Source organism: Microbulbifer maximicatervae (SeqCode), from assembly GCF_052467825.1.
In genome coordinates this window covers 1,043,842-1,101,512 of record NZ_CP174327.1, presented here as the reverse complement: position 1 = coordinate 1,101,512, position 57,671 = coordinate 1,043,842, and the positions used below count along the sequence as shown (strand labels likewise).

At 48.8% G+C, this 57,671-nt stretch carries 55 protein-coding genes (2 of these 55 only partly in view); 25 read left to right on the top strand and 30 right to left on the bottom strand.

Annotation, left to right across the window (positions count from 1 at the left end; translation table 11 throughout):
• From ACJJII_RS04870 to ACJJII_RS04840, 7 genes are all read right to left on the bottom strand, one after another.
• On the bottom strand, window positions 1-1,463 hold the 5' portion of the coding sequence (locus ACJJII_RS04870; RefSeq protein WP_444918496.1) for a tetratricopeptide repeat protein. It extends 1,402 nt beyond the left edge of the window; only the first 1,463 of its 2,865 coding nucleotides appear in the window; the start codon lies at window positions 1,461-1,463; its stop codon lies beyond the left edge, outside the window.
• Window positions 1,456-3,426: a hypothetical protein gene (locus ACJJII_RS04865; protein WP_444918495.1), complete on the bottom strand. Its 1,971-nt coding sequence runs from the start codon at window positions 3,424-3,426 to the stop codon at window positions 1,456-1,458. The genes ACJJII_RS04870 and ACJJII_RS04865 overlap by 8 nt, the downstream gene beginning before the upstream one ends.
• 6 nt (window positions 3,427-3,432) lie before the next feature.
• On the bottom strand, window positions 3,433-3,957 hold the full coding sequence (locus ACJJII_RS04860; protein WP_444918494.1) for an AraC family transcriptional regulator: 525 nt from the start codon (window positions 3,955-3,957) through the stop codon (window positions 3,433-3,435).
• A gap of 116 nt (window positions 3,958-4,073) precedes the next feature.
• Window positions 4,074-5,072, bottom strand: coding sequence for an FAD:protein FMN transferase (locus tag ACJJII_RS04855; RefSeq protein WP_444918493.1), 999 nt, complete (start codon window positions 5,070-5,072; stop codon window positions 4,074-4,076).
• Between the two features lie 12 nt (window positions 5,073-5,084).
• Entirely contained in the window at window positions 5,085-6,656 is a 1,572-nt protein-coding gene (locus ACJJII_RS04850; RefSeq protein WP_444918492.1) for a hypothetical protein, read from the bottom strand.
• Between the two features lie 100 nt (window positions 6,657-6,756).
• The gene (locus ACJJII_RS04845; protein ID WP_444918491.1) at window positions 6,757-9,276 is read right to left on the bottom strand and encodes a LamG domain-containing protein; all 2,520 of its coding nucleotides are present in this window, start codon (window positions 9,274-9,276) and stop codon (window positions 6,757-6,759) included.
• A gap of 3 nt (window positions 9,277-9,279) precedes the next feature.
• Window positions 9,280-10,506 (bottom strand): hypothetical protein, encoded by a 1,227-nt coding sequence (locus ACJJII_RS04840; protein WP_444918490.1) that lies wholly within the window; start codon window positions 10,504-10,506, stop codon window positions 9,280-9,282.
• A gap of 225 nt (window positions 10,507-10,731) precedes the next feature.
• On the opposite strand from ACJJII_RS04840, the gene ACJJII_RS04835 reads away from it, so the two are divergent.
• From ACJJII_RS04835 to ACJJII_RS04810, 6 genes are read left to right on the top strand one after another with little or no spacing between them, the layout of a single operon-like run.
• A complete protein-coding gene (locus ACJJII_RS04835; protein WP_444918489.1) occupies window positions 10,732-13,347 on the top strand; it encodes an HzsA-related protein in 2,616 nt (871 codons plus the stop codon).
• A gap of 3 nt (window positions 13,348-13,350) precedes the next feature.
• Window positions 13,351-14,226, top strand: coding sequence for an outer membrane beta-barrel protein (locus ACJJII_RS04830; protein WP_444918488.1), 876 nt, complete (start codon window positions 13,351-13,353; stop codon window positions 14,224-14,226).
• The gene (locus tag ACJJII_RS04825) at window positions 14,196-14,849 is read left to right on the top strand and encodes an outer membrane beta-barrel domain-containing protein (RefSeq protein WP_413663673.1); all 654 of its coding nucleotides are present in this window, start codon (window positions 14,196-14,198) and stop codon (window positions 14,847-14,849) included. The genes ACJJII_RS04830 and ACJJII_RS04825 overlap by 31 nt, the downstream gene beginning before the upstream one ends.
• A 31-nt stretch (window positions 14,850-14,880) precedes the next feature.
• Window positions 14,881-15,357, top strand: coding sequence for a TlpA disulfide reductase family protein (locus ACJJII_RS04820; protein ID WP_444918487.1), 477 nt, complete (start codon window positions 14,881-14,883; stop codon window positions 15,355-15,357).
• Window positions 15,358-15,361: 4 nt separating this feature from the next.
• Window positions 15,362-15,577 carry a DUF4266 domain-containing protein gene (locus ACJJII_RS04815; protein WP_413663671.1) on the top strand — a complete coding sequence of 72 codons (216 nt, stop codon included), beginning with the start codon at window positions 15,362-15,364 and terminating at the stop codon, window positions 15,575-15,577.
• A complete protein-coding gene (locus ACJJII_RS04810; RefSeq protein ID WP_444918486.1) occupies window positions 15,513-16,724 on the top strand; it encodes a DUF3570 domain-containing protein in 1,212 nt (403 codons plus the stop codon). Before ACJJII_RS04815 ends, ACJJII_RS04810 begins: the two co-directional genes overlap by 65 nt.
• A gap of 83 nt (window positions 16,725-16,807) precedes the next feature.
• Here the strand turns inward: ACJJII_RS04810 and ACJJII_RS04805 are convergent, their stop codons facing one another.
• Window positions 16,808-17,110, bottom strand: coding sequence for an antibiotic biosynthesis monooxygenase family protein (locus tag ACJJII_RS04805; protein ID WP_444895804.1), 303 nt, complete (start codon window positions 17,108-17,110; stop codon window positions 16,808-16,810).
• Window positions 17,110-17,448 carry an NIPSNAP family protein gene (locus tag ACJJII_RS04800; RefSeq protein WP_444918485.1) on the bottom strand — a complete coding sequence of 113 codons (339 nt, stop codon included), beginning with the start codon at window positions 17,446-17,448 and terminating at the stop codon, window positions 17,110-17,112. Before ACJJII_RS04800 ends, ACJJII_RS04805 begins: the two co-directional genes overlap by 1 nt.
• A gap of 89 nt (window positions 17,449-17,537) precedes the next feature.
• Between ACJJII_RS04800 and ACJJII_RS04795 the strand changes: the two genes are divergently transcribed.
• Window positions 17,538-18,230, top strand: coding sequence for an ArsR/SmtB family transcription factor (locus tag ACJJII_RS04795; RefSeq protein WP_444911725.1), 693 nt, complete (start codon window positions 17,538-17,540; stop codon window positions 18,228-18,230).
• Window positions 18,231-18,238: 8 nt separating this feature from the next.
• Here the strand turns inward: ACJJII_RS04795 and ACJJII_RS04790 are convergent, their stop codons facing one another.
• Entirely contained in the window at window positions 18,239-18,829 is a 591-nt protein-coding gene (locus ACJJII_RS04790) for a DUF998 domain-containing protein (RefSeq protein ID WP_444918484.1), read from the bottom strand.
• Between the two features lie 524 nt (window positions 18,830-19,353).
• Between ACJJII_RS04790 and ACJJII_RS04785 the strand changes: the two genes are divergently transcribed.
• Together ACJJII_RS04785 and ACJJII_RS04780 are read left to right on the top strand one after the other, a co-directional pair.
• A complete protein-coding gene (locus tag ACJJII_RS04785; protein WP_444918483.1) occupies window positions 19,354-20,742 on the top strand; it encodes a pyridoxal phosphate-dependent decarboxylase family protein in 1,389 nt (462 codons plus the stop codon).
• 261 nt (window positions 20,743-21,003) lie between these two features.
• A complete protein-coding gene (locus ACJJII_RS04780; protein WP_444918482.1) occupies window positions 21,004-21,945 on the top strand; it encodes an alpha/beta fold hydrolase in 942 nt (313 codons plus the stop codon).
• A 70-nt stretch (window positions 21,946-22,015) separates the two neighbouring features.
• Here ACJJII_RS04780 and ACJJII_RS04775 read toward each other — a convergent pair whose 3' ends face one another.
• Window positions 22,016-22,801: a DUF2884 family protein gene (locus ACJJII_RS04775; RefSeq protein WP_444918481.1), complete on the bottom strand. Its 786-nt coding sequence runs from the start codon at window positions 22,799-22,801 to the stop codon at window positions 22,016-22,018.
• Between the two features lie 184 nt (window positions 22,802-22,985).
• Here ACJJII_RS04775 and ACJJII_RS04770 point away from each other — a divergent pair, with 184 nt between their 5' ends.
• Window positions 22,986-25,379, top strand: a complete 2,394-nt coding sequence (locus ACJJII_RS04770; protein ID WP_444918480.1) for a zinc-dependent metalloprotease — start codon at window positions 22,986-22,988, stop codon at window positions 25,377-25,379.
• Window positions 25,380-25,435: 56 nt separating this feature from the next.
• On the opposite strand, the gene ACJJII_RS04765 is transcribed toward ACJJII_RS04770, so the two are convergent.
• The 3 genes from ACJJII_RS04765 to ACJJII_RS04755 all read right to left on the bottom strand — a co-directional run bounded on the left by ACJJII_RS04765 (window position 25,436) and on the right by ACJJII_RS04755 (window position 27,120).
• A complete protein-coding gene (locus tag ACJJII_RS04765; RefSeq protein WP_444918479.1) occupies window positions 25,436-26,272 on the bottom strand; it encodes a transglutaminase domain-containing protein in 837 nt (278 codons plus the stop codon).
• Between the two features lie 4 nt (window positions 26,273-26,276).
• A complete protein-coding gene (locus ACJJII_RS04760; protein WP_108734840.1) occupies window positions 26,277-26,507 on the bottom strand; it encodes a DUF350 domain-containing protein in 231 nt (76 codons plus the stop codon).
• Window positions 26,508-26,826: 319 nt separating this feature from the next.
• Window positions 26,827-27,120, bottom strand: a complete 294-nt coding sequence (locus tag ACJJII_RS04755) for a putative quinol monooxygenase (protein WP_282930872.1) — start codon at window positions 27,118-27,120, stop codon at window positions 26,827-26,829.
• 201 nt (window positions 27,121-27,321) lie between these two features.
• Between ACJJII_RS04755 and ACJJII_RS04750 the strand changes: the two genes are divergently transcribed.
• Entirely contained in the window at window positions 27,322-28,275 is a 954-nt protein-coding gene (locus tag ACJJII_RS04750; RefSeq protein ID WP_444918478.1) for a LysR family transcriptional regulator, read from the top strand.
• 127 nt (window positions 28,276-28,402) lie between these two features.
• Here ACJJII_RS04750 and ACJJII_RS04745 read toward each other — a convergent pair whose 3' ends face one another.
• From ACJJII_RS04745 to ACJJII_RS04735, 3 genes are all read right to left on the bottom strand, one after another.
• Window positions 28,403-29,905 (bottom strand): S8 family serine peptidase, encoded by a 1,503-nt coding sequence (locus tag ACJJII_RS04745; RefSeq protein ID WP_444918477.1) that lies wholly within the window; start codon window positions 29,903-29,905, stop codon window positions 28,403-28,405.
• A gap of 512 nt (window positions 29,906-30,417) precedes the next feature.
• A complete protein-coding gene (locus ACJJII_RS04740; RefSeq protein ID WP_444918476.1) occupies window positions 30,418-33,246 on the bottom strand; it encodes a M16 family metallopeptidase in 2,829 nt (942 codons plus the stop codon).
• A gap of 238 nt (window positions 33,247-33,484) precedes the next feature.
• Window positions 33,485-33,883, bottom strand: coding sequence for a globin (locus tag ACJJII_RS04735; protein ID WP_413663658.1), 399 nt, complete (start codon window positions 33,881-33,883; stop codon window positions 33,485-33,487).
• A gap of 589 nt (window positions 33,884-34,472) precedes the next feature.
• Between ACJJII_RS04735 and ACJJII_RS04730 the strand changes: the two genes are divergently transcribed.
• From ACJJII_RS04730 to ACJJII_RS04720, 3 genes are all read left to right on the top strand, one after another.
• Window positions 34,473-35,636: a phosphoglycerate kinase gene (locus tag ACJJII_RS04730; protein ID WP_444918475.1), complete on the top strand. Its 1,164-nt coding sequence runs from the start codon at window positions 34,473-34,475 to the stop codon at window positions 35,634-35,636.
• Between the two features lie 89 nt (window positions 35,637-35,725).
• Window positions 35,726-36,790 (top strand): class II fructose-bisphosphate aldolase, encoded by a 1,065-nt coding sequence (gene fba, locus ACJJII_RS04725; protein ID WP_282930878.1) that lies wholly within the window; start codon window positions 35,726-35,728, stop codon window positions 36,788-36,790.
• A gap of 115 nt (window positions 36,791-36,905) precedes the next feature.
• Window positions 36,906-37,889, top strand: coding sequence for an alpha/beta hydrolase (locus ACJJII_RS04720; RefSeq protein ID WP_444918474.1), 984 nt, complete (start codon window positions 36,906-36,908; stop codon window positions 37,887-37,889).
• A gap of 201 nt (window positions 37,890-38,090) precedes the next feature.
• Here ACJJII_RS04720 and ACJJII_RS04715 read toward each other — a convergent pair whose 3' ends face one another.
• The 8 genes from ACJJII_RS04715 to serA all read right to left on the bottom strand — a co-directional run bounded on the left by ACJJII_RS04715 (window position 38,091) and on the right by serA (window position 45,871).
• A complete protein-coding gene (locus ACJJII_RS04715) occupies window positions 38,091-38,531 on the bottom strand; it encodes a DUF6326 family protein (protein ID WP_444918473.1) in 441 nt (146 codons plus the stop codon).
• Complete coding sequence (locus ACJJII_RS04710) at window positions 38,528-39,259, bottom strand: DUF4386 domain-containing protein (RefSeq protein WP_444918472.1); 732 nt, start codon at window positions 39,257-39,259, stop codon at window positions 38,528-38,530. Before ACJJII_RS04710 ends, ACJJII_RS04715 begins: the two co-directional genes overlap by 4 nt.
• A gap of 440 nt (window positions 39,260-39,699) precedes the next feature.
• A complete protein-coding gene (locus tag ACJJII_RS04705) occupies window positions 39,700-40,872 on the bottom strand; it encodes an MBL fold metallo-hydrolase (protein ID WP_444918471.1) in 1,173 nt (390 codons plus the stop codon).
• Between the two features lie 147 nt (window positions 40,873-41,019).
• On the bottom strand, window positions 41,020-41,469 hold the full coding sequence (locus ACJJII_RS04700; RefSeq protein ID WP_444892261.1) for a cupin domain-containing protein: 450 nt from the start codon (window positions 41,467-41,469) through the stop codon (window positions 41,020-41,022).
• 138 nt (window positions 41,470-41,607) lie between these two features.
• Complete coding sequence (locus ACJJII_RS04695; RefSeq protein WP_444918470.1) at window positions 41,608-42,390, bottom strand: LytR/AlgR family response regulator transcription factor; 783 nt, start codon at window positions 42,388-42,390, stop codon at window positions 41,608-41,610.
• Window positions 42,387-43,463 (bottom strand): sensor histidine kinase, encoded by a 1,077-nt coding sequence (locus ACJJII_RS04690; protein ID WP_444918469.1) that lies wholly within the window; start codon window positions 43,461-43,463, stop codon window positions 42,387-42,389. The genes ACJJII_RS04695 and ACJJII_RS04690 overlap by 4 nt, the downstream gene beginning before the upstream one ends.
• 51 nt (window positions 43,464-43,514) lie before the next feature.
• Window positions 43,515-44,423, bottom strand: coding sequence for an EamA family transporter RarD (gene rarD / locus ACJJII_RS04685; RefSeq protein ID WP_444918468.1), 909 nt, complete (start codon window positions 44,421-44,423; stop codon window positions 43,515-43,517).
• Between the two features lie 200 nt (window positions 44,424-44,623).
• Entirely contained in the window at window positions 44,624-45,871 is a 1,248-nt protein-coding gene (serA, locus tag ACJJII_RS04680; protein WP_444918467.1) for a phosphoglycerate dehydrogenase, read from the bottom strand.
• Window positions 45,872-46,021: 150 nt separating this feature from the next.
• On the opposite strand from serA, the gene ACJJII_RS04675 reads away from it, so the two are divergent.
• From ACJJII_RS04675 to ACJJII_RS04655, 5 genes are all read left to right on the top strand, one after another.
• Complete coding sequence (locus tag ACJJII_RS04675) at window positions 46,022-46,684, top strand: fumarylacetoacetate hydrolase family protein (RefSeq protein ID WP_444918466.1); 663 nt, start codon at window positions 46,022-46,024, stop codon at window positions 46,682-46,684.
• An 84-nt stretch (window positions 46,685-46,768) separates the two neighbouring features.
• On the top strand, window positions 46,769-48,280 hold the full coding sequence (locus ACJJII_RS04670) for an aldehyde dehydrogenase (protein WP_444918465.1): 1,512 nt from the start codon (window positions 46,769-46,771) through the stop codon (window positions 48,278-48,280).
• A 205-nt stretch (window positions 48,281-48,485) separates the two neighbouring features.
• On the top strand, window positions 48,486-48,941 hold the full coding sequence (locus ACJJII_RS04665; RefSeq protein WP_444918464.1) for a hypothetical protein: 456 nt from the start codon (window positions 48,486-48,488) through the stop codon (window positions 48,939-48,941).
• A 609-nt stretch (window positions 48,942-49,550) separates the two neighbouring features.
• Complete coding sequence (locus tag ACJJII_RS04660; RefSeq protein ID WP_444918463.1) at window positions 49,551-50,168, top strand: hypothetical protein; 618 nt, start codon at window positions 49,551-49,553, stop codon at window positions 50,166-50,168.
• A gap of 657 nt (window positions 50,169-50,825) precedes the next feature.
• Window positions 50,826-51,530, top strand: a complete 705-nt coding sequence (locus ACJJII_RS04655) for a hypothetical protein (protein ID WP_444918462.1) — start codon at window positions 50,826-50,828, stop codon at window positions 51,528-51,530.
• A gap of 125 nt (window positions 51,531-51,655) precedes the next feature.
• Here ACJJII_RS04655 and ACJJII_RS04650 read toward each other — a convergent pair whose 3' ends face one another.
• Both ACJJII_RS04650 and ACJJII_RS04645 read right to left on the bottom strand, forming a co-directional pair.
• A complete protein-coding gene (locus ACJJII_RS04650) occupies window positions 51,656-52,090 on the bottom strand; it encodes a transposase (RefSeq protein WP_444919257.1) in 435 nt (144 codons plus the stop codon).
• 43 nt (window positions 52,091-52,133) lie between these two features.
• On the bottom strand, window positions 52,134-52,496 hold the full coding sequence (locus tag ACJJII_RS04645) for a transposase (RefSeq protein ID WP_444918461.1): 363 nt from the start codon (window positions 52,494-52,496) through the stop codon (window positions 52,134-52,136).
• Between the two features lie 258 nt (window positions 52,497-52,754).
• On the opposite strand from ACJJII_RS04645, the gene ACJJII_RS04640 reads away from it, so the two are divergent.
• From ACJJII_RS04640 to ACJJII_RS04615, 6 genes are all read left to right on the top strand, one after another.
• Entirely contained in the window at window positions 52,755-53,300 is a 546-nt protein-coding gene (locus tag ACJJII_RS04640) for a hypothetical protein (RefSeq protein WP_444918460.1), read from the top strand.
• A gap of 344 nt (window positions 53,301-53,644) precedes the next feature.
• Window positions 53,645-54,043 (top strand): hypothetical protein, encoded by a 399-nt coding sequence (locus tag ACJJII_RS04635; protein ID WP_444918459.1) that lies wholly within the window; start codon window positions 53,645-53,647, stop codon window positions 54,041-54,043.
• Window positions 54,044-54,139: 96 nt separating this feature from the next.
• Window positions 54,140-54,451, top strand: coding sequence for a putative signal transducing protein (locus ACJJII_RS04630; protein WP_444918458.1), 312 nt, complete (start codon window positions 54,140-54,142; stop codon window positions 54,449-54,451).
• Window positions 54,452-54,478: 27 nt separating this feature from the next.
• Window positions 54,479-54,883, top strand: a complete 405-nt coding sequence (locus tag ACJJII_RS04625) for a VOC family protein (RefSeq protein WP_444918457.1) — start codon at window positions 54,479-54,481, stop codon at window positions 54,881-54,883.
• A 141-nt stretch (window positions 54,884-55,024) separates the two neighbouring features.
• Window positions 55,025-55,411, top strand: coding sequence for a SpoIIAA family protein (locus tag ACJJII_RS04620; RefSeq protein WP_413663643.1), 387 nt, complete (start codon window positions 55,025-55,027; stop codon window positions 55,409-55,411).
• An 89-nt stretch (window positions 55,412-55,500) separates the two neighbouring features.
• The gene (locus ACJJII_RS04615; RefSeq protein WP_444918456.1) at window positions 55,501-56,259 is read left to right on the top strand and encodes a TerC family protein; all 759 of its coding nucleotides are present in this window, start codon (window positions 55,501-55,503) and stop codon (window positions 56,257-56,259) included.
• Window positions 56,260-56,321: 62 nt separating this feature from the next.
• Here ACJJII_RS04615 and ACJJII_RS04610 read toward each other — a convergent pair whose 3' ends face one another.
• From ACJJII_RS04610 to ACJJII_RS04600, 3 genes are all read right to left on the bottom strand, one after another.
• Entirely contained in the window at window positions 56,322-56,774 is a 453-nt protein-coding gene (locus tag ACJJII_RS04610; RefSeq protein WP_282930894.1) for a phosphate-starvation-inducible PsiE family protein, read from the bottom strand.
• Between the two features lie 43 nt (window positions 56,775-56,817).
• Window positions 56,818-57,426, bottom strand: a complete 609-nt coding sequence (locus ACJJII_RS04605) for a lipase family alpha/beta hydrolase (protein WP_444918455.1) — start codon at window positions 57,424-57,426, stop codon at window positions 56,818-56,820.
• A 213-nt stretch (window positions 57,427-57,639) separates the two neighbouring features.
• Window positions 57,640-57,671, bottom strand: the 3' portion of a protein-coding gene (locus tag ACJJII_RS04600; RefSeq protein ID WP_444918454.1) for an alpha/beta hydrolase. It continues 898 nt past the right edge of the window; 32 of the gene's 930 nt are visible here — the last part of the coding sequence; its start codon lies off the right edge, out of view — the gene reads right to left on this strand; it ends in the stop codon at window positions 57,640-57,642.

Sequence of the window (57,671 nt, the reverse complement as noted above, 5' to 3'; positions counted from 1 at the left end):
TGCACTCTGGCTGCACTGAGGATGGCTCCGTAGCCGGCTTCGGCAGCATACTTGTGATCTTGGTATTCCCAGGCGACCTGGCTGTAAGCGCGCCAGGCGGCGGGGTGATCTGCAGCCTGCTCAAGACACTCCGCCATCAGGAAAACCATGGATGGCGTGCGTGGATCTTGTGGAAAAGTCTGCGCGTATTCCTGATATAACGCGGCGGCGCTGCGATAGGCACCCAGTGATTGTGCGCTGACAAGGCGACGTTCTTTCACCTTATTCGCGGGTAGTTTTGTGACCTGCTGAGCCAATTCCTGAGCGCGGGCGTGGTCAAACTGGGCCAATTCATACAGCCATGGTTGCAGGGTTTTGGCCAACTCCTGTTGTTGAGTTTCACCTGCTGCTTGCCAGTAATCACTGTTCACACCATAGCGACGCACAAAGTCCCGCTTCGTGGGTAGAACTTCCTTATGTAGTCTCCCCGCTTGCAAGGTTTCAACGGCGAGAAGATGAAGCTGTGGGGCTTGCTGGGTTTGTGGGTAGTGATTGACGAATTGTAAAAAGGTATCGGCACTATTGCGGAACAACTCTTTTTCCCGATACCAGGTACCGAGTGCACTGTATAGCTGGTGCTGATAGGGACGTGGCTCTCCATTGAGATTAAAAGACTCAATGGCTTCAGCACCTCCCAGGTAGCTGAAGTTTAATGCGAGCCCACGCAGGCTGTCTTCACGCAGGCGCTGCCGCCCAACAGGGAGTTCCTCCCCCTGTTCCTCACTGTGCAAAATATCCAGCGACTGGAGAAAAATTTCTGTGGATGCGCGGTAATTGCTCGATTTAAATTCTGACCAAGCCAACATATAGCGAGCATTATCTGTAAATGGACTCGGCCCCTGCTTGAGCAATGCACGGAAATCTCGGGCGGCACTTGGGTAGTCTTTGCGATTGAATGCCGCCTCGCCACGGCGGAATAAGACTTCGCCGATAAACGGTGAGTCCGGTGCGCTACCGGCTATCTTTTCCAATGCCTGTAAGGCTGCAGGCATTTCCCCATCCAGTGCCCGGGCGCGGGCTAAGCGATAGAGAATGTAATCATCTTTTGGGCGCTGGGCAGAGAGACTTTGGTAATAATCTACCGCGCTGGAGTAGTCGACAATGGTATCCGGATTGTCGGACTGTTTTTGCTCCAGTCGTTCCATTTCCAAGTCAGCAAGGCGCAGATGGATTTGTTGCCGAACCTTGGGATCGGCGTGGCTGTCCAGTGCTGTGCGGTAACTTTGCACCAGGTTTTCCAACGCGATAGCGGTTTGCACGGGCGGGCTTTGTGGTGCCTTTTCCTGGGAGCTGGGCGGGTTGGCACGGGGCAGGTCAGCCAGGGTTTGTACCGGTTGATTGCCACAAGCTGTCAGGGCACAGCAAATACCAATAGCCAGGGAGCGCAGGGTAAACACAGTTGCCGGATGCGGGGCGTTATTCATTGTCTGAGGCCCCGGTATTATCCGTGTCACTGTCAGCCTGAGAGGTTGCGGGGATCGTCTGCATTTCAGCGTCTTGCAGACGTGCGATAGCCAGGCGTGTGTGGGCCATATAATTGTGAATTTGCTGCTGCTCCCTACCCAGCTGGGCGATAACCTCTCGGCGTAGGTCGGCTTCAATCAATTCGCTGGCTCGACCAATCGCCGCTTGCTGAGCTGGAATTTCGTCATCGGCGGTGACCACCCGATAGGCTAGTTGGCGCAGTTGTGGCCCCCGCTGTGCTTCGGTATCTGTTTTCTTGCGTTGTTCCCGCCCCCTGCGTAACTGCTCTTCGAGCAGCTGTAGGGATTTTCGCTGCTGCCACAACTTCTCGTGATACTGTTCGTTGGCTTGCCAAAGCAAAATCCCCCGGGCTTTCGCCAGGGTTTCCGCTTGTTGTTGGCTGGCTTTGCCGCTGTCCTGGATTTTTTTAAGATGTTCTTGAGCGCCGGTGAGAATTTCCAGTAATTCGAGGGTTTCACTTTGTTCATTTGGAGTGGCGGTGGTCGCCAATAAAGTGAGTGCGTCGCGCTCCTGTTCAATATGCTCGAGAGCTGCCCTCAAATGATCGTATTGCTGGGTTGCCATCTGCAACTGCTGGTCAAACTGGGCGCTATTGTAGTTATCAATAATCGTTGTACGGCGCAGGTGACGCTCTTCGATAACGTCGGCAAATTGGGGTAGTTTATCTTGCCAGGTCTGTAGTACCTGGGTGAGCTGCTGCAGATCGCGCAGCTCGGTGAGCCGCAATTGGAAGCGGTCACTTTGCAGGATTGGCCGCAGAAAGTGCTGGTTATCGCGCAATAGGGGAGAGGCCTGGGCCAGTTGTAACCAGCCATAGCGCCATGCCTCGCGCTGAACAGGATCATAGGCCAGTGGTTCCGTCGCCAGGTCTTGTTGTAACTGGTGTAACTCAGTAAGTGTTTCCAGGTAATAAGCTTCAGCGCTTTGATATGCTCTGAGGGCTACAGAGCGATTTTCCAGTTTTTCGTAACCATAAGGCAGGGCTACCATCGCTTCCCGTGCGGCGGGACTGTAGCGGTGCTTATCCAGTAAAAACTGCAGTGCGTCTATGCCCGCTTGGTAGTCTTCACCATTGATAGAGGACCAAGCCATCCCTAGGAGTGCGCGAGTTGCCCAGGGCGTGTTGAGGCGAACCCTGGAAAAGGCTTCTTTAGCTGCGCTGTGTTGCTCTGCAAGAGCCAGGGCGTACCCCATACCAATATGGGCTTTATCAATGAGTATGGGAATTTCAGACGAAGGAATATCAATTGTTTCTGCAAAATCAACAGCGACTTGATATTCGTGAATTGCTGCAGGCAATTGGCCGGACCTGGCAAAGGCTGCGCCTAAGTTGATATGTCCCAATAACTTTTCCGCAGGGTATAAATCGCTGGTTTCCAGTAATTTTTGAGCCGTGGTGAGGTCTTTATTGCGCAGCGCTAAGTTGAGAGGTAGAGAGGACTCCTCGGCAACCCCTGACTTTTCCAAGTGTGCTGCAGCGCTGACAAAATCACCGTTCAGGTAATTTAATTCGGCCAGCTTTAACCAGGCAGTGCGGCGATATTTTGGCGCAGCCTCGACATTACTCTGCTGTTCAAATAGTTCAGCTGCTCGTCTATGTAAACCAAACCCTAGGCTGATCCCGCCCTCTATCAATGCGGCGTTATCCCTGTGAATTTGAATTGAATCCCGCTGTTGAGCAACCAGCAGTGTGCTCAGGGCATCAAAGTAATTCCCTTGAAAATACTCGTAAAGCGTAGCGCCATAAGCCAGGTCTTGAGCCCTTTGGTATTTTTGTGGGGCTCGCTGCTCATTGCTGGGACTGTTTGTTTCGGCCACAGTATCAGCTTCCTGAGCGCAAAGGTTACTTGCGGCAAGGGTGAGCGCCAGGGATAGGGTGCGGGTAAAAGATGGGTAGTGCATGGCTAATCAGGGCGTTGGCCACTGCACCAACTCAAACTCCGGCTGTTGTTTTCCGGAGTTGTCTGAGATAACCAGTTCAATAACGGCGGGCTCATCACTTTTATTCAATTCCAACTTGGCTGCCCGCTTGTATTCGCGCCCTTCGGGCCCAAGGCCAGTTATAAAAGCAGAAATAGTGTAATCACCGGATTTTAGGTTGCCTTTGTAAAGCGGTTGAATGCCACCGCGAATCAACGCTTCCCGCTGATGTTCCGTATATAGATGACTTGCACTTAACTTGTTATCGATGTGTAGCTTTACTGCATCCAAAGTAAAATAGTGGCCTACATCCATAGATACATAAAAGGCAATTTGGCTCTGTGCGGGATAGAGCAAATCTTCTTCAAGAATCAATAAATCCCTGTTTAATTTGAGTACATCGCGCTTTAATTCTTCCAATTTCTCCGCAGAGAAATCGCTTTCCTGAGCCTGCACAAGCACAGAGCCTAAAAGGCCGATAAATAAAATAAAGCACTGAAAGGGGCGTCTCATGGCAGACCTTTTGATAGGAATTGGCATTATTCTTTGGTCGGCGCAAATTATGTCAGGGGATCAACGATCTGATGTGATCTTGTTGGCAAATTTTTTATGAAGATAAAACGGATTACTCAAAGATTCTCCAAACCGCGACTGAAAAACAGCTTCCGGTTACTATCGATAACTACTGCTTCAAATTGGGGCAATCGATTAATAAGTGCCAAGCCTTTCTCTTTTCCCAGAACAAACACACTGGTAGAAAGGGGGTCGGTATCAAAGCCGCGGGGGCCAATAATGCTGACACTAATCAACTTATCAGTGTCTTTTGCAGAAGTTTCCGAGGGTTTTCCTGTGGATGGGTTAAAAATATGGTGCACTCTATCCTGCTGCTCATCAATAAAATAACGCTCGTAATCACCTGAGGTAGAGATAGCAATATCACGCAGGGGGATAACCGCAGCATTTTTACTTTTTTCACGGGGGTGGCGAATACCCACTAACCAGGGTTGCCCCTGTTTATCTCCCAGCATGCGTGCATCGCCACCGGCACTGACGCTGGCGCAGCAAATGTCTGCCTGCTTGAGGATCTCAATTGCCCGATCAACCGCATAGCCTTTGGCAATTCCCCCCAAATCTATTTTTGTGTTTTTGTGGCCAAAACGGAGTGTATTGGCCTTTTTATTCAGTTTTAAGTGGCGGTAATTCAACGCTTCTAACAACGAGTCCGTCAGCTGGGCGTCTGCCTGTTTCTGCTGGCGAAAATCATAGTGCTTGCCCAGGGTGGCGTAGCTGATATCGAATGCACCGTCGGTGAGCTGGCTAAACCAAAGGGACTTATCAATCAGGTTGGTGAGCTCTTTGGAAATATTGACGTTTCCCCGGCCAGCTGTGCGGTTAACGAGTGATAGTTCACTGTTTTTCTTATAGGGAGAGAGCTGATCGTCAAGTCGATGAAACTCTGTCATGACCTCTTCAATAAGGTGCTCAGCCTCATTGTCGTCTTCGTGCCATAGTTGCAGGCGAACCTGGGTTCCCATAATTGCACGTTCAGCGTAGTGCCATTCGGCCACAGAAGGAATCGCGCAAAGTGTGGCACCACACAGTAATAGTGATTTAAAAACGCGGAACATCACTTATCCAACTTAAATAATGGGGGCGAAGGCAGTCATACTGTCTTGTAAGTTACTATCGCCGAGACCGTGATTCGGAAATAAGGTTGAGAAATTACCTTGCTCCCCGTGCAGGGCCATATAATTGAGCACTACAGTTTCCACTAATAAATTGACGTTGTTAGCGGCTGGGGTGGATGTTGTTTCTACGTCACCGGAGCTGCGCATATAGCCGAGTTGCTGGTGAATCGCCTGCTCATCCGCTGTGCCACCGAGTAATTGTGGTCGGCCCGCCGGGTTGTATACCAGGAAAAATGAGGCGGCTGTCTGTTGGTCATCGCCAGTCCAGACACCTTTGCCACGGCCTTCTACCGAGTCGTCCAGCATTCCGTTGGAGAAAACGGAACCATCACTAAAAACGTAAATCATCAGGGGCTGGTTGCGGCGGGCGGCATACTCCAGGCAAGCGCCAATACAGCGCCCAGCGCGCAAATCGCGAATCTCTCCTGTGGCGCGGTCGCCGGTATGGTAGTCATAGCCGCCCATGGTAATAGTGCCTGCACCGGCATATCCATTGACGACCAGCTTCATCACTGAGGCGGTCTTTTGGAACTCTCTGTCTCCACTCAATTCTGAACTGGTAAAAACACCGGATGGCCCGACGATATCTGGATCGGATTCGGGATTTAAATCGGCCGGGTTGCCAAAGCGATCAGCCAGGTCAGCGCTTTTCATATAGCCGCAACGCACCAGGTCTTTAATGACTGCATCGGTGCTGACTTTAGTATTTACGTTGCTGAGTTTCGCTTCGGAGATACGGTACATGGACTCCATTACTGCGACAGTGTCCTCCTGACTGAGCAGCCCCACCAGGTCTCCTACATCTACAAGGCCGGTAACGTCGGAAGAGCGATCCACTTTGGTGGGGCGAACTTCGGGGTTGATCATGGCGGAAGGAGCCATGGAGTTGCCACCGGAATCACTGGAGCTGGAGCCGATCAGGGCCAGCAGGGAACCGTTGGCTCCCGCCTGGTTAATACCGTACATGGGATTGTGTGGGTTGTTGCCTGTATCATTTTCCGAGCGAGCGGGAATAACTGCACCGTTGGTCGCCGATGCTGTGCCAGCAGCGATTTTTTCCAGGATGCCTCGCAACATGCCGCTGTCACTATGGAAGGCGAGACCCAGGTCAGTATTGATAAATTCATCACCGAGGGAGGGAACTATATCCCCGGGGAGGCCTTGCTTGTTGTAGCCGGCTGTGCCGAGAAAATCCATTTGTCCGCCCTCTTTACCTACCAGCACATTGGAGCCTGCGATATTGGCGCCGCCGGCGAGATCGAAACAAATAAAAGGAATTTTACCGGCACCGAATGCACTGACGTCACAGGGGCCGCCATTGGTTTTTCGCAGTGCTTCCAGGTCCGAGGAAAGGGCTGCATGGGCACTACGGGGATTGGCAAACAAGCTGAAGACAGAGCCGCCCAGCACTGTTCCCATACCCGCTCGGAAGCCTTGAGCGAGAAAGTCGCGGCGTGTAACCGGGCGGTGGTGGTCCGGGTGCCGTAGGGGCTGGTCCAGATCAAAGTGTTTTTTCTTGCTCATAATATTCCCGGATAGAGTTTTCGGTGTGCCGGCTCTTTATTGTGGAGGGGCTCTACCGGCGAAAGCTTTGCCGACAAAGCCGCTAGTCTTTTTTATGCGATTAGTGAATCAGGATCATGGCACTGCCCATGGCGGCAGCACATACGGCTTTCACCGTAGTTTCTGTGCGACCTGAATTGCAGCTGCTGCCACAGGCGGTCATGGTGTCGATAAGCGTGTCCAGTTCTGTCTCTACAGAGGCTAGGTCCGGGGCGCTGGCAAGCTGCGAGACGCTACCGTCATGCCAGTTCATCTCGTGGCCAAGCAAACCTTCCATGAGCGGATCGATAATCTGCGCGCGCTTGCTGGCGCTGTCGAAGGCGGTGTCTGCGGAAGCGCTGAAGTCAAATCCACTGAAGTAGCTGCTGCGCTCACTGGAGTCCACCAGGGTGCTGCAATACTTCACTGCCAGCTGGGTAATACCCATTTGCTGTGCAGCGAGGAATCCTTCAATGTCACTTTCAACCGGAAGCTGGCGTTTCACAGTTTCCCAGGTTTCATAAATATCCGGGTGGGACATGGAGACTCCGGTCGCCTGGGACAGGCTTGCATGGATTTGTTCAAATCGGCGCAGACCTATGCGCGATTGCGCTTCCAGGTCAGCGGTATCCGCAGGTTCAGCTGGAGTGGCCTCAACCCGGTTATAGGTTTCGCTGCCGATTTTCTCGAAAGTCAGGAAAAATTCATCATCGAGGGGACCCTTATCCAGAGTGATAATAGTCCCGAGCCTGGAAAGCTGCTGGCCTTCACCTGCTACGTAGCTATTGTCGACTGCAGTGGATAACTTGGACCAGGCCTGGCCCACCTCCGCTTCGCGGCCATTAATACCGATACGCATTCCCTCAATGGCGATTCCAGATGGATCGACACTGTCGTCGAGGCTGACAAATGTGGGTTCACTAAACAGGTAGGCATAATTATCAAATTGCTGCACAGTAAACATGACATAGCTTTCGGCAATGCCTGTGTGCTCTTCAACTTTGAATAACAGCAGATATTTTTCACCGACACCGACTTCGTAGTTGGTAGCGATATCCTCTTCCGATAGGGCGCGGGAGTGAATTGCCAATAGGCGAATGGAGCCTTCCCAAATATTGCCGTTACTGACTTCGCTGCCCACTGCGAGGGCAAAGGTATCGTCCCAGGTAGAGAGCAAACCGGATTCACTTGGGTCCGGCTCCCCGGTATTTGCACCGTTAACGTAAAGCTTGCGTCCGTTAATTGGATCGTAAGTGGCCACCACATGCTGGAGACTGGCTTGTACAACCTGGTCAGCATCATCGGTTGCCAGGGCAGGCATACCGTCCGCATCGGTGTTGTCATTGCGGTTTTGCACGGTGTAACTGTATTGATCCTGGCCGAGAGTGAAGTTGCGAATATCATCGCCACCGGAATAGGTGACGATACGCGCGGGCCCATCCTGTGAGACGTTGGCTGGTGCCGCCCAGATTTCAATTGAGTATTCACCGGTGGCTGTGAGTGTATCGTAAAGTTTGCTGCTGGTTGCAGTAGCTCCCTGTGCTTTACCCCCCTTCAATTGCAGCCCCCAGGAGTCGATCCACTCCACATCGCCAGATAAGGCGAGATCAATTGCGGGGTTAACCCCGGATGTATCGTAGGCAGTGGTGCCGCTGCCGGTTTTAAATTCATAGAGAGCAATCGCATTGCTCTCTATACGGCCGCCACTACTCGCAACAATACCGTCCGTGAGGCGCAGTGCCTTACTAATAACCCAGTCGGGATCTACCTCGGTGAGACTGATGGTATCGGCGAAGGCCTGAATTGCCGCAGTCATCTCAGCTTCGTTATCTGTGCAGTTATCCCAGCAGTTGTGGTATTCACTGCCCAAGCGCACAGAGAAGCGTGAATCGACCGGAGAATCCAGGTTAATTTTGCTGGTTGCAGATGCGTAGGCCAGGTCGACATCTGAGCTGGCAAAGTAGGGGGTCTGTGCCGTTGTCGCATCTTCACTGTGACAGCTGGCACAGTAGCTGCGCAACAGAGGGTAAACTGTAGTGCTAAAGCTGCCGCTGGATTCGGGGAAACTCTTACTGGCACCCACTTCACGCTCGACAGGAGCGACAAGGGTGAGTGTGTTACTGAGGCCGGCGCTGGACCGGGCCCACTCCTCGATGTAATTGGTTATAATTTCCGCACAGGCATCATTGCTGGAAAGCCAGCAGTTGTGCCCTCCACCAACTTTGGTTACCAAACGGGATTCATCGGGAACTGATAAGTTAATTAACTCGCGTCCGGCATCGTAGGCAGCATTGATATCATCGCCGCGGACAAAATGTGGGCTCTGGTTATTTTCAATATGACAGCTGCCACATCGATTTGTCGCCGCTAGGTTATCCCAGATGTACTGCTTATATTGATTGACATCATCGGTTTCAGGATCTGGTCCGGAGTAGGCAGCGGTGCCATCGTTGTCGCTGATATCCGGTTGACTTTCGGTGCCCTCTCCACTGCCACCACTACAGGCACTGATTGCCAGGGCAGCACAAAACAGTGAAGCGATACGAAGCGTGCGAACTATCAGTGTATTTTCTATCACTGGGAGACTTTTATAGGTTTTCATTTTTTAATCTCCCGCGCAGTAAACCGCAGTGTCTGCGTATACCTGCTTAAGTTTGTAGCCGGTATTGCTGAAGTCATCGGTAATAGTTTCGATACGGTTGCGGTCGGTAGAATCTTCCGGCTCGCGCAGACAAACTTGGCGAAACACCTTAGTTACTTGGCATTTAGCGAAAGCTCGGCTGTTAGACAACTCCTCTCCCAGGGATTTGATACCGTTGCCGTTGCCGGACAAGGTGTCGCTCCAGCCCAGATGCATATTTATGCCCTCGCGCCAGTAATTAACCCAGCTGTCGTCGGGAATAATAAAACCGTGGGGAAAATTGCCGCTGTTGATCAGGTTTTTGGCCTTAACACGGCTGCCGGTTTCTGGATCTATATCACCGGCTGCGTTGTAATCCAGGGCTCCCTCTTCTCCATCGGGATCATTGTCTGCATCGTATACATAGTCGTAGTAAGCGAATGCCTGTGCCATGGGGTCCATGCCGCTGTGGCAACCGATACAGTTATTTTGGAATACCCGACTGTCGCCCCCAGGGCTGCGGCTTACGTCCTGTCGAATACGATCCGGTGAGCGGGAAGTATCCTGCACCTGCTCCATGTCGTTACACAGGTGATTGAGCATGGTAAAGCGAAACATGGCGCGATTGGTTCCCGCACTAAAAAAAGCCTTTGCAGCGGCGCGGCTGGTAAGAACGCCGGCGGTGGCATCTGCGGGGAGACCATTGAGAGAGGATTGAGCTTCCTGCACCAGATTGTCCTGCAGGGAATAGCCCCCGGCTTCCAGTGTCTCGTAGTGGTCGTTATTTCCCATGTTGTAGGAGGGCAGGCCAGAAATATCACCGGTGTAGAGAATATTTGCCGAGAGCAGTTGGCGGAAGTCCATATCGTCCCGAACCATGCCGATTACCGTCGCAGTGTAATCATTTAATGGTTCAAATACGTCCTGCTCCTCATTAGTCCAGGGGGTGGCCAGATTTTTTAGGGTGACATTATAGAAGGCGTCATTCTCCATTGCCGTATACGCCGCAGCGGTGGGATCACCGTTTTCTATATCCTCTGCCATATCCAGCAATACACTCTCGCTGGGAATGGTTCCGGTGATGCGGCTGTGAATTTGGAGAGCCTGGTCCTGCGATGCTGATAGGGCAGAATTGCTCCACAAACCTACTCCGAGCAGTGCGGTTACCGTGGTGAGCCGGAGTACACGCGCTCGAGACGAATTATTTTTCATTGGACTATTTTTGTCGGTGAGATCACTGGGATGTGGCAAAGCAGTCTAAAAGCAGATTTCAACAATGTCAGAATGACTTTCAATATTTGCGTCCCAGTTGGCAAACTTTTTGTGCGCAACTTGCGAGAATTAGCCTCAGCGGTCAAAGCCGTATAAAAAAGTTCTTAGGCTAAGAGCACAAAAAAGGCGTGTGCTGCTCGTGCCAAACCCGGGTGGATAACAAAAATGAAATGTTTGCGTGCGCTACCGCTTTTGCTATTGGTGACGGCCTGTAGTGGCGGTGGCAGTTCCAGTGGTGGTGAAGACCAAGCCGAAGATCCCGTGGTGGAGGACTATCCTGTTGCTTTTGTACTTCGTCAATTAAGTAGTGACGATGATGGCAGCCTCCTTCAGGATAATATTTATGAGCCCGGGGAATTTTTTGCCGGAGCTCAACTGATTTTAAAAGACCGTGCAACCGCCAGTGCTGCAGAAACTGTCATTACTGCAAATATATTTGACGGTGATTACGATGTAAAAGATCTGAATACTTCAGCAGATGGCAGCCAGCTTATATTTGCTATGCGGGCACCGGAAATAGAAGACGCTGATGACGATGAGCAGCCTACCTGGAATATTTGGGTATACAACACCGAAACAGAAGAACTCAATCGGGTAATTGAGTCAGATTTAACTGCTGAAGAAGGCCAGGATATCGCTCCCGCTTTTTTACCCGATGGACGCATTATTTTTTCTTCTACCCGCCAGCGGCGCTCCAGAGCTCTTTTACTGGATGACGGTAAACCGCAATTCTCGGCCCTGACTGAAAATCGAGAGGAGCCGGCATTTGTACTCCATGTAATGGAAGCGGACGGAACCGATATCACTCAGATATCGTTTAATCAGAGCCATGATTTAAATCCAGTTGTATTGAGCGATGGACGGGTCCTGTTTAACCGCTGGGACAATGCGGCAGGTATCGATAAATTAAGCTTATATACAGTAAATCCAGATGGTTCTGACCTGGCGGTTTATTACGGTTATCACAGTCAAAATACGGGTACAGAAGAGACTGAGGCCGCCTTCAATCGACCGCACGAAATGCCGGATGGCCGCCTTTTGGTAACGTTGCGCGCTCCCTCTGGGCTCACTTATGGTGGCGATCTCGTGACTATCGATGGAATTGTTTATAGCGAAGCCTACAGTGAGCCGGAGCAAAGTGGTGAAATGGTCGGGCAGGCTTCTATCACTGTTGGAGAAGTCACTACCGACGATACTATTTCTCCCCATGGTACTTTTGCTTCCGCATGGCCATTCTACGATGGGACAAGTCGTTTGTTGGTAACCTGGAGTGAATGCCGGGTTATCAATGAAGAAACCGAGCTGCTGGAGACCTGCCCGGATACTCTTGCCGAAGACGAAGAAGTTCAATTGGCAGACCCACTCTACGGCCTGTGGATTTACGATTATATCGCCGGTACCCAGCTTCCTATTGTGGTTGTGGAAGAGGGAGAAATGATATCCGAAGGGGTTACTCTGGAGCCTCGCACTGAACCCACCTATATTCCAGATCCTGTCCCGGGAGTCGATGTCGATGCGGATCTGGTGGAAGAATCTGTCGGAATCCTGGATATTCGCAGTGTTTATGATTTTGATGGTGAAGATATTGCCGGAATCGAAACCTTGGCGGACCCCGCCCAAACCACAGCAGATTTGCGGCCTGCACGATTCCTGAAAATTTCCAAGGCCGTGGGCATTCCCGATGATGATGTTCTGGACTTTGATGGAGCGGCATTTGGCCGCAATGGTAATCAGGGCATGCGTGAAATATTGGGTTATACCCCAATCCAGCCCGACGGTTCCGTAAGGGTAAAAGTTCCCGCAGATATGCCCCTGGCAATATCCGTTGTCGATGCGGATGGAAAACGCATTTTCGATAGTCATAATAACTGGTTACAACTACAAGCGGGTGAAGTGCGCAGTTGTAACGGTTGTCATACTAGCGATAGCGAAGCTCCTCATGGCCGCACGGATATGCAGCTGGAATCAGCTTGGGTTGGAGCGCCGACCTCGGCAGCACCATTTGCCAATACTGAGCCCGCGCTACTGGCGGAAATGGGCGAGACCATGGCTCAATTATTGGCCCGGTATATTGGTGAGGCTGCACTTGAAGGAGATCTGCACTTTACCGATTTATGGACTGATCCTGCGGTACGGACTAAGGATGATGAGTTATTGCTTTCATACGGTGATTTGAGTACGGATGCACCGGTGGAATCCACCTGTTTAACAGAGTGGGAAAGTAACTGTCGAATCGTCATTCACTATGAACAACATATTCAGCCGCTCTGGGATTTCCCCCGTGAAGTATTGGATAGTACAGGAGCAGTAATAGCTGATTATACCTGTACAGGCTGTCACTCTCCTGTTGATGCTGCTGGAGCAACTCAAATACCCGATGGGCAATTAGATCTTACAACCTCGGCTTCCTCTGTTAATGATGCTTGGTTTGTTTCCTATTCCGAGCTGGTGGCCGATCGCGCTGAATTGGAGTTATCCAGTGGGGTGCTAACACCGCGGCTTGTACAGGAATTTGATGATGATGGAAATCCTGTTTACGAGGTTGATGAGGATGGCGAATTAGTTCTCGACAGTAACGGTGATCCGATCCCAGTAATGGTTACCGTCAATATTTCCTCTCCCTTGACGAGCTCTGCTCTTGAGAGCTCGTTTTTTTCTATCTTTGAAAATGGTGGCGCACACCAAGGGTACTTAGAAGATGCCGAGTTGCGCTTGATTGCCGAGTGGTTTGATATTGGCGCTCAATACTATAACGATCCTTTTGCGGCGCCGGCAGATTAAACCATGTTGAAGTTACACCAAAATTCTATTGGCAGTTTCGCGGTATTTGTATTGCTGCTACTTTTTTCTGGGCAGGCTTCTTCTGAACGAACTTTGATGGAATCTGATTCTTCAGATGAAACCCCACAAGAAGAATTGGTTGAGACTGAGACTGAGACTGAGACTGAGACTGAGACTGAGACTGAGAAAAAATATAAAGGCCTTGAGGATGCAGAGCCGGTTACAGTCGGTAATGCATTTATTAATATTTACCGAGGCCCGGGGCGCGGTTACCCGATATTCTATGTCGCTGAGTATGGTGAACAAATTTGGCTGCTTAAACGCCGCACCGACTGGGTAAAAGTGCTTACTTCACGTAATAAAAGTGGCTGGGTAAAAGTTGACGACTTACGTGAAATCTACGGAGAAAATGGAGAAATTGTTCGAGTTCCTCTGCCAGATTTTTCCGATGTTGACGACGGTTACTTTTACCTAGGTTTGAATTACGGTGATTTTGCTGGAGCGGAATCCCTGGGAGTTAGCCTGGGCTACCAATTTACTGCCAATCTGGCTACTGAAATACGTGCAACCCAGGCGGTAGGTTCCTATTCAGACAGCCAAGTCTATCAGGTGGCAATGGTCCACCAGCCATTTCCACGTTGGAAAATATCCCCTTATTTTGTTTTGGGAGCCGGGATAAATGTTACCTCTCCAAACGCAACTATCGTTGCTACCGAAGATCGGCAAGATACAACGATGTTGGCGGGCGTAGGGTTGCGTACTTACTTATCGCGCCGTTTTGCCATCAGGGCTGAATACACAAATCACTACTTGCTTACTACGCAGGAAAATAATCAGGAGATAGTCGAGTGGAAACTTGGTTTCGACGTATATCTGTAGGCTCTGCGGCGCTTTCCGCACTGGTGGGGACCCAGGTATGCAGTGCTCAGCAGGATGATGAAGTACTTGCGGATATTGTCGCACCTGAACTGGAGCGGCGAGAGATACGTGACGCCCTGATAGATAGTGAAAATATAGAAATTGGTCTGTTTGCTGGTGTTATCAATGTCGAGGATTTTGGCTCAAATTCCCTGTACGGTACTTCAGCGGCCTACCATATCAGCGAAGATTTTTTTATTGAGGCCACCTATGCCCAGACTGAGTTGGGAGAATCCAGCTTTGAAAGATTGAGCGGTGCAGCACCGCTGTTGACTGATGAGCAGCGTGAACTCAGTTATTACAATACCTCTGTGGGCTGGAATATTTTCCAGGGTGAGTACTTTGTATTTGATGACTGGGCTTTTAATGCCAATTTTTATGTTGCGGGAGGTGTGGGAAATACCTCGTTTGCTGACGAGGAGCACTTCACTTACAACTTTGGTGCAGGAGTGAGAATGCTTGCCAACGATTGGCTCGCAGTGCGCCTGGATGTTCGCGACCATGTTTTTGAGCATGAATTATTTGGCGAGGCCCAAGTCACCAATAATCTGTCTGCCCAATTGGGACTTACCATCTTTTTTTAATTGATCATCAAAAAATAACAAGGACTCTTCCATGAAATACCTGGCTGCTTTCCTGACGCTGCTTTTATCGATATCACAGGCTTCCGCCGCAGAGCCCTCTAAGGATTTTACCTTGAGTTCCAACCAAGGCGGAAATTTGAGGCTTGCAGAGCAGCGCGGCGATGTCATTATGCTGAATTTCTGGGCTTCCTGGTGTGGCCCTTGTCGTCAGGAAATGCCGCTGTTGGATCAGCTACATGCTCGCTATGAAGCTGCTGGCTTCCAGGTTTGGGGAGTCAATGTGGATGCACAGCGTAAGGATGCGGACTCGCTATTAGCGAAAATTCCAGTGGATTTTCCGATTCTTTTTGATAGCAAAGGGGAAGTGAGCAAAATGTATGGTGTTGCCGCTATGCCCAGCACCGTATTTATTGATCGTGATGGCAACGTTCGCTATATCCATAAAGGTTATCGTGATGGGGATGAAGCTGCCTATAAAAAAATGATTAAGGAATTGATTCGGGAGTAGTGTCATGCGTGCACTATTGCTAGTTTGCACTTTCTTGATGAGTACAGGTTGCACTGTTAACCCGTGGATTGCACCCTACGAACGACAATTTCTTGCGGATCCTATTATGGGGTTTGAGCAGGATCCAGTAGCTGCTCGCTATATGAATCACGTGTATGAAGCTCGTGAAGCTGCGCGTGGAGCTGAAGGAGGCAGTGGAGGTGGATGTGGTTGTAACTAAGCTTCTATCTCGCTGGGGCGGGTTGGCATTTTTGGCACCGCTCGCTGCCGTGGCCGCAGTGCTTCCCGAAGAGCGGGCAGACAATATGTATCACGCCTATAGCGGTGGTGGAGTGACCATTGATGGGCCTTCAGTATTGATTCGCCAGAATGTTGGCAACAATGTTTCCCTGTCTGCCAATTACTATGTGGACATGATTTCCGGGGCCTCTATTGATGTGGAGGCCACGGCCAGTGAGTATTCGGAGCAGCGGGATGAGTACTCCTTGGGTGCTGACTACCTGGTGGATAAAACTACTATCAGCGTGGGGTACACCAACAGTTCTGAGAATGACTACGAGGCACAAACCGTTGCTTTCGGCATCAGTCAGGGTTTCTTTGGCGACCTAAGTACTATCGACCTGCGGGTTAGTTACGGAAGTGATGATGTGTTCCGCAATGGCGACGATAATTTTGCCGAGGAAGCGCAACACCGTCGCTACGCATTTAGTTGGAATCAGATTCTCACGCAAAAGCTGATTGCAGAGGTGAGTGTCGAAACTGTGTCGGATGAAGGGTATCTCAACAACCCTTATCGCAGTGTTAGGTATCTCGATGAAGCATCTGGAACAGGATTTAGCTATCAGGCCGAGGTTTACCCCAGAACTCGTAACAGTGATGCGGTTGCCCTAAGGGCCAAATATAGATTGCCCTATCGCGCAGCGATTAAAGGGGAGTATCGACACTATGCGGATAGTTGGGGAATCGTTGCAGACAATGTAGAGTTTCGCTATACCCATCCTTGGAAAGAACAAGACGAGTGGGTTTTTGAAGGAAAGATCCGTTACTATCAGCAGAGTAGTGCAGATTTTTACAGCGACCTTTTTCCCTATCTCAACGCTACCAACTTTCGTGCTCGTGATAAGGAGTTGAGTAATTTCACAACCTTGGCCCTTGGCCTGGGAGTGTCCTATGAGTTGCCACGGCGCTGGTCTCTATTAAATCGCAGGAATACAATTAATCTTTACTGGGATCATATTCTATTTGACTACGATGACTTTCTCGATGTCACAGTACACGGTTCAGCTACATCTATCAGTCCCGGTGACGAACCCGCTTATAGTTTCTCTGCCAATGTAATTCGATTATTTTGGTCGGTCCGTTTTTAGGAATGGGGGCCTCTGCGTTCTGTTTTTCAGTAAAAGAACAAGATGCAGAGGCTTTATAGTTTGAGTCAAATTTGACTGTTGATTTATTGCATAGAGTAATCCCGAAGAATTTTTCCAATCCTTATACGATAGTTGTCAAATAGTTGTTTTTTGCCTAGGTGTTGTGCATCAAAATGAGCCTTGTGATTTTTCCAACTCACTACAGATTCTTCATCCCGCCAAATAGAGAGTGACAAAATTTTTTCTGGCTGATTGAGGCTTTGAAATCTCTCGACTGAGATAAATCCATCGAAGCTGATTAGGTGTTCTTTTAGGTCGGCTGCAACGGCCAGATATTTGTCTTTTCCTGAAGGTTTTGGTGTAACTTCAAATATGACGGCGATCATCAGTGACTTTCCTGTGGGAACTTCAGGTAGGTTTCTGGCACAGCATTTAAAAAGCTTCGCTTCTCTTCAAGAATAAACTTCTCTCTCGTCGCAAACTGAAAATTTCCACTGCCCTGAGGAGACTGCTTAAGCAGTTTTCGATATTGTTCATAATGAGCCAAGCTATCGAAATTAATAATACCAAAGGCCTGAAAGTTGGTGCCCTCAGAAGGTAGAAAATATCCTAATAGTCGTCCGCCACAATTGGGAATGATCTTGCCCCAGTTCTCAGCATACTGCCGGAAAGCATCAAGCTTAAACGGATCGATCTTGTATTCAATAAAACAGGTTACAGTCATCTAAGTTGCCTCTATTCATAATTTGCTGGCATTCTAGATGGTTTAATTTTCTATACTTCGGTGTTCAGCGAACTGTTGCGAGGATAACCATGGAACCTGACATTTCGGTAATATCCAGTTTGATTGGGGATCGGGCGCGCTCAAAAATATTGATGGCGCTTATGAGTGGAAAAGCACTGACAGCAACAGAGTTAGCCTGTGAGGCTGATGTGACTGCACAGACTGCAAGTAACCATCTTTTCAAGCTGGTAGATAGCAAGCTGCTGATAGTTCGCAAGCAGGGTAGGCACAAGTACTTTCAGCTGGCGAGTCATCAAGTTGCCGAAGCGCTAGAGGCACTGCTCAATCTGAGTAGCACCCTGGTACCTCAAAAAGTTACCACTGGGCCCGCAGATCCAGATTTAAGGAAGTCCCGCATCTGCTATGACCATTTAGCAGGAATGGCTGGTGTACTATTGTACGAGGCCCTATTGGCTAGTGAGTTGCTCTCTGAGCAATCACAGCAAGTTTCCTTGACCAAAGAGGGTGAAATATTTTTTCAGGAACGAGGAGTAGCCGTAGCTAGTTTTAAGCAGCGTAAGCGCCCTGTTTGCAAGTCATGCCTAGACTGGAGCGAGCGAAAAAGCCACCTTGCAGGAAGCTTGGGCCAATGGATACTCGAAGATGCCTTGGCAAAGCAGTGGGCGGTTAGAAGAGCGGACTCGAGGGCGATTACTTTCTCCCAGAAGGGGCTTTTACTGTTCTCGAAGCGTTATCAGATTGATCACTCCAAGTTGCTATAAATTATTTGTCAGCTCGTTATCAGATTAAAGGAAAGCCCCGTTAACCATATCAACTGTGCTCCATAGCTGAGACGTTGGTGCAGACCGGGGTTGGTTTTTTCTTCGTAGGCTTTTTTTAAGGTAACAGTAAAATAGATAGAAGCGAGCAAGCAGGCTGTACTAAATAGCCTGAATTCTATTAAGAAGTAACTACTGAAAGTACTTAGCAATGGCGCAATGAGTAAAGACAACAACATAAGCATCCCCGCCCAGGAGTGTATCTGGCATTCAAGACTAGGGGTTTTTGTATAGGGATCTGCATCCATAGGAAAATAACCCGCAACCCAGGTTCCAATACCGTGGATGATAATTAAAACTCCAATGATGGTAAGTACAACTGGGGCCTGTTCAATTTGAATTATATGCAGGCCAAATAAGAAGAATAATATGCCAAGTGGGTAGTTGTTAATGAGGGGGGAGAGCTTCTGGGTTGGGCTTCCAACGGCTCCTAGTTCGCTACAGAATTGTCTTGAATGGCTATAGCCAGAGTATTTTGCTCCTGCCAATGTAACACCTACAACCATCCATACCAGCGAGATAAACCCCAAGTAAGCAAACACTGTATGAGCCCCGACTGGTTATGTTGGGGCAGAAGATAGCACTAGGGAGCCTCTGAATAACTCCGTGATACCTCTGGCATACAGAGCGGTTCACAATCAAGGCGCGGCTTCGCAGGAATGTCTAGACCTTTCAAGAAGTCGCAACGCGGAGTGTGAATCGCTCTGTAAGCCCCGAAGGGCGGGCCTTGAAGGCCACAGCTGCTGCGTTGCAGCTCTTGCAAAGGACTAGGCCATTCGCGGCTAGCTGCGCCTAAGATCTGCAGCCTTCAAGACCCGCAGAGGCATTACGGAGTTATTCAGAGGCTCCCTGGATAAAAAGTCCTTTCAAGTTAATCCTTGTCTTCGATCGTGCCAAGTTTATTGCTATTTCAACTTTATCTAAAAGCGATTCTTGCCATAAAGCTAGGTGTTTTTGTCCTTATTGTTCGTATCGTTTTAATTAATTTTTTATTAGTTTAAGTCTAATAGAGTAATTAATTTTTTATACTAGATCAGGTGCTGGAAAAGGAGTTGAGGGGGCGAAAATGGATAATAATGACAGCAAAAATTTTTCTAATGCCATAGAAGTACTATCCCTGGCAGCGCGGTACGCTGAGGAGTATGTTTCCGATATTCGCGATCGCCGCGTAAGTCCGTCCGCCTTTGATATTGATCAAATGCAATTTTTTAACAGTGACTTGGCCCGGGCTGGGGAACCGGCAGAGGCTGTTGTCGAGAGCCTGCACCGTTATGGTTCTCCGGCAACAGTTGCCAGTACCGGTGGGCGATTTTTCGGATTAGTGGTAGGTGGGGCTACGCCAGCTTCTATGGGCGCGGCGGTAATGAACGCCGTTTGGGACCAAGTGGCGGTTCTGGAGGCGTCGGCGCCTTCTGCAATTTATCTGGAGCGTATTGCGGCAAACTGGATATTGGAATTGTTAACCTTGCCAATGGAAAGTAGTGTGGGTTTCACCACAGGGTCATCTATGGCCAATATGGTGTGCTTGGCTGCTGCGCGAAATACGCTTTATCAAAAATTAAATATCGACTTGGCAAAAAGCGGGCTAGCCGGTGCGCCGCCACTGCGTATTGTTGTTTCTGAACAGTCCCATGTCACAGTTCACAAGGCGCTCTCTATTCTTGGATTTGGTATGGATCAGGTGATTAAAGCGCCCTGTGATGAACAGGGGAGGGTGCGAGCAGATACTTTTCCCGAGGTTGATGAAACCACCATTATTTGCCTGCAGGCAGGCAACGTAAACTCCGGCAGTTTTGATCCGTTTGCAGACATAATTCCCGAAGCTAAATCCAGAGGTGCCTGGGTACATGTCGACGGTGCCTTTGGTTTGTGGGCAGCGGCATCTCCAGCGAAATCAGTGTTGACTACTGGAGTAGAACAAGCAGATTCCTGGGCTGTAGATGCTCATAAATGGCTAAATACGCCTTATGACTGCGGTTTGGCAATTTGTCGAAAGCCGGGGGCTGTACACAATGTGATGACAACCCAGGCGCCATACTTGCAAGTGGGGTCGCTGGTGCCCCCCAAGGATATGGTGCCAGAATTCTCACGTCGGGCCAGAGGGGTGGAAGTGTGGGCGGCGATTCAGGAGATGGGCCCGAAGGGAGTAGCGGCGATGATTGATCGCTGCTGTATCCATGCCCAGCATCTGTGCGACGGCTTAGCAGAAATGGGCTATGAGATCCTTAACGATGTAGTGTTAAACCAGGTGGTGGCAACTATTGGCACTGCGGAAGACATTCAAGAGATAGTCAGGACCATACAGGAGGAGGGCGTTTGCTGGTTTGGAACGACTACCTGGAGAGGAAAAACGGCCCTGCGTATTAGCATCTCTTCCTGGGCGACTACCGATAATGATATTGCCCTCACCCTGGATGCTATTTGCCGGGCGACGGAGGCTCAGATGTCCAGATAACCCTTTGTGTGACTTGAAGTACTAGGGGGCCTTCTAAAGTAAATAGCACCTAATATCTGCATCTTTTAGGTTAGGCAGGGATATTGGTGAATTACTAAGAGGTTCTCTTTTTTCTACCTTTGGCCCTAGCAGCCAGTTTCAGTGGCGAGCGCCGTCTATCCTTGTTGAATGGGCGCGGATCTGGGCCATTTTGCGGTATTACTATTTCCGCCAACTCAGCCACTTTTTCAGCGCATAAAGGTGAGGGAGTCGGGTAGAACGATGACTTTTTGGCTGGTTTTAATTCTTTTTCTAATTCTATTCTGGCTTCTGTGGATGGCGTTTTGTAGTCCCAGTTTAAGTCGCAATGAGCTACTGAAATTCTCTTTTAATCAACTTACGCTGGCTGGTGGTTTATCCGTTAATTATCGCGAGATGGGGCCTGTTGATGGCGTTAATATACTTTGTCTTCACGGTGGTGGTGATTCACTGAGCGCCTGGAATGCCTGGGCGACAAAATTGGCAGAAAAATATCATGTTATTTTGGTGGACTTACCTGGGCATGGATTGACCGACCCGTTACCAGGAGGCACTTATACACCTAAGCATTTTGCCGATTTTATTGCAGAATTTGTCGCAACCCTGAAACTTAGGGACTATGTGATCGCTGGCCATTCATTTGGTGGAAATGGGGTTTTACGTTATTTAACAGGACATCCGAATATACCCAAGGTCGCCATTCTTATCTCTCCCGGTGGTTATAAATGTGGCAAGGGACTGGAAATGCCTGCTGGTATTGCTCGATTTGCCACCAGCCATTGGGGGCGAAAAATGGTTGCGCACATTGGTAGTCGTGGATTATTGAGAAAAATGCTGGCTTCCAAATTTTTCTACAATCCGCAGGCTCTGTCGGGGGAAATGTTGGAACGAATCTATTTGCTTTCCCGCTATGAGAAGAATCGCGGTACAGCGATCAATTTGGTTGCTAATGCCACAATCAATTTCCAGTCGTTGCCGGACTTGGAGACTATTAAAATTCCAGTTTTATTTATCTGGGGGGCAGAAGATCAAATTATTCCCTTGTCCGTAGGAAAGTATTTCTCTGACAAGTTGCCTAATGGAGAGTTAATCGTATATCAGAAGATGGGGCATATGTCCCATGTCGAAAATGCTGAACAAAGTGTCACCGACGCAATGGAGTTTTTGCAGCGTCAGGGGCTGTGACAATACAGTGGAAAATTTAAAAAAGAGGCCGCAGTGCGGCCGAGTTTGGGGGGATGAAAATCAAGAGCGCCTAATTGATGACAACCAGGCCGGCTTTCACTATGTCGTAGTGACTGAGTTCTGGTACCTGCTGATGTAGGTCGGTTTCCAGTCGATCGATGGATTCCAGTTGTGTACACAAGCGGTTTGCAGACTGCTCAATACTTTTACCGCGCTGTTCCAGTAAGCGCTCCGCCTCTTCAGTGGCCTGTTCTTCAATGCTTTCCCCGCCGGTAAAGGCAGCTTTGAAGGCATGCCAGGCAATAGTTCCCGCGGATTCCATAGCGAGGCGTTCGATACGGGGTTCAAACTCTTCAGAGATGGTTTTCTCTATATAGTTACCCATTTCCTCGTTTCCCAGCTGGTAGATCTCGCCCTCTCGATTGAGGCGGTCCTCAGTGCGCTGGATCAGGTCGGCGGAAAACTGTTGGAGTTCGAGGATATCCGGGTGGTCCGGCCCGGCGAGGGTGCTGATGGCAATGGATAGGCCATCCATTGCGATATCGACCGCCTCAAGGGTGAGTACCAGTGTGTCACGACCGGCGATGTGAAGCTGTTGACGGTACTCCTGAAGCAGTTGCTCCTGCTGAGAATTGAGGGGCAGCAACTCACCATCCACTGATAGCTGGTTGGGCAGCTGAAATGTCACCAGTTTTCCGTCTTCCCCATCGACGGTGAAAAAGTCCGGGCCTACTTCAATGGCGTAATCTGTGGACACGTTGCAGTCGTTGGTATCGACATGAAAAGAATCGTGGGCCATTGCCTGGGTACTGATACCGAGGCCTATCAGGGTTGAAAGTGCGATTGGCTTCCACATATGCCGGTTTCCTATTGTGTGTCTTTTCAATGTGACGCGCCTGAGTCGCCGAACAGATGCAGGCAGCTTGAAATATTTTTCATTTTTTCCTGACGCAGGCCCAGGGAGTGATGGCCAAGCGTGGATGTTCCAGCGGGTATTCTGTATTTTTAGCCCATAACACTTAATAAATTGAGGGTATTCAATGTCCATAAGCAGGCACATTGCCGCACTGTGCTTCTTGATAGTCAGCACAATGGCACAGGCCGGGAGCATCGCGGAGTACACCGCAGGCATGCATAGGCACAGCGGCTTCCACGACTTTTACTGGGACGAGGCTAACGGCCGGGTGTTGCTGGAGATCGATGAGTTTGAGCGCGAGTTACTCTTGCTCACCGGGCTGGCCCAGGGACTGGGTTCAAACCCGGTGGGCCTGGATCGGAACCAATTGGGTGAGAGCCGCTTGGTGAAGTTCCAGCATTCGGGTAATAAGGTATTACTGCATCAGGTGAATCTGAAATACCGTGCCCAATCAGCAAATGCGGCTGAGCGCCGCGCGGTTGAGGAAGCTTTCGCTTCGTCCGTACTCTGGGGCTTCAAGGTGCTTGCTCAGAGCGATAAGGCAATACTGGTGGACTTTACGCCTTTCCTGCTGAGCGATCAGCACGGCATTGCTACACGTCTCAAGGGCGCAGAGCAGGGCAGTTACAGTGTGGATAAGAGCAAGTCAGCAGTTTATCTGCCCCGCACAAAAAACTTTCCCAAGAACAGTGAGTTTGAGGCCCAGTTAACTTTTGCTGGATCAGCTCCGGGAAACTATCTGCGCGAAGTGGTTCCGACCCCTACATTGGTGTCCCTGCGCCAGCATATCTCCCTGATTGAATTGCCAGATAACGACTATGAGCCCCGCCGTTTTCACAGCCGCAGCGGCTACTTCCCGTTCGCTTATCGAGATTACGCTACAGCGATTGAAGAGCCTCTGGACCAGCGTTATATCTACCGTCATCGACTGGAGAAGAAGGCGGGTAGCGATGAGGTTGTGGAGCCGATTGTTTACTACGTAGATTCTGGAGTGCCTGAGCCGGTGCGCAGCGCCCTGATCGAAGGGGCGAGCTGGTGGGACCAGGCATTCGCTGCAGCAGGATTTAAAAATGCGTTTCGCGTAGAGATTCTGCCGGAGGGCGTCGATCCTTTGGATGTTCGCTATAACGTGATTAATTGGGTACACCGCTCCACTCGCGGTTGGTCCTACGGTTATTCGGTTTACGATCCCCGCACCGGCGAAATTCTAAAAGGCAATGTTACCTTGGGGTCCCTGCGTGTTCGCCAGGACTTTCTGATTGCTCAAGGGCTTGTACAGCCCTACCGCGGCGACACCGTCAGTACTGAGCAGCTAAAGAATATGGCCCTGGCCCGTATCCGTCAGCTATCCGCTCACGAAGTAGGCCACACCCTGGGGCTGGCGCATAACTTTGCTGCCAGTAGCGAAGAGCGCGCTTCAGTAATGGATTACCCGGCTCCGCTGGTCTCTCTGCTGGGAGGTAAGTTGGACCTGACAGATGCCTACGCCACTGGCATCGGCAGTTGGGATAAGTTGGCGGTTCGCTACGGCTATGGCGAGAGCGATGATGAAAAAAGTTATCTCGACAGTGTTATCGCTGAGGCCGGGGAACAAGAGCTGCGCTTTATTTCAGACCCGGACTCCCGCACCATCAATAATGCTCACGCAGTCTCACATCTTTGGGACAACGGCACCGACCCATTGATGGAATTCCAGCGGATGGTCGACTTGAGGCGTCATGCCCTGGATAACTTCTCTGCGGCGGCAGCGCCGTTATCCGCGCCCCGCTCTGACCTGGAAGAGACCCTGGTGCCTGTGTACTACGGTCATCGCTACCAGGCGGAGGCTGTGGGCAAATTGATTGGTGGCTTGGACTATGACTATGTCTACAACGGTACCGATCAAAATAGCTATACCCTGGTGCCCGCAGAGCGACAACAGCGGGCAATTGATGCACTGCTGGATACACTTTCGCCGCAGTTTCTCACCTTGCCGGAGCAGGTCTTGCAGCTGATTCCGCCCAAGTCCTATGGCTACGAACGTACTATCGAGAGCTTCCCCTCATATACGGGGGTAGCTTTTGATGGGGTGGCTCTGGCGGAAGCGGCTGCTGGGCATACGCTATCAATCCTGATGGACCCGCAGCGCGCGGCGCGAATGAATCAACAGAGTGCCCGCAGCAGTGAGGTACCGGGGTTTGCTAGCCTATTGCAGCGCTTGAGCGCACTGGCTCTGCAGGGTGAGGGTTATACCGGTCTGCAGGCGAGTGTGCACCAGCGGGTTAATCATGCCTATATCGAGCAGTTGATGTTACTGGGCAGTAATGCAAAGGCAGACGAATCAGTGCGGGCCAAAGCGCATTTGGAGCTGGCAAAACTTCTTCAGGAAATTGGTTCTATGCGGCTGTTTGGCGATGATCCTGAGGGCTATAGTGCGCACTATTACTATGAGGCACAGCGCATCGATGCCTTTAAGCAGGGCAAGCTGGAAGTAAAACCTGGTGCGGTTAAAGCGTTGCCGCCAGGATCTCCGATCTGATCTGATCTGAAATGGATAAAAGGGGGTGGACTGTAAACGCTCACCCCCTTTGGGCATTAACCGCGAATAAACTGGGACTTCTTTACCCAGTGATTTCCTCGGTATTGTCGAGTGGGTGTTGGGTTTTTCTTCGCCCAGAAAAAGTGGCGGTTAAACTGAAATTCCGCATCGTAACCCTCCGCCAGCGCTGCCAGGGGCATGGCTTGCCAGCTGGTCTGGCGGCGTTTGCTGGTTGCCTCCAGCAGGTACTCTTGATCGTTCAAGATGGCCACTACCCAGGCGTGCCCCTGACCTTTATGGGTTCCGAGTGCCACCCGCGCATCAACTCCCAATTCGATCAGCCAATCTGCCAGTAAAATAGCGTGGTCTTCACAGTCACCACGCTTTTGGTAATAGGCCTGCCGGGATGTTTGCCAAATGTCTGACAAACCGGCGTATTGCAGGTGATCGTATTGGTACTCTTTATTCATAGCCAGTGTATAAAGAGGCACCCAAAGCTGTTGAGTCTTAAAGGGCTTGAACCCCACCAGGTAGCTGTTGGCAAAGTGGTGTTGCTGGTCCAGTCCCCGGGCGGACGCTGTCGCCGCCTCAATTCCCTGCCAGTTCCACACTGAGACATGAGCGCTCTCTTCCAGTGAGCGTTTGTCGACTACTTTCTGGATGGTTTTTTCTTCCAGAGGATAGCGGGTACCCACCACTCGCACTACACCTTGTTGTGAGTCCACAATACTGGCTAACTGACTGCCGCTGCTACCAAAGCTCCGTAAATTATCGGAAAGGGGGATTTCCGGTGTGCTTTTAGTTGGCGGCTCCTGTGTATTAGCTCGCCGTACAAATTCAGGGGTGATCAGTGCGAGGGAAAGTATCAGTGTGATAGCCAGCCACTTGCGCATAGTGCTATCCCTTGAGGCCAAACGAAATAATGATGGCAACAAATATCAATATGGTTGATGCAAATATAGATACGGCGATATTGCCATTTTTTAGCTCGCCTTCGATATCTACAGAGCGAAGCAGTTTCTTATCAATGGTAATCAGTGCGGTGATACCAATAAATAACGCTAGCAGCGTATAAATCAGGTTAATGCCCAGGTTAAACAAGGTTGCCGTTAAAAATTCCAGTTCCATAAATCCTTCAGGTTAATTATGTTTATTAGTGACTGTTAATGGAATAATTTAAGCATAGGGTCTGATTGAGTGCAAAGGATGGCCGACCCAGATAAACCGGCAGATGAATTCACAGGTGATTATCAACCTTAATCGGCAATCCGGACTTTTTGATTAGTGTTTGATTTGGCTGGGTTGCTATTAGGGAATAGCTCTAGACGAAGAGTTGCTCCGCCGAAGAGATTTTACGCTTAATTTACCGGGAAAGCCTTTTGAAGGCGTGTATTTATTAGCTCGGTGTGTTATCCAGGCGGGAACCTGAATAACACACCGAGAGTGATTAGTTATCAATCTCGGTCATTTCATTCAATACAAACTCTTCAACGGCGCCCTCGGTGGCCTTCATATAGTCTTCCAGGTGCTTATTGTTCATGTGGGTTTGCCACAGATCGCGAGTTTCCCAATTTTCATAAAACAGGAAGTGTGCAGGATTGTCATTGTCCTGATGAAGGTTGTAATTAATGCAACCAGCTTCTGCTCGCGTTGTATTAATGAGTTTTAACAATTCAGATTTCACCAGGTCAATTTTGTCGGCCTTGGCTTTAATGTTGGCAACGATAGTGAGCCTGCTCATGTGAACACCTCTTTGTTTCAATATGTGTTGGATTAAGGTTTGTACTCTTTTCCTTGATCCTTTCAGAGGAGACCTAGTGAACAGCTTAGCTGCCTCCTGGGTAAGGACTGGGATGTCGAGCTGATGAAGTCATTCTAGATCTAGATTGCATCGCTAGAAACACTATAATCTTTGAATCTTTATCAAAAATATATTGAAAATATGCAGCTTGAAGACTTGAGGGTCATTCTTAAAGTGGCTGAGTTTCGCAGTATCACTGCGGCCGCCGCCAGTCTTGACTTACGCACTGCAACTGCCAGCGCAGCGATCAAGCGTGTGGAGAGCGCGCTGGGAGCGGACTTGTTTATTCGCACTACGCGGCAACTGCGGCTATCCAGTGCTGGGGAAAGGTTTATTCCCAAATGTGAGGAGGCCCTCCTGACTTTGGACCTCGCCCGGCAAAATCTCAAGGAAGACAGTGGCCAGATAGATGGTGAGCTTCGCATAGGTGCATCCTCGGACCTGGGAAGAAACCTTGTAACTCCCTGGCTCGATCAATTGTTACAGGAGCACCCGGGGCTGAGTCTTAGAGTGAATATCAGTGATAGCCAAGTGGACTTTTACCGGGATCCTGTGGATATCGCGTTGCGCTACGGCCCCCCAGCGGATGCCAACCTGTATGGTTTTAAGATTTGTGATGTACCCCGTTTATTGTGTGCAACCCCGGCCTACTTACAGGAAAAGGGTTCCCCAAAAACACCGGAGGATCTCTCCGCACATAATGGCCTTTTTTATCAGCTTCACGAGATTGTGCACAATAATTGGGAATTTTTTCGGGGCGAAGAGATATACAAGATACGTATGTCTGGGAACAGGTCGTCAAATGACGGTGACTTGGTGCGACGTTGGTGTACCTCTGGCTATGGACTTGCCATTAAGTCATGTCTGGATATGTCTGCGGATTTACTTTCCGGTCAGGTAGTGGCCACTATGCGTGACTATAAACCCAAGGCGACGGAGCTGTGGTTGGTATCTCCGGGGAGGCAGTCAATAACACCGACGGTACGATTAGTGCGCGATACTTTGAGAGAACGGTGTTCGGGGGTTTTAAAGCAGCTGCTCGCTGAGGGATTACTCTCTGAGAGCGATTTCCGTACGGGGGTGGATATATCTTGAGTCCCAAATAGTTTCTTAACCCTGTGGCTACCTATAAAAACTCTCAACAGGTTTTTCTCGGTTCTGGCAAAGGAAAGGGGAGCTTTGCTCCCCTTTCTTATTCAAGCCCTAGTTAATCCGAATGGGATCAGGAGCCGGAGCAGCCGTAGGTATCCAGGTAGTCATAGGCTGCTTTTGCCTGGACGAGGCCGTAGCCGTAAGCATTATCTCTTCCCGCATCACCGAGATCTTCCGCTGTGGCTGTAAGGGCGTTGCGGATTTCTGTATTGCTACAGCTGGGGAAGTGGCTCCATACCAATGCGGCAACACCGGCAACGTGTGGGGTAGCCATGGAAGTGCCATTGAAATATTCGTAGCTTGTAGCCTCATTTTCCAAATCTACGCTGGCACTCAGCTGCGTGAGTAGAGTTGCACCGTCAGTGTCAGAAATACCAACCGAAGGAATAGTGGTTACAGTATCGCTCAGGGTTGCGCTGGAGAGTAATCCCTCTTCATTGTTGTAAATAATCGCTCCGATACCACCACCGGACTCACAATTTAAAACTTTCTCCGCAAAGCTGATATTGCCGCGAGCAATCAGGCAAATCTTACCTGCCGCACGGGTGCAAGCGGATTCAGCCGTACCACAGTCTTCCATTGAACCGGTGATTGCACCAGCTGGGGTGCCTGATATTGGGGCTGATTCGATGTCAACACTGCCGACGGTTAAGCTAGAGATTCTGCCAGTATCAGTGGGAACAGAAGATAGAACCTGTACTCCGGGGGCGGAAAGTTCTACCTGGTCAGTCTGCTGAGAGGAGGACCAGATAGCTTTATCGCTATCGATAGCACCGACGGATACAACGGAAGAGTATGAGGCTGGATAGGAGTGCGCGGTGTTGCCGTCGTTTCCGGCTGCCGCGATGGACAGGATTCCCTGACGATTTAGATTGTTAAAGGTTCGTCTTTCGAGGAAGTTGGCACTTTCACCGCCCAGACTCATATTGATGATGTTGGCACCATTGTCGGCACAAACCTCTGCGGCTGCCATTAGGGAGGAGGAGTAGGCCCAGCCGTCGCCATCAAACACTTTTACAATATGCAGGTTAATATTACTGCTGGGCATCACGCCAACGACACCAGTACCATTATTCATCGCAGCGATAGTGCCGGCTACATGGGTGCCGTGACCGCTTTGATCTTCATACCAGTTACCTGCGCCGCTTGGGTCACTGGTACCAGTGACGGCGTTTCCGGATAAATCTTCGTGAACCAGGTCGTAGCCGGAATCAATAATACAGACTGTGCGGTTGCCGGCCTGAGTATCACCTAGTTGATCTGCCTGCACCATGGTGATCCCGTAGGGGGTTTCCTGGGACATCGGATACCGCTTAACGTCTTCTTCAATAAAAGCAACATCCGGGTTCGAGCGCATTTCTTTTAGGGTTGTTGCAGACATATGTGCTGCCATCGCATTCTGGCGGCGTATTTCAAGAGCCTGTCTTCCGCCTCTCTTCTTCATAAAAGACTTAACGGATTCGCCTTTTCCCTGCTTGAAAGTCACGATATAACGCTTGTCCTCAGCAGTGGCGTTGCCGGTTACGGCGAGCGCTAAAATGCTGGCTGCAAATACAGACAAGGATTTATTCATTAGATGCTCCTGAAGATTTCTATGTTTATTGTTGCTTTTGTCGACGTTCTAATTTCAAGTTTTTTTGGTTGTTGATATTTACTTGAGCGTCGAAGAGGGGAATTTATCAGGCTTTTCTTGTCGTATGAATAATTATTTTTTAACTACTGTTATTTTTGTTTTCTTGTTGAATTTATATTTTGTTTTATTTTTATCTTTTTAAGGATATTTTTAATTTTTTTAAGTGGGATCGCAGCTTTTATTTTTTTGTTTGCTAAGTTTTTAGGCTGTTTCTATTTCTGGGGGAGCTATTAGGGTTTTAAAGTTGAAGCTCTGAGTATCATCTTGATACCTAATGATGGAAGTTGTGAGTTGGAGCAAAGAATTCTAGTTTGAATGCAGCATGTCAATTATTATTGGCTAGGTGAGGGCATTAAGGTGTGTTTCTATTTTTCATTGGTATTCATCCGTTTGGAACGATAGAAGGCGGCCAGTCATACATGAGAGTATAGGCTGGCCGCTATCGCTAGCTTTTATCCCTCTTCGGTCGAAGTTGCGCCAGGTAAATCCTTATCTACTTTGATTTCGGTAACTGACCCCATACCAAGTTTACCAATTTTATCTTTTATCTTGGTTTTGTCTCCAACGATAATCCAGGTAAATTGATCAACCTTTAAAGTATCTCGAGCAAGTGAATGGATCGAAGGTAGATCGACATTGCGAACTTCATTTGCATAACCTTCCATATAATTCAAAGGTCGATCGTAGGTAACCATTCCAGAAATAGCTCCTGATATAGCTCGAACTGTTTCAAAACGGCCGGGCAATTCATTGATTCGCTTGTCTTTAATTTTCTGCAGCTCGTCTTCTTTTGCTGGAGAATCGCCGACATAGGCTTGGAGTTCTTTATAAAGCTCTTTTAAAGATTCACTGGTCTTGTCCGTTTGAACTGGTGCATAGACTAAGAGCGGTTGCTGTCCTTTGGCCCCAGTCATAAATGAATAGGCTCCATAAGCCCAGTGCTTATCCTCCCGCAAATTCATATTAATTCGCGCGGTAAAAGTGCCTCCAAAGATATCATTCATCATATGTAAGGCTTCTCGCTGTGGCATCGTTTCCGACGGAGCCAGGAGGCCGCCAATAATTATGCTCTGTTCAGCTCCCGGTTTATCAATTAGATAAATTCTGGTTCTTTCTGGGTGCGCAACCTGTTGTAGATTCTTTGTAGGTAACGGCTCTTCGGGTGCTTTCCAATCCGCAAAGTGCTGCTCTAATTTTTTTGTCAGATCACCCATGCTGATATCTCCGACTGCAACCAGAGTGGCATTATCGGGGCGCATCCAGGTTTTGTGGTAATTTACCAGATCTTCACGGTTCAGGGAGCTGATAGAGCTTTCTGTTCCCGAACCGGTGAGAGGAACTGCATAAGCATGTCCTTCACCATATAAAAGAGGTGGCAGATTCCGCAAAGCCATGTTTACCGGCTGGGTTTTTTCCTGCTGGATTCCTGCTATCCACCGAGCACGTTTCCGCTCAATCTCTTCATCGGAATAGGCTGGATGCATTACGATATCGGCAAACAAGGATATGGAGCTATCGAGATTGTTTTTTAATGCGTTGAGCCGTACAGAAGAAGTATCAATGTTCGAACCAGCCGAGATTCTGGCCCCTAACATTTCTGCTTTGGCATCAATCTCTAAGGCGCTTAATTTTGTAGTCCCTTCCTTTAGCATGGACATGGCATAGCTAGAGGTTCCCAGTTTAGCACCCTGGTCTGCAGCGTAACCGGCATCAAACATAAGGCGAATATCGACTACTGGCGCAGAGTCGCGTTGGGCAAGTATCACTTTTAGACCGTTAGAGAGTTTCGTGGTCTGTAATTCTGGAAATGGGATGCTGGGGAATTCACCGGTATCGGGTAATTTAGACCTATCTGCACCAGTCTCGGAAGTAGTGTATTTGGGGAAAGGGTGTACTTCCAGATTATAATCACCACTGGAAAGCCATTTTACTGCGGCTTCTTTTACCTTTTGAGGGCTGGTGTTTTGCATTTTGGTTAACGCTTCCAGGTAAGCGTTGGGATTGTCGAGGTAGAGTTCACCCCGAGCCAAAATTACGCCCTTACCGCCCCAGCCACCTACCTGCTCGAGGTTGCGTGCTTGGGATGCATAGTGACTCATATTAACCCTTGCAAGTTCCTCTTTGCTTGGCCCTTCCTTGAGAAAACGTTGTAGTTCTTCCTCAATGGCGGCCTCTACTGTTGCGAGTTCAACCCCGGGCTTTACATCGGCAACAATAGGGAAGATGGAAGACAATTCAAATTCATGCAGCCCAATATTAACTTTGGTAGCGATTTGATCTTCGTATACGAGGCGCTGGTAGAGCCGGGAGTTTTTTCCATCCCCCAAAACTGCTGCTGCCAAAGCAATAGCTCCAGCATCGTCGTGAGCTAGATTAGGGGTATTCCAGACTTTATAAAGACGCGATTGAGCAACTTGATCAAACATCTGCTCACGGCTGGACTGATCTCGCTTGGCAATCCACGCTTTTTTCTTGATAAGAGGAGGGCCGGAGGGAATGTCGCCAAAAAAATGGGCTGCTTTTTCTTTTGCTGTTTCTACATCAATATCACCGGCAAGTACTAGTACGGTATTAGCTGCGCCGTAATACTGTTTAAACCACTCGTGAACATCTTCAAGAGAAGCTGCATTCAGGTCTTCCATTGAGCCGATGGTGGTCCAGGAGTAGGGATGCCCAGCTGGATAAATTGCTTTCTGCATCCGCTCCCATACTTTCCCATAGGGCTGGTTCTGGCCCTGGCGCTTCTCATTCTGCACAACGCCACGCTGCTCATCGAGTTTTTCCTGAGTAATTACGCCCAATAGATGACCCATTCGGTCAGACTCCATCCATAGTGCCATGTCTAAGGCGTTGGTGGGTACTGTTTCGAAGTAATTTGTGCGGTCCAGCCAGGTGGTGCCATTCATGCCCGTTGCACCGGCTAGTTCAAACGGTTTAAAAAACTCGTCATTGTAGTTTTCTGAACCATTGAACATCAGGTGCTCAAACAAATGCGCAAACCCTGTTCTTCCAGGTTTTTCATCTTTTGAACCAACGTGATACCAGACACCCACGGAAACAATAGGAGCCTTGCGATCCTCGTGGACGATTACACGCAGGCCATTAGGAAGAGTGAACTTCTCATAATCTATTTTCAGGGACTCCAATTTATTTTCTAACTTTTCGGCGATAAACGGGTCTTTTTTGATCTCGGGATTTTTATTATTTTGGGGAGCGTCACTGCAAGCTGAGAGCGCAATAGCGAGCACTAATGGAGTGCTGTACTTCCATACCGTTTTCATAATGGTTTCCTTGTCCATTTTTCCTATAGGAGAGAGTTATCGTTCCATGGCTTTTTTATAGTTCTAAACTGGTATTAGGTGATTTTCTTTGTGCTTCCATTAAATTAGATTTGGAGCACCAAACCAGCATTGGAAAACCCTGCATTGGTATAAGCAGAGAAAGCTGCCAGAAAGCCTGATAATAAATGGCTGGTTTGGGGCTTAGCAAATTTAAGTTGTAATTTTTTGGGCGTACGACTCAGTAGGCTTGGCGTATGATTTCAATACCCGGAAGGATCGCTCGATTCCAGGCAGCGTCAACTTCTGGTGAGTATTCCTCGTCGTGCTGTCTAATGGTGGCGAGCAGGGCGTCGAGCCAGAGACGATACCATTCTGGGCGGATATTATAGCCATTGCGATCGTGGCTTTTACCCAGAGCGCGCAGTTTGGTGTCTGGCATGCCGCGTGAATAAAGCACCAGCTGCATAATGCCGTTACGCAAAAGATGGCGCTGGGCCTTCATATCTGTATTGGCAAAGAGCTGACGAATGTCTGTAGAACTTCCCATAAATCGATCATAAAAATCCACAAAAAATTGTTCTTTATTACAGCAACGCCCATAGCTTTGAAAAACGATATCACTGTCCGTTGGTTGCATCGTTTTGGTTACCTCTTATGTTGGCCACTCTCAGTTTTACTTTTAAGTGGCCTCTGTGACTAATATGCATTTGGAAGGGGGGCGGCGATTCTATCGATCGAACTTGGGTGCGGGAAGAGTAATTTGACTGTAAATGCGTGTTATCTGGCGTAATTAAAAAGTAGTTCTCAACCGGCGAATTACTAAATCGCCATTGTCACTTTGGGTTCCAATCAGCTTTCTCCTTATCGCTAGATGCCGATCGTGAGCCCCAGAGCATATGTATGGACCCTTATAGCTACTTAAATAGCGGAGCGATTGTGGCAGGCTCGTGAGGAAATCTAACGTTGCGATAAAGCTGTTTGAAAATTGGCTCCAGGTGTCATCTTAAATGGGAGTGATTGCTCGCTTACAGCGCAAGTCAAGGGCGATAAGCATCGACTACAACTGATTATATGACCCAGAAGACAGTAACAACTGCGCTAATAATGCGTAGATTGGCTGTTATAACAACGTATTCCCCTGTTTTTAATATCGGCATCGATAGGTTCCAGTTGATATAATCGCCGCCCACATTTTTCAGTTAATCGAAGTAGAAGAGGATTGGCTAATGGCGGTCAAACTGATGGCAGATCTCGATCTCGCTGGTAAGCGCTTACTTATCCGTGAGGACCTGAATGTACCGGTTAAGGACGGTCGTGTAACTTCCGATGCACGTATTCGCGCGGCACTACCGACGATAAAAGCCGCCATCGAAGCCGGGGCTAAAGTGCTGTTGATGTCCCACCTGGGGCGCCCTACAGAGGGGGAGTACGCGGAAGAATTCTCCCTGGCCCCTGTAGCTGCACACCTGGGTGAGCTGTTGGGCCGTGATGTGGCGCTGGTCAAAGAGTGGCGCGATGGCGTTGAGCTGGCCGATGGGGAAGTTGCCCTGCTGGAAAATGTACGTTTCAACAGTGGTGAAAAGAAGGACGATGAGTCTTTGGCAAAGGCCTATGCCCAGTTGTGCGATATCTTCGTGATGGATGCCTTTGGTACTGCCCACCGGGCCCAGGCTTCCACCCATGGTGTGGCTAAATTTGCACCGGTTGCTTGCGCCGGCCCTCTGTTGGCTGTTGAGCTGGACGCACTGGAGAAAGCCTTGGCTGAACCGGCGCGCCCGCTGGTTGCTATTGTTGGTGGTTCCAAAGTTTCTACAAAATTGACGGTACTCGAAAGCCTGGCTGACAAAGTCGATCAGCTGATTGTTGGTGGTGGTATTGCCAATACCTTCCTGGCAGCCAGCGGCAAGCCAGTGGGCAAGTCCCTTTGCGAGCACGATCTGGTAGATACCGCCAAGGCCCTGATGCAGAAGTGTGATATCCCTGTGCCTACCGATGTAGTCACAGGCAAAGAGTTCAGTGAATCCGCCGCAGCGGAAACCAAAAGTGCCGATGCTGTGGTTGAAGACGATATGATCTTTGATATCGGCCCGAAATCCTCCGAGCAACTGGAAGATATTCTCAGCAGTGCGAAAACCATTATCTGGAATGGTCCTGTAGGTGTGTTTGAATTTGACCAGTTTGGCAACGGTACCGAGCACCTCTCTAAAGCCATTGCCGAGAGCGCAGCGTTTTCTATAGCTGGTGGCGGCGACACCCTGGCAGCTGTGGATAAGTATGGCATTGCCGACAAGGTTTCCTATATCTCCACGGGTGGCGGTGCCTTCCTTGAATATGTTGAAGGTAAGAAGCTCCCGGCGGTCGCTATACTGGAAAGCCGCGCACAAGACTAAATAACGAAAAATAAGGCCTGTCGCAATTTGCAGGCAGGTCATAAAAGCAAAAATACAAATACTACGAGTAGACGAGAAAGGAATTAATTATGGCTCTTATCAGCCTGCGCCAAATGTTGGACCATGCCGCAGAGCATGGCTACGGTGTACCTGCATTTAATGTAAACAATCTAGAGCAGATGCGTGCGATTATGGAAGCGGCCAAAGAGACCGATTCTCCAGTAATCGTTCAAGCCTCTGCGGGCGCCCGCAAGTACGCCGGCGCTCCCTTCCTGCGCCACCTTATTCTTGCCGCTATTGAGGAGTTCCCTGAGATCCCGGTAGTTATGCACCAGGATCACGGCACCAGCCCCGCCGTTTGCCAGCGCTCTATCCAACTGGGCTTTAGCTCAGTGATGATGGACGGCTCCCTTGAGGAAGACGGCAAGACCCCGGCTTCTTACGAGTACAACGTAGATGTCACCAAGCGCGCGGTGGATATGGCCCACGCCTGTGGTGTTTCTGTTGAAGGTGAGCTGGGCTGCCTGGGTTCCCTGGAAACCGGTATGGCTGGAGAGGAAGACGGGGTTGGCGCTGAGGGCAAGCTGTCCCACGACCAGCTGCTGACTGATCCAGAAGAGGCCGCTGACTTCGTACAGAAGACCAAGGTGGATGCCCTGGCAATTGCCTGTGGTACCAGTCACGGTGCTTACAAGTTTACTCGTCCGCCCACCGGGGACATCCTGGCCATCGACCGTATCAAAGAGATTCACGCTCGTATTCCAGGTACCCACCTGGTAATGCACGGTTCCTCTTCTGTACCCCAGGAGTGGCTGGCTGTAATCAATGAGTTTGGTGGTGAGATCCCGGAAACCTACGGCGTTCCTGTTGAGCAGATCTGTGAAGGTATCAAGTACGGTGTGCGCAAGGTCAATATCGATACCGACCTGCGCTTGGCCTCGACTGGTGCCACACGTCGCTTCCTGGCTCAGAACCCATCTGAGTTTGACCCGCGCAAGTTCTACAAAGCCGCTATGCAAGCGATGAAGGAAATCTGTATCGCTCGTTATGAGGCGTTTGGCACAGCTGGTAATGCCAGCAAGATTCGCCCTGTTAGCCTCGATGTTATGAGCGAACGCTACGCTGCTGGTGAGCTGGAGCCGCAAATCAAGTAACGGTCATCCACTGTTGCGAAGAGGTGGGCTCTATGCCCACCTTTTTTCTTTTCAGGTTGTCTTTCCCGCTACGATATCACTACCCCTACCGCCAAAATGCAGTACCATTGCACTAATGGATACTTTGCAAGACCTCAGCACCTACGATAATAGCCCGGTAATAAAGCGACCGGACTACTCTGCATTGCGTCAGAAGTTGCCTGAACTGGATTTTGGCGCTGACGAAACCCCTCTGTGCAAAGAGCTGCGGGATTATCGTAATTTTTACGATTTGCATTTTCCCCGAGCCCATAAGACCGGGGTAGGCACATTTAAAGTTGCCGGATTTGAATTGGTTTCACAGTATTGGATGGTCGAGAATCCCAAGGGCACTTTGTTTATTTGCCACGGCTATTTTGATCATACGGGTATTTATGGTCCGGCAATCCGCTTTGGCCTGGAGCGGGATCTCAATGTGGTGATTTTTGATTTCCCCGGACATGGTTTATCCAGTGGTGAGCGTGTAGCTATCCATACTTTCCTGCAATACCGCCAGGCGTTTGATGGACTGTTGGAAGTTGCGCGAAATAAGTTGCCTGGGCCCTGGCATGCAATGGGCCAGAGCACCGGTGGCGCTGCACTACTAGCCCATCTGCAATACAGCCGCTGGCAGCCACTGGATAAGGTCTTTTTGTTGGCTCCCTTGGTAAGGCCGTCAAACTGGGCTTGGCTAAATCGCTGGAAATATTATGTGGGCCGTCTGTTTATCCGCGAACCCGGCCGGGCCTTTACAATTAATACCCACGATGTGGAGTTTTCTCGACGTCAGGCACTCAGGGACCCCCTTCAATCTCAATCAATCTCTATGAGCTGGCTCAGGGCGATGGTGGATTGGTTGCAGACATTTCCCCGCACGGCACGCAACCCACGCCCGATCCTTTTGGTTCAGGGAACGGATGATAAAACCGTTGATTGGCGTTATGGTCTTCATGCTGTTCGGAATCGTTTTCCCAATTGCCACCGGGTATTGATACGCGGCGCTCGGCACCAGATGATTAACGAAACCCAACCTTATCGCCATCAAATATTAGCGGCGATGGATGAGTGGTTAACCAAATAGGCTGTGAGCGATAACTTGTATCGCTCAACTCGCAGAGTTTTAACTTGCACTTTTCACTCGGAAAGCCTTAGCGAATCTACTTAGTTAGAAGAAATGAACACTCTGTAAATTTCCACTATAAGGTCGAGGCGTCATCCATGCCTTATACGGCGGTGCCCAAGCACAATATGTTCTTTCCTTCTCCTTTGGTCAAAAACTCTATTAATGCTCTTCATGTGGCCAGCGCCAAGCCAGCCAAATAATAGCTAATTTGAGAATAATCTCGATAAATCCCAGATAGAAGTAGAAATACCAGGTGGACATTAAAAATGTTACAAATAAGAAAATAATGAAAACTGAGGATATAACTACATTTATCCAGCGAGAGACAGATGGATTAAGTAATAAAGTAAGGGCAACCATAATGCAGGGGAGTGACACGATGATTGATACAGCAAGTAGTGACTCTTGTGTGACCGCTCCAAATGGCCCGAACCCCTCAATTATTCTATCTATTTTTCCTGTCTTAAATAGTCCAAAGAAATCCCCATAGATGTAAAGTAGTACTACTGAAGCCCATAGCCCGGCTATTTTAATCTTAACATCTATATGATTGTCAGTGAGCTTGGTCGATGTGCTCTTTAAGTTGTCTTTATCGTTCATGACATTCCCTCGATCTTACTGGTAGATAACTTTTGATTTGATTCGGTAATAGTTGGTGGGGTTCTAACGCCCATAATTAGTAACCATAGACAGGTTCCGATCTCCCCTAGAGAGGCGGGTACTCTAATAAAAGCGGGGATTTGATATTCAGGGAAAAGTATATTTGCGCAGAATCTTACTAAATAGCTAAGGCATCCTACCATTAATAGTATGCCCAGTATTTTTGGTAGTAAGTTTGATTTGTAGACCAGGTATCCGAAAGGAAGTAACCATAATCCCCAGAGTACCTGGATGATTTGGATTCCGTTACTATACGATTTTAATAACAATAATACCTGAGTATAAATTTGTTCTTTTTCAAAAGTTAGGAGATATTCTGCTCCGCTAATAAGTGTGAGAGCATCAACTTTGTTAACTATATTGAGTAGAGTAAATGGAATGCTGATGAGGACAAAAATAACCATTAACAACGCACATTCTCTATTTACAGATTCAAATGTGCGATATAAAGCTAGTGGCAGTATTGAAAACAGTATGTAGAGAAGTATCCCACCTAAAATTCCTATTCTATATAGAAATTCATATTCCAGGATATTTTGCGCTGTTAAAGATGCATTTTCCCACGCTGTGGGAATTTGAGAGGGCACGTATACTAAAGAAAATATTCCCAGCAATATAACAAGTAAATAAATAAGCCCAGAAAGTCTGGCATATTCTTTTTGAGTCATTTTATATCCTTGTAAAATCAAATTGACAGATAGAGAGCCAAAAGTTGGTTAGGTCCTAGTCGCTGTAGCTATATAAAGGGTGCTACGGTGAACTTCCAACCATGGTAATCAGCTAGAATTTCATAAGAAGAATATGGTCACCAAAGACGTACTTATGGTGTTGTTCTGTTGTGAATAGAGGTAAAGCTTCTGTATCTCTAGCGGTACTACGATTATTGGGTGTGGGGTACTAGCTATTGACGCCATGGTGGTCTCTTTAGAGTCACTGTATGCAAAGAAACCTATTGGAATATTGAGTTGTGCGCTACCCAGCTAGGCATAGGCTGCGGAAAGCGTGGTTTGAAGTGCGGAATAGTGAGATAAGTGATTTGGGATGGTATGGCCATCCAGAAGATTTTTGAGCCGCCAACTGTATGCGGCTCACACTGTTTAGCCTGCTGTTAATCGGGTTGTTGACTGGCTTTCTTGGATTCGGAGGGACTCGGTGTGGAGGCTGGCTTCTTGCGGGGTTTATCACTTTTCTCCGAAGTCTGTTTTGCACTTGTGGGAACTCTGTTAGTAGGGTATTCAACCTTACAGGTACCCTGTCCATTGTCCGATAGCACAATTTCATCCAGGTCATCCATTACCCGAATTGGGCCCGAATAGAATTTACGCATTCCCTTAATAAAGCCGATCTTGTCAGCTTCAGTAACGGGGGGTGGTATTAGGTGTGTTAAGGCAACCGATTTTACTCCCGCTTTGGTTGCCATCTTGGCAATGTCCAGAGTATTGGAATGGTAGTGGATAATTTGATTTGCCTTCTCATATCGCAAACGAGCGCGACGGTTATCCCCGGTTTGCTTCAGCTTGCTGATGTATTGGGCATAGCTGAGAGCCTCAGAAATCAGTAGATCGGCATCCCGTTCAATTGGCTCTAGCGCATCGAAAACATGGGTATCACCAGTAATGATGACTTTACAGGGGCCAAAACGTATCTCGTAACCAAATGCGGGAAAAACCGGTTCGTGATGTACGGCAAACACAGAGACATAAGTATCCCTGTGGTGCCACACATCTTGTACGACCTCGCTTTGATCCCCGGCAATATTCACTAGGTGGGGAGTGGCGACCGCTAGGACTGGATCGAGAATTCCCTGCCTATTTGCCGATCGAAAAAGGATGTCCGGCCCAAAACTCTTGTTAATTCCATCCAAAATGCGATGGATGCCGTAGGGTCCGTAGACATTAATAGGGGAGTCGGCACCAACAAACCAGGACTCGTTGATCACCATGGCCAAACCACCAAAGTGATCCGAGTGCCAGTGGGTAATAAAAATGGGGTCCAGCTGGGCGAGATTAAGGCCGAGCTGGCCAATTCTTGCTGTAGCTCCTTCGCCGGCATCGACGAGGAATAATTTCCCACTGCTGCGAATAGCAACGCAGGCGGGATGGCGCAAGTATTGATAGGCTGGATCTGGCGTGCCAGTTCCACAAAAGTAGATGTGCATTTTGCCATCATCTTCCACATAAGGTGGGTAACGCTTCAGAGATTCAGGCTGCTCGGCCAGGCTTGAAATCGCAAAGAACACCCCGAGGGCAAGAGTGGCAAACATATCAACGATCAGTCGCATGGTTTTATAGATTCCAGTCGGTGCGGAAAATACATACCAAGGATATGCAGACATTTTTAAACGTACAAAAAGATGATTAAAAATTTTGGTCAAGTCTGTAGATGACGTGGACTCATGCCTTGTAAAGTATCAGGATTTAGGCTGCTATTAACTTAGTTTGTCATCAGGATTTTTATAGATGGTGGTTGGCTGTCCTTCCAGGCCCGAGTAAAAGAGAATAATAGTTACCGGAGTATCACCATCATTGCGCCCATAATGCCATTTATCGGTAACTTCGATAAATGCCTTACCTGCCCCCAGAGTAAGCGTTTCCTTCTGTCCTGGGAGTACAATGGTTAAAGTGCCCTCTGCTACATAAACACCATTTAGCACTGGATGCTTGTGTACGGGCATCTGTTCACCCACCGGAATAGTAACGCTAACAATCGTTAATTCCGGTTGCCCCGGTTTCACTTTTGGTAGGGAATGTCCTTCCCAGTCCTTTGTAGAGGAAACTAGTGTTTCAAACTTTACGTCGTTGGTTTTGTCCTGGCCAAATATATTTTCCGAGATAAATGCAAGTGTCAGAATGGCAAGGAAAAGGAAGTGGCGGCTCATTGAACTTTCCGGCAATCTTATGGAGATTTATGTAATTCTCGTTCAAGAATTAATGCTGTCCAATAAATTCGGGAAAATCTCTACGGACCTACATCGGAGAAAAAATTGGCTTTTAAATGCCCCCTACTGACAAACTGATTACATTTGGCGGAATAGATGCAAGTAACGCCGGCTTACGGGGAGTATTTCCTCCCTATTTAGCAAGGTAATTTGCGCGGTATCTCCGTCCCTTATTACATGGCGGACGGCCTTTAAATTGACGACAACAGAGCGATGAACCTGGGCAAAGAGTTCGGGGTCAAGTTGGTGGGTTAGATCCTTTAATGGTGTGCGAATACAGGCCTCCAGATTGTTGTTGCCGGATTCGCTCCAGGCTACCAGGGTATACTTCTCACCTGAACGCAAATAGTGCACATCTTCTACCGGTATCATCCGCAATTGCTGGCCTATGGAAGCGCGAATCCAGCGCAGGTATGGTTTGTCTCCCTTGGATTGAAGTTGTCTCGCTAATTGCTCGAGTAACTCCTGCTGATGATTGACGGGTTTGCAACTGCTGAGCCTTTCCCTAAGCCGCTCGGCGGTATCGGCGAGCCGCTCAATCTCTACCGGTTTTACCAGGTAGTCCAGTGCACCCTGCCTAAAAGCTTCCACGGCGTAGTTGTCGTATGCGGTAACGAAAACTAAATGGGCCCGACGCCCGATACTCTGGGCTGCCTCAATACCGGACTTACCCGGCATATGGATATCCAGAAAACAGATATCGGGCTGCTTTTCTTCAAATAGTTCTACGGCTTCACGACCATTGCGGGCCTCCGCAACAACCTTCAGCTCCGGCCAAACACTTTTGAGTTTGCGGACCAAAGACTGGCGCAGCAGTGGTTCGTCGTCAGCTACTAGGGCGGTGGTGGGCGTGGCACTCATATTTGCTCCTCGGCAGGGAATAGCAATTCGGCACAAAGACCTGTGGGCTGTTGGTCGATCAAACGCAAGCCTGCACTATCGCCATAGGTCAGTTGTAGCCGCGCCCTCAAAGTTGCCAACCCTGTCCCGAGACTATTGGAATTGTCCTGGATGCCGATACCGCTATCGGTGACGGTGGCAATACAGAGGCCCCGTTCCAGCTTTATTGCAATATCAATACGTCCCCCTTCCTCACTGGGGTCTATGCCATGGCGGACGGCATTTTCAACCAGTGACATCAGAGACATGGGCAGGCAAGACTGACTTCGCACCTCCTCACCAGCCTTGATAGAAAATTCCAGGCGATCCGGCATACGCATTTGCATCAGGCCCAGGTAAGCCTGCACCAGAGTTAGCTCTTGCTCGACGGTACTTTGCTCCGACTCAAGTTTCGGTACTACGGCGCGCAGGTAGGCAACCAGGTTGTTCAGTAGTGCGGGTGCCTGAGGGGATGAAGACTCTACCAGCTCTTGCACATTGGCGAGTGTATTAAATAAGAAGTGTGGGGCCACCTGGGATTGCAATAAACGCAGCCGAGCATTGAGCGCCTGGTGCTCCAGGGCACCCCGCTGCCGTTCAAAAAGTTGCGCCTGCTCTCGCACAGCAATATCCCGCTGGCGCAACAGCGCAGACATAGCGAGCCAGGGCCCGAATAACATGCCGGTCACCGCTATCAGGAGAAAACTCCAGTGTCGGCTGTGGTCCTGCCAAAGTGGAAGTGCCCCCGGTTCTGTCAAGGCAGGGGACAGGATCAGCAATGTCAGTGGAATAGAGATTGCCACACCCACCACCTGTATTACCCAGCGAGGTAATCGTTGAGGCAAGTTGCGCGGCCATTGCTCGAACAGGCAAAAAGTAACCAGTGCTGATATGGCAGCTGTGCTGGTTTGCAGTAGGAGCTCTGTATAAGCACCTTTCCAGCCGAAGCTGAGTAGCAGGGTCCAAAGCAGAGTAGCGAGTAAAACAGTCAGCGACCGCTGCCTGCTGGGTAGCAGTCGCACTTGAGGTGGGTTGGCTGTCGGCGAGTAATTCATGATGGCCGCCTTCGGTTAATTTAGGCGGCCATTCTTACACAGGTTTTACCGTTAAAGCGCTGCCTTACCTTGTAGATGCAGCTTTCTCCGCTGTGCTAGCGCATCGATAGAGTAGAGTGCTAGCCCCAGCCAGACAAACATAAAGGTGGTGAGCTTTTCTTCGCTGAAAGACTCGCCCAATACCTGGGTGGCGACCACCAGCATCAGTGTGGGGCCGATGTATTGCAGGAAGCCCAGTGTGGATAAGTTGAGCCTGCGCGCGGCGATCGTGAACAGCAGCAGGGGAACCAGGGTAATGGGGCCGGCAAAGAGTAGCAGGCTGTTTAACTCCAGGCTGTTATTCAGCAAATTACTGGTGGGGCTGTCGCTCCAAAACAGGTAGATCAAGGCCACTGGCAATATAAAGAGAGTTTCCACCGCGAGGCCGGTAAGGCTTTCCACTGGGGCTTTCTTGCGGGCCAAACCGTATAGGGCAAAGGAGAAGGCCAGGCACAGGGCTATAATCGGTACGTGACCAAACTGCCACAGCTCATAGGCAATGCCGGTAGCTGCCAGCGCTACAGCGATCCATTGCAGTCGCCGCAGTTTCTCACCCAGGAACAGGACCCCCAGCAAAATATTGATCAGTGGATTGATGTAGTAACCCAGGCTGCCATTGAGCAAATGGCCGTTATTGATCGCCCAGATAAACACCAGCCAGTTACTGCCGATCAATACCGTGGTCAGGGCCAGCATCCGCATCTTCTTGCCATCGCGCAGGGTGGCCAGAAAGTCCGGCATTTTGCGTACAATCAGCAGAATACCAATAGCGAGCACCAGCGACCAGATACTGCGGTGGGCAAGGATTTCCGCAGCGGGAATATCCCGTAATTTGTTGAAGTACAGTGGCGCCAGCCCCCAAATGAGGAAGGCGGAAATCCCGGCGAGAAGGCCGGTTGAGGCGGAATCATTACTACGCAAGGAAGCACCTGCTGTGGATAACTCTGGCTTTGGTTCAGGGGTGGCACGTGGATGTGGTCACCTGGGCCTGAAGCAAAAGAATAGGTTTGGCCATTGTAGAAGCGGTGGCCGGGGGGGATCAATCTTTTTTACCGCGAGGAAGGCTCCGATTGGCGTGTCATTGGCGGGTATTTGTGGGTACCCGCCAACGACCAAAAGGCTTAGAAAAGCACGCGGCAGCGCAGGGTGCCGGGGATACTCTTCAATTTTTCCAGTGCCAGATCAGAATACTCTGCGTCCACATCGATCACTACATAGCCCACTGTCTCATTGGTTTGCAGGAACTGTGCGGAGATATTGATGGCATTTTCTGAGAACACCTGGTTGATAGCGCTCAGTACACCGGGCACATTCTTGTGAATATGCAGCAGGCGGTGGGTATCCAGGTGACCGGGCAGTGCCACTTCCGGGAAGTTCACAGAGCTGGTGGTGGTGCCGTTATCGGAGTAGTGAGCGAGTTTCTCCGATACTTCTGTACCGATATTTTCCTGGGCCTCCACAGTGGAGCCACCTACGTGAGGGGTCAGCAGCGCCTTGTCGATTCCGCGTAGGGGAGAGACGAATTCGTCGCTGTTGCCACGGGGCTCAACCGGGAAGACATCGATCGCCGCACCGGCCAGGTGATTGCTCTTCAGTGCTTCTGCCAGGGCATCAATATCTACCACTGTGCCGCGAGAGGCGTTGAGGAGAATACTGCCGGGCTTCATCTGCGCGATCTGCTCGGTGCCCATCATCATTTTGGTGGAAGGCAACTCTGGTACATGCAGGGAGACCACATCGGATTCCGCCAACAATTCCGGAAGTGAGTTTACTTGGGTGGCATTGCCCAGCGGCAACTTGGTAATCACATCGTAGAATCTGACTCGCATCCCGATAGCTTCGGCCATAACAGAAACCTGGGAGCCGATAGCACCGTAGCCGATAATGCCCAGGGTTTTGCCACGGGCCTCGTATGAGCCCACCGCTGACTTCTGCCAGCCGCCGCGATGACACACAGCATTTTTCTCTGGAATACCGCGCAGCATAAAAATAGTTTCGGCAATAATCAGCTCGGCAACGCTGCGAGTGTTGGAGTAGGGCGCATTAAATACCGCGATACCCAGTTCCGTCGCCGCCTGTAAATCCACCTGATTGGTGCCGATGCAAAAACAGCCTACGGCTACCAGTTTGTACGCATGTTCCAACACTTTGCGGGTTAACTGGGTACGCGAGCGGATACCGATAAAGTGCGCATCGGCAATTTTCTCGATCAATTGATCTTCAGGCAGGGAGGTCTTGAGGTACTCCACATTGGTGTAGCCTCGGGAGCTGAGTAAGTCGACGGCGGACTGGTGTACGCCTTCCAGCAACAGGATGCGGATTTTATCTTTTTGCAGGGACTTCTTTTGATCGGAACTGTGCGGAGCCATAAACTATCTCTTCACTGAGTGCGAATAACAGGTGCAAAGTGCTTAGATCACTTCTTCGGGGGTGCCGCAATTTTGGCGAAGGCGCGATCATAGCACATGCAGCCTCCAAGGCTTTATTCGAAATTTCTATCCTAACTATCTTGTTTATCTATGTACCAACATCAATTTACCTGTGGCAGTGAAGTACCGTTTGGTTTGGGGAAGGTTGTCTGTGTGGGGCGCAATTACGCAGACCACGCGGCGGAGTTAAATAATCCGGTGCCAGAAGAACCCCTGCTATTTATCAAGCCGGCAACAGCCGCGGTACCTATGGTAGAAACCATCCATTTACCAGCGGGGCGCGGCAGTTGCCACTTTGAAGGGGAGCTTGCCCTGTTGATTGGTAAGCGCTTGAGTAATGCCAACGTGGCAGAAGTTCCTGGGGCCATTGCTGGCTTGGGCCTCTCCCTGGATTTAACTTTGCGCGACCTCCAAGCGAAGCTGAAAAAAGCAGGACATCCTTGGGAAAAGGCCAAGGGGTTCGATAAGTCATGCCCTCTTTCTCCCTTTGTGAAACTTGATTGGTTGCCGGACTGGGACAAGCTCAGCTATTCCCTGTGGCTGAACGGTGAACTGCGCCAGCAGGGTAAAACCGAAAATATGCTGACACCAATTCTCGATCTGGTGGCCTATGTCAGCAGTTACTTTACGCTCGAACCCGGTGATGTGGTTTTGACGGGCACACCGGCGGGAGTGGGCGAATTACACCACGGCGATAATCTGGCGATGCAGTTGGAAGATGATTGGCTGCGTGTGGAAACGCAGGTAGCTTAATTTAGAATGACTTCAGCCCTTTGATTTGTGATCACATTTTCGATATAACCGGGAAAACTATCTCCAAATTAAATGAGGTGTGTCATGTCAGCGAAAAAAAATAATGTCCCCCAAAACCTGCAGGAATGGCAGGCTCTGGCGGCCTCACTGAAGATCGAGGGGCGTGCCTTTATCAATGGCAGCTATGTCGATGCCCTCTCCGGTGAAACTCGCGCCACTTTTAATCCCGCAAATGGTGAAGAGCTGGCGCAAATTGCCAGTTGCGGTCCAAATGACGCGGACTTGGTGGTAAAGGTGGCTCGGGAAACCTTCGAGTCTGGCGTTTGGTCGAAAATGCCGCCAATGCAGCGCAAAAAAATTATGGTGCGCTTTGCAGAGCTGATTGAAGAGAATCTGGTGGAAATTGCCCTGCTCGAGAGCCTCGATGCGGGTAAGCCGATTGGCGATACCATGGCTGTGGATGTCCCTGGAGCGGCCACTACGATTCGCTGGAGCGGTGAAGCAATCGACAAGATTTACGATGAAGTGGCCCCGACCGGCCCCGGTGAGCTGGGCTTGGTTACCCGTATGCCCCTGGGGGTGGTGGCCGCCATTGTGCCCTGGAACTTCCCTTTATCCACCACCGCCTGGAAACTGGGGCCGGCCCTGGCCACCGGCAACAGCGTTATCCTGAAGCCCGCGTCTAACACACCGCTGACAGCGATTAAGCTGGCGGGCCTGGCTAAGGAAGCGGGCCTGCCCGATGGCGTGTTAAATGTACTACCGGGACCGGGAAGTAGCTTGGGCAAGGCCTTGGGCCTGCATATGGATATCGATTGCCTGACCTTTACAGGCTCCACCGAAGTAGGCAAAACCCTGACCGAGTACTCAGGTCAGTCCAACCTCAAGCGTACTTTCCTTGAGCTCGGCGGTAAAAGCCCGAATATTGTATTTGCTGATGCAGATCTGGATAAGGCGGCAGAAGCAGCGGCCCTGGCCATTTTCTACAACCAGGGGGAGACCTGTACCGCCGGATCGCGTCTGCTGGTTGAAAAATCTATTGCCGATGAATTTATTCAAAAGGTGGCTAAAGCGGCAGAGTGCTTTAAGCCCGGGCATCCGCAAAACCCAAATACCCGTATGGGTGCCCTGATCGACCGCAGCCAGTTTGATACGGTTGAATTTTACGTGGCCAAGGGCCTGGAGCAGGGTGCGCAATTGGTTTGCGGCGGCAAACCGGTAGATGAAGTAGCAGGCGGTTACTACTATGAGCCAACGGTATTTCGCGGTGTCACCGCTGACATGACGATCGCCCGTGAAGAAATCTTTGGCCCGGTACTGTCTGTTATCGAGTTCGAGACAGAGGAAGAAGCACTCGCCATTGCCAATGACTCAATCTACGGCCTGGCGGCGGGTATCTGGACCAATAACCTGGGTCGTGCTCACCGTATGGCCCGGGATATATACGCCGGCTCTGTTTGGGTCAATAACTATTTTGGCGGTGATATCACCGTACCCTTCGGTGGTTTTAAGCAGTCTGGAAACGGCCGCGATAAGTCGCTACACGCGCTGGATAAGTACTGTGAACTCAAGTCCACCTGGATTGATTTGAGTTAGTTCTTTAGCGGCGTATTGGTACTCTGCAATTAGGCCCAAAAAATAAAAAAAAGAAATAAAAATTGAAAGACAGGCCTATTGAATAAGGTTAGGCTGTGAGTAAATAAACACAGCCTATTGAACCTGTTCAATAGGCTGTAAAGAATATCTGTACAACACCATAAAATATATCTGGGCCTTCAAGGCAAATCATAGGAAGATAAGAATGAGTGGTGGCTTATACGTTGGCAGTTCCAGCACTGTTATTCAGCAACAGCGAATCGGTCGGGTTGCAAATCAACAGGATGGAGGCAACACCCAATTCGGAAGAATAGGATCGATGCGCTCTAATGAGAAACAGCTTTTTGTAAATAGGCTGGGCTTTACCCCTCGGAGAGATGAGCCTCCTGCACCTACAAATATACAGCCACCTAATGTACATCCCCCTGCCCTTAATAATATCCCCCTGGTGCAGGCTGTTTTAATTCTGCCAGCTGCTCCGCAGGGTGCGATTCCAGTGGCAGTACCTGCACCTGCACCTGCACCTGCACCTGTGGCTATACCTGTGGCTATACCTGTGGCGGCACCTGCGGTTAACATTGATGAGGTTCCTGTTTTGGAGCCTGTTCCTGAGAATCCTCCAGTAAATACTACACAAGCAGGGACTATTAATAATCAATAATTCCTTCAAGGTGCCGGCGAAGAGAAATATGGGATTTAAGAATGAGTGATAACCAATTTTTTGTTTGAGGCTTCAATAACACTCCAGTCAGTTTTAGAAAATTGGAATTCCAAGCTATAAGGCTACAGCCACAGCGAGGCCCGTTTTATTGCAAGTCTGACGTACTTTAAATTATCGATAAATGGTCAATAGGGCCCTAAGCTCCAGGATTACCCGGTTAAACAGTTTGAAGTATTGCTCTGAAAGAAAGCGGCGTATCTGGTTAATATATAAATACCAAATAATCAGGGCCATGGCCGGGGTATGGTCCGTGATATATGTCGCCTTTGTTTGGACATGGATTGCCAGTATAAGTTACTTGGGTCTACCTGGACCGATTTGAGTGCATTCTTTAGCGGTGAATTGACGATCTATCATTAAGCCTCAAAATGAAAAAGCCAAACTTGAAAGACTGGATAGTTAAATTAGGTTAGGCTGCGGCTGAGTAGATCTTTTAATTAAATTTTTTAATAGGTACTAGGCAGTGCCTGGACAGCTCTGACATATTTCTCTGGGGGCTGCGGAGCCAGTCCTTTAGTACACCTATAAGTTGATCATAGGAGGATAAGAATGAGCGATGGCGTAAAGCTTAATGGCTCTAGCGCGGCTATTCGGCAAGAGCGAGCTGGAGGGGTTGAAAATCAACGGGATAGAGGCAAGGCCCGGCTCGGAAGAATAGGAGCGATGCTCGCGAAGGGAAGGCAGGTACTTGCCAAGAAGTTGGGCTTTACTCAGCAGAGGGGGGAAACGCCCACACCTGCACGTATAGTGCCCGGCTTTGCGCCGCGAACGCCTGGCTCCCACCCCTTGGTTGAGCAACCTGGCGACGCTGGCAATCCTGCGGATGTATCTGATGATATCCCTGAGGCAGAGTTTACAAATGCGGATGACGCTGGTTATTCAGTTGCAAAACTTGTAACTGAAGAAGCTTCCGGAACTAATATCCCGAAAGCTGAGACTGTCGATTCTAGTGAGGCTGGAGCAAAAGGTGCACTTGTGGCTAAGGTAGTTGGTGAGCGCCCCAAGAATTACTACACCCAACCGAAGGAGATGACGACAAAATTTAAAGTGAAGCGCAGTGAGACTGGAGCAGAAGGTGCACGTGAGGCTAACGTAGTTGGTGAGGGCCCCCAGAAATACTTTGACCTGCCGCCAGGCCTCAAGAAAGGATTTAAAGAGAAGCACTAATAACCCATTTTTTTATGTGCAGCTCTAACAACACTCCGGCCAGTTTTAGAACGCTGGAATCTTGAGCTTGTAGGAATAGAATCACAGCGAAACCTAATTTATCACCAGCCTGGAGCTGCGCCAGACTGGTGATAAGTAACGAGTGGGGATGTAAGTTCCAAAGTCACCCGGCTAAAACTGCGGGAAGTATTGTTTCAAGAGAAAGCGGCATACCTGGTTAATATGGGAATGCCAAATAAGCAGGGGCGCGCCCACTCTATGTCCAGCGATATATGCCGGCTCTGTTGGGGGAAATAACTATTTTGGCGATGATACCGTCATACCATTGGTAATTTTATGCAGCGCTGGTAGCGGCGGTAAGTAAGTCACTTTATGTGCCGGATACATACTGTAAATCTAAACCAGCCTGGATCGGAATGAGTTAACAAAGGTGGACTGGAGCACACCATTAATGTTGAAAAATAAAAAAGCCAAAATGAATTGCTGCCAGCCTGAAAGGCTCCACCACAGTAGCAACTAAGCCTAATAGGACAGGCCTGGAGAATTGCAGAGTTGTTCAGAGATTCCTTAAGAGAAGAGAAATTCAGGCACTAAACCCTTTCTATAAGTCTCAGTGCCAACACACCAGCTAACCTAAGCAATCTTGGAGTATAAAGAATGCCCCCTAAACTTCCATCGTCATCGTCATCGTCATCGTCATCGTCATCGTCACGTCCTGATAGCGCATCACATCATCAGGCTGAAAATTCACACAATAGAAATGCCAAAGGCTCACAACGTTTGCGGAAAAATATTAATGCTCTCAAGGGCCGTTTTGCAAATAAGCTAGGTCTGGAGCGCTCAAAAGAAACATCCCCAAGCCCCAGCAAAATCTCTGCTATTGGCAGGCTATCACAGCCAAATATTGGGCGCGACGCTAATATCAGGAGGGATTCAACCCCGGAAACTTCCAGCACTATCCCTCTTGCAGAGGCCATTAATACCGGTGATTTATCGACAGAAAATCGAAAAAATATACCTTTGGCGGAAGTTGCCGGCGAGGGGGGGGCAAAGGATAGATTAGACAATAGAAAGAGGAACCTATCGGTTTCTACACTAGGGCATCATGAGGAATCAGGTATAGAGTTGAGCCGGGATATAAATAATTTACTTAGCATCCAAGACTCAAGAAAAATTAGTGAAGAGCTAGAGGAGTTCCTCAAGGATGGAGCCCCAAGCCAACTTACCGATGAGCTAAATAAAATTTTATATCGCGAAAAAACCGACAAGCCTATCAACAATCCAAATAGAGGCCCCCATGGTGAGGATTCCAGTGAACTTTCTAAGAAAGTAATGGGTATTCTCAACCAGAAAAAGCAGTGAAACTACTGGCAAATTAAACAGGCTCCTCGCCAGACTGCCGAACCCCAAGAAAAAGCTAGGAGCGACAGGTTCTTTTTAATAAAAGGACCTGCGTAAAAAATGGGCTCTTTATGGATTCTGGGGAGCTACCCCAACAACAAAATAAGTAGTCCAGGAATGGCCAGCTTCCCCCAGCGTCTTAGATTGTGCAGGCACTCAAAGAAACTAAGATATAACGGAAGTTTCTCTTGCGATAGACCCCGGAGAGGGCGCGGGCATAGCCAGGATCGTAACAATGACCAGAAACCCACCAAGGTATTAACATGAACTTCATGAAAGCCGTCGCTATTCTCGTCCCAGGCATACTCGCCCGCACTATAGCAAACAGATTTGTGGACACCACCCCACTCCTCTAAATGGTCATAAATATTATATTCATCCGTGTAGACCAAAGTAGCTGAAGCGATAGTGTTTTCAATGAGTGGTTGAATCGTTGCTTGCCCTACATTTTCAAGCATACGTATTGCAACCTGCCCACCTCTCTGGACCATGCCAAAAATGGGGGGCTTTTCCTTTTCCAGAGTACCTCGGCCTCAAGCGCCTCCCAGTGGGTTCCGTCGCCTTCTACGGCCTTTTTTTAACTGCTTCAGGCCGCCTTTTATGGCCCGCAACAATATAGACCTCGTCACACTCTACCTCCCCCTCAAGGGAGATATCGGGAGCTTTGTTACAAACGGCTTTCCTGAGCTGCAGTGTCATTTTCTGAACATCATCTTTGTTCAGATCGAACTCTTTACTAACCTGTAAATTGGATAAATTCAATAACATGAGGTATAGGCAATGTACCCAGACCTTTAAAGGCTGGTGGCACCCTGAAAAGACCGATAACGTCAGGTCATCAAAATGCCGCTGACAACCTTTACAGCGATAGCGCTGCTTCTCAGGTTGTGTATCATCCTTTCCTTGTCGGGTAACATCCTGGCTCAAACAATGAGGGCAACACACCCCGTCGGGCCAGCGATACTATCGTCTCTGTTCGTAGCATTTTGCATTCTCAAGGCGGTTGTGAAATTTCATCATGAGTCTGTTTTTACAGACATTCGGCTACTAATTCCATTGATGGTGTCTCAAATATTGAACTCCCCGGAATCCATAAAAAGCCAAAATTGAAAGACTTGATAGATAAATAAAATTAGGATGTGACTGGATAGACATTTATACTGAGTTAACCGCAGGGAGATAAGAATGAGCAGTGGCATAAATGTTAATGGCGCTAGCACTACTAATCGACAAGAGCTAACCGGTCAGGTTGAAAATCAACGGGATAGAGGCAATACCCGACCCAGGAAAATAGGATCGCTGCTCGATAAAGGAAGACAGTTGCTTGCGAAAAAGCTGGGTTTGACCCCGCAGAAGAGGGAAGTTCCTATACCTGAAGCCATTTTAGTAAATGAGGGTGATATACCTATGGCCATTACGGTAAATGAGGGTGATATACCTGAGGGGGCTACTCTCCTTGACGCAACAGCAGTTGATGAAGCTCCAGCAGGTAGGTCTGAAGCTCCAGCAGGTAGGCCTGAAGCTCCAGCAGGTAGGCCTGAAGCTCCAGCAGGTAGGTCTGAAGCTCCAGCAGGTAGGTCTGAAGCTCCAGCAGGTAGGTCTGAAGCTCCAGCAGACAGCACTGCAGAACCAGAAACTGTAACAGTGGAGTTGATACCCGATAAGACAGGGAAGATGATAGATCGTTTCGAGCTTACGAAGAAATATCAAGAGCAGGGATTCAAGTTCTAAAAATAATTCACAAGCAGAGTGTTTAGCTCTTTTGCACCATAGCAACTCGCCTAAGTGAGTGGATAAGTAGGGTTGATATACCGCTTGTCCACTAATTCGTAAACTAAACACCAATAGACCGATAAATTGGGCAGACTGCAAGATTTGCCGCCTCCGCCTCCGCCTCCGCCTCCGCCTCCGCCTCCGCCTCCGCCTTAGCTGACTGATAGGTGCTTCGAGAATTATCTGGCGTGAATTATCTAGTCAGCTATACCTAACTTATTGCCCTGAGAAAAGTTTGGGGCGACATTTTCAGGATATGAGTATTCCAGTTCACGAGTTTTATAGCGTGCAGGGGTGTTGATTTGAACAAAACTACCGTTCTATTCGTGGCTTTAAGTGTCATTGGTGCGACCTATGCCCATGCTGAAAAAGCGCCAATTTTTGGCGAAATAGCAGGGCTTGTTAGCGCAGAAAAAATTTATACGAGTATGTCTCACAATAACAATCTCAAGCAGAAGCAAAGAGAGTGGATCAGGCTATTTGTCAATCGTGGTGATCAAGTCAGAAAAGGGCAGAAAATTGCTGAGCATCGCAATAGAAAAGGAAAAGTTGTCCTTGAATATATTGCCAATCGCTCAGGCAGAATTTTATTGAACAGCCGTTCAGCAGTTGACTCCGTAGAGTCTATTCTGGAGATCATTACGGTTGGAGAAGAGAAATACTGTGAATATGAAAATTGTGGTTTGATCGGTGTGCGCTGAGAATTTTCAGGGATTGCCGGCTTGGCAGAAACCGGGTTTGTTTGCAGATTAATAGCTGTGTAATCTGGGGATTCCTGATATTTGTGCGGCCCAATTATGAAACTTATTTATACCCATGAAAACCGTTTGTTGGTTGAGTTGGCAAAGAGTCGACTTGAAGTTGCGGGAATAAAAACACGATTAAAAAATGAATATGCTCAGGGGGCTACTGGTGAATTAGCCTCCAACCAGGTTTGGCCAGAATTATGGTTAGAGCGTGACCGCGATTTGGAGCGGGCCCGACAGGTCCTGGCTGAGGCTGAGGTGGATTCGAATAGCTGGTTCTGCCAGGCATGTGGGGAAGATAACGGTGCAGCTTTTGACTACTGCTGGCAATGTGGAGAACCCAAGCCAGCGGGAGCTGACTAAAGCGAAGTTTGTGGGTCGCATATCACAATGCAAGTACTTCTCAACATTGATGTAGATGACTTAAACCGGGCGATCAATTTTTATCGAGATGCATTTGGCCTCTACGAAGGTCGCCGCCTGGGAACGGATATGATTGAGATGCTCGGTGGCACTGTGCCTATATTTCTACAGCAAAGGGATTCGGGGATCTGGCCGATAAACAGTAAAAAAAATATAGGTAGCTATGATCGGCACTGGACGCCGGTAAATATGGATATTGTTGTAGAGGATTTGCTTCTGGCAATAGAGAAGGTGGTTGATGCTGGTGGACAGATGCAGGGTGAAATCCAGCAAAAAGAATGGGGAGTTAAGGCTTCATTAACTGATCCCTTTGGAAATGAGTTCTGTCTGGTGCAGTTTGATGGCAGTGGTTCTGATACTATCAGCTTGTAAGAGAGTAGCTATTCAAATACTTAAATCTATCGCCTTTCAATTAATATGTTCTTGTTATCTTAACTTATGAATTCATGGCTTTTTCGATGATTAAAGTATGGATTATGTAGTGATAATTGGTAAAAGATTTACAGGTGTCTTATGACTGTTACGTCCCATGGTGTGTCTATCGGTTTGGAACAGAAATCCGATTATATTTTCCTTACTGTGAAGGCCCGTGGTAAGTTGACCCATGATGATTACGAAACCATGGTGCCAATGTTGACCGCAGCAATAGAAAAAGTTGAGCACCCAAAGATAAACGTATTTATGGATGCTCGAGAATTGGAGGGGTGGGAGCCTCGGGCGGCTTGGGATGATTTTAAGTTGGGTATTGAATACGGCCGGGAGTTTAACCGGGTTGCCGTACTTTCAGATAAGCGCTGGCTAAAAGTCGCCGGAAAAGTAGGTAGCTGGTTTATTGGTGGTGAATATCGAACATTTGAATCAGAAACTGAGGCGAAAGCTTGGCTGGAGGAAGATACCTAGATTTTGAAGTGATAAAGCCAGAATAGAAAAATAAAGTATTTGTCCATTAAAGGCTTATTAAATAATAAATTATATAAGGATTAGACCGTATGTTTGAGTGGATAGCCAGCCCTGAGGCCTGGATAGCATTGGCCATGTTGGCGGCGCTGGAGATAGTGCTGGGCATCGATAATATTATCTTTATCTCCATTTTGGTTGGACGGTTGCCTCCAAAACAGAGAGAGCCCGCGCGCTTTATTGGTCTTACCCTGGCAATGGTGACCCGGTTGGCTCTGCTTTTCTCTATTGTATGGATTATGGGCTTGGTCGAGCCACTATTTAGCATCTATGGCATGGAAATTTCAGGCCGCGATATTATTTTGGTTGGCGGAGGGCTGTTCCTAATCGCTAAAGCTACCCATGAAATTCACAATAGTCTCGAGGGCGAGGAGGAGAGTGCATCCTCGCTCGGCAGTGCAGGATTTTGGATGGTGCTACTACAAATTGCACTATTGGATATTGTCTTTTCCTTGGATTCTGTAATTACCGCTGTGGGATTGGTCGACGAGATCTCAATTATGGCAATAGCGATTATTCTGGCGGTAATCGTTATGTTGGTAGCGGCTAAACCAATCGGGGATTTTGTTGATCGTCATCCTACCGTGAAAATGCTGGCACTATCCTTCTTAATTATGGTGGGCTTAACTCTGGTGGTTGAAGGGTTTGATGTCCATGTACCTAAGGGATATATCTACTTTGCCATGGCGTTTTCAATGGCTGTGGAGTTCCTCAATTTGCGTATGCGCAGCAAGAAAGTCCGTAAGACCCCACCGGTAAGGTTACATCACGCTCTACGTGAAGATAGTTAAAATAGTGAGAGGGTGGAGGTGTTCCTCCACCCTGGATTACTGTCTGGTTTGCAATAGTACCCTTAGTTACTATTTTTAAGCTTCAATATTAAGTAAGTAAGGCCCAGTGCGAGAGTGGCAGTAGATAATCCCAAAAGTTCGCCAGCATTGACCTTATCAAGATCTAAAATAATAAATTTTCTGGATAAAGCTAATATAGCAATAAGTACAACAACTTTGGTTTGAATAATACTTTGTTGACGTGTAACTACATATTGAAGTGTATGGCTAAATTCCAGTGCAATCAGTAAAGTAATAATCTCGCCAAATATCGTTTGAAATACTTTATGGTCCAGAGGGTCCTGCATACCCACCAGCAGCATATTGTATACTGAATATCCCAGGCGACTGATCGCGACTATTACGATTACAACAATAATAAAAGTCAAAATTAAGGCAATCAGGCTTTCAAATTTTCGATAGTAGTTGTGAATTGCCTTATCTGTAATCGAAGTTTTTTCTTCTGGGCTGTCCATGCCTTACTTCTCGTTAAACTCATAAAATTAAAGATAGTTTCTGTCAGTGAGCTTCATAATCCAATCCTGATTTAATTTCCCGTTTTAGTAGTGAAATTACCTTGCTACTTAGCGGCATCATTCGATGTAGTATCACTGGAACTTCGTAGGATGCTCCCAAGCCCAGGATAGCACTACTATGGGGCATAATGGTTATGTCATAGGGTGTCCAGATTGAAGCCGGCTCGGTAACCTCCAATTTTTGAATGCCCAAATTCAACGCGCGTAAGAAATCACTGCCGATCCGCAATTGTTTCCCACCTTTGTAAGGAAGAAAGTTTGCCCAGTAACTACCATGGTGGGGAGAGGAAATTGATATAAATTTATGCACCCGCTCCAAACCATTAAGGGCTTGTAAATAATACCGTGCGATTATCCCTCCCATGCTGAATCCCACCAGGGTACAGGTAGTTTCTTTATCTACGATATGCTCCAATTTTGCGAGAAGCTGGGACGAAAGGTGTTCCATACCATGCCAGCCGGAGTTATAGCGTAGGTGGATATAGTGTACGTCATAATTTTCGGCAGCTAATTCGTGCTGCATTCTAAGTAAGGAGGTTCCTCGATCAAAAATTCCAGGTATTAAAAGAACAGTTCGGCTTTTACGTTTCATTCTTGTCGCAGGAGAAGTGATGCGTTAGGAAAAGCTTCAATCGCAATAGTTATTTGTCTGCCAAAAACTATTGGGAGCTTGATAGAGAAGTGTAGTTGCAGAACTATTGTTGGATACCACAAAGTAGCAAAGTAGCCTCAAGGGATAAGTTGGAATGCCGGCAACTATGTCTTTTATTTATATAGACGCCGGCATCTGAAATAAAAAAGTAATTCAAGCGTTTGTTTGAGGGTTTCCAAATAGAA

Coding starts and splice junctions, on each gene's coding strand:
- ACJJII_RS04865 (WP_444918495.1), bottom strand. CDS start 3,426: ATGCACTACCCATCTTTTACCCGCACCCTATCCCTGGCGCTCACCCTT.
- ACJJII_RS04860 (WP_444918494.1), bottom strand. CDS start 3,957: ATGAGACGCCCCTTTCAGTGCTTTATTTTATTTATCGGCCTTTTAGGC.
- ACJJII_RS04855 (WP_444918493.1), bottom strand. CDS start 5,072: ATGTTCCGCGTTTTTAAATCACTATTACTGTGTGGTGCCACACTTTGC.
- ACJJII_RS04850 (WP_444918492.1), bottom strand. CDS start 6,656: ATGAGCAAGAAAAAACACTTTGATCTGGACCAGCCCCTACGGCACCCG.
- ACJJII_RS04845 (WP_444918491.1), bottom strand. CDS start 9,276: ATGAAAACCTATAAAAGTCTCCCAGTGATAGAAAATACACTGATAGTT.
- ACJJII_RS04840 (WP_444918490.1), bottom strand. CDS start 10,506: ATGAAAAATAATTCGTCTCGAGCGCGTGTACTCCGGCTCACCACGGTA.
- ACJJII_RS04835 (WP_444918489.1), top strand. CDS start 10,732: ATGAAATGTTTGCGTGCGCTACCGCTTTTGCTATTGGTGACGGCCTGT.
- ACJJII_RS04830 (WP_444918488.1), top strand. CDS start 13,351: ATGTTGAAGTTACACCAAAATTCTATTGGCAGTTTCGCGGTATTTGTA.
- ACJJII_RS04820 (WP_444918487.1), top strand. CDS start 14,881: ATGAAATACCTGGCTGCTTTCCTGACGCTGCTTTTATCGATATCACAG.
- ACJJII_RS04815 (WP_413663671.1), top strand. CDS start 15,362: ATGCGTGCACTATTGCTAGTTTGCACTTTCTTGATGAGTACAGGTTGC.
- ACJJII_RS04810 (WP_444918486.1), top strand. CDS start 15,513: ATGAAGCTCGTGAAGCTGCGCGTGGAGCTGAAGGAGGCAGTGGAGGTG.
- ACJJII_RS04805 (WP_444895804.1), bottom strand. CDS start 17,110: ATGATCGCCGTCATATTTGAAGTTACACCAAAACCTTCAGGAAAAGAC.
- ACJJII_RS04800 (WP_444918485.1), bottom strand. CDS start 17,448: ATGACTGTAACCTGTTTTATTGAATACAAGATCGATCCGTTTAAGCTT.
- ACJJII_RS04795 (WP_444911725.1), top strand. CDS start 17,538: ATGGAACCTGACATTTCGGTAATATCCAGTTTGATTGGGGATCGGGCG.
- ACJJII_RS04785 (WP_444918483.1), top strand. CDS start 19,354: ATGGATAATAATGACAGCAAAAATTTTTCTAATGCCATAGAAGTACTA.
- ACJJII_RS04780 (WP_444918482.1), top strand. CDS start 21,004: ATGACTTTTTGGCTGGTTTTAATTCTTTTTCTAATTCTATTCTGGCTT.
- ACJJII_RS04775 (WP_444918481.1), bottom strand. CDS start 22,801: ATGTGGAAGCCAATCGCACTTTCAACCCTGATAGGCCTCGGTATCAGT.
- ACJJII_RS04770 (WP_444918480.1), top strand. CDS start 22,986: ATGTCCATAAGCAGGCACATTGCCGCACTGTGCTTCTTGATAGTCAGC.
- ACJJII_RS04765 (WP_444918479.1), bottom strand. CDS start 26,272: ATGCGCAAGTGGCTGGCTATCACACTGATACTTTCCCTCGCACTGATC.
- ACJJII_RS04760 (WP_108734840.1), bottom strand. CDS start 26,507: ATGGAACTGGAATTTTTAACGGCAACCTTGTTTAACCTGGGCATTAAC.
- ACJJII_RS04755 (WP_282930872.1), bottom strand. CDS start 27,120: ATGAGCAGGCTCACTATCGTTGCCAACATTAAAGCCAAGGCCGACAAA.
- ACJJII_RS04750 (WP_444918478.1), top strand. CDS start 27,322: ATGCAGCTTGAAGACTTGAGGGTCATTCTTAAAGTGGCTGAGTTTCGC.
- ACJJII_RS04745 (WP_444918477.1), bottom strand. CDS start 29,905: ATGAATAAATCCTTGTCTGTATTTGCAGCCAGCATTTTAGCGCTCGCC.
- ACJJII_RS04740 (WP_444918476.1), bottom strand. CDS start 33,246: ATGAAAACGGTATGGAAGTACAGCACTCCATTAGTGCTCGCTATTGCG.
- ACJJII_RS04735 (WP_413663658.1), bottom strand. CDS start 33,883: ATGCAACCAACGGACAGTGATATCGTTTTTCAAAGCTATGGGCGTTGC.
- ACJJII_RS04730 (WP_444918475.1), top strand. CDS start 34,473: ATGGCGGTCAAACTGATGGCAGATCTCGATCTCGCTGGTAAGCGCTTA.
- fba (WP_282930878.1), top strand. CDS start 35,726: ATGGCTCTTATCAGCCTGCGCCAAATGTTGGACCATGCCGCAGAGCAT.
- ACJJII_RS04720 (WP_444918474.1), top strand. CDS start 36,906: ATGGATACTTTGCAAGACCTCAGCACCTACGATAATAGCCCGGTAATA.
- ACJJII_RS04715 (WP_444918473.1), bottom strand. CDS start 38,531: ATGAACGATAAAGACAACTTAAAGAGCACATCGACCAAGCTCACTGAC.
- ACJJII_RS04710 (WP_444918472.1), bottom strand. CDS start 39,259: ATGACTCAAAAAGAATATGCCAGACTTTCTGGGCTTATTTATTTACTT.
- ACJJII_RS04705 (WP_444918471.1), bottom strand. CDS start 40,872: ATGCGACTGATCGTTGATATGTTTGCCACTCTTGCCCTCGGGGTGTTC.
- ACJJII_RS04700 (WP_444892261.1), bottom strand. CDS start 41,469: ATGAGCCGCCACTTCCTTTTCCTTGCCATTCTGACACTTGCATTTATC.
- ACJJII_RS04695 (WP_444918470.1), bottom strand. CDS start 42,390: ATGAGTGCCACGCCCACCACCGCCCTAGTAGCTGACGACGAACCACTG.
- ACJJII_RS04690 (WP_444918469.1), bottom strand. CDS start 43,463: ATGAATTACTCGCCGACAGCCAACCCACCTCAAGTGCGACTGCTACCC.
- serA (WP_444918467.1), bottom strand. CDS start 45,871: ATGGCTCCGCACAGTTCCGATCAAAAGAAGTCCCTGCAAAAAGATAAA.
- ACJJII_RS04675 (WP_444918466.1), top strand. CDS start 46,022: ATGTACCAACATCAATTTACCTGTGGCAGTGAAGTACCGTTTGGTTTG.
- ACJJII_RS04670 (WP_444918465.1), top strand. CDS start 46,769: ATGTCAGCGAAAAAAAATAATGTCCCCCAAAACCTGCAGGAATGGCAG.
- ACJJII_RS04665 (WP_444918464.1), top strand. CDS start 48,486: ATGAGTGGTGGCTTATACGTTGGCAGTTCCAGCACTGTTATTCAGCAA.
- ACJJII_RS04660 (WP_444918463.1), top strand. CDS start 49,551: ATGAGCGATGGCGTAAAGCTTAATGGCTCTAGCGCGGCTATTCGGCAA.
- ACJJII_RS04655 (WP_444918462.1), top strand. CDS start 50,826: ATGCCCCCTAAACTTCCATCGTCATCGTCATCGTCATCGTCATCGTCA.
- ACJJII_RS04640 (WP_444918460.1), top strand. CDS start 52,755: ATGAGCAGTGGCATAAATGTTAATGGCGCTAGCACTACTAATCGACAA.
- ACJJII_RS04630 (WP_444918458.1), top strand. CDS start 54,140: ATGAAACTTATTTATACCCATGAAAACCGTTTGTTGGTTGAGTTGGCA.
- ACJJII_RS04625 (WP_444918457.1), top strand. CDS start 54,479: ATGCAAGTACTTCTCAACATTGATGTAGATGACTTAAACCGGGCGATC.
- ACJJII_RS04620 (WP_413663643.1), top strand. CDS start 55,025: ATGACTGTTACGTCCCATGGTGTGTCTATCGGTTTGGAACAGAAATCC.
- ACJJII_RS04615 (WP_444918456.1), top strand. CDS start 55,501: ATGTTTGAGTGGATAGCCAGCCCTGAGGCCTGGATAGCATTGGCCATG.
- ACJJII_RS04610 (WP_282930894.1), bottom strand. CDS start 56,774: ATGGACAGCCCAGAAGAAAAAACTTCGATTACAGATAAGGCAATTCAC.
- ACJJII_RS04605 (WP_444918455.1), bottom strand. CDS start 57,426: ATGAAACGTAAAAGCCGAACTGTTCTTTTAATACCTGGAATTTTTGAT.